Source organism: Okeania sp. KiyG1 (assembly GCF_014132355.1).
Taxonomy (GTDB): Bacteria; Cyanobacteriota; Cyanobacteriia; order Cyanobacteriales; family Microcoleaceae; genus Okeania.
In genome coordinates, this window is record NZ_BLZO01000056.1 from 1 (window position 1) to 49,883 (window position 49,883).

Below are 49,883 nucleotides of genomic sequence, written 5' to 3' on the forward strand. Positions count from 1 at the left end.
GAACCCACCCCTCGCCCCTCCTCCTGGGAGGGGAATAATTGATAGTTTCTGTGCAATCATTGATTTGATTTTTTATTATTGGAGATGTCTAATAGGAATGAACAAACTGCTATTTAGTTGAGGAACGAAACTCAACAGATGCACTTTAATATCGCTGTTCCATAATTGATTTTATTTTAGGTGGAGGTATTTTTAATGTTTTCAATAGGCAGACTTCTAGAATTATTTTTAACTTTTTTGTAAGTAGTGTTAAATCTGAATCTGTCGCAATTTTACTGTTTGTTTTATTTGTTTTACTTGTAGTGGACTGTTTCACCTAAAATAGTGCAGAGCGCTTTTTTCGTCACCCCATCCCCCCACCACCCCATCCCCCCATCACCCCATTTTCTAATGCAACATTTAAGATGAAACAGTCCAGTAGGATGCGTTAAACTCCCTCTTGTATCTCTGACTTGTTTAACAAATTTATCCTTGGCATCTGAATTTTCAAATAATCTGTCAGGTAAACAACTAGAAATTTTTTCATCCTTAAACAAATTTTCCAATCTTTCTTTTAAAGAAAACTCATTCCAGTATTGTATTTTATTTAAAATAGATTCGTGATATTCCTCTTTTACATTATGGTTTTTTAACTCTACTGATAACAGTTGTTCAAGCTCCTTTCTAATACTCTCAAAAACTGAATATTCGCAATATTTTCCATTATGATGAATCCGATGAAATCCCTCAATTGCTTGAGCAAAACTCAAGAATAAGTCTTTAGTATGACGTATTGGCGTGTAATAAACTCTCATATAAAGTTCTAGAATAGAGCCTAATGTTTCGCTAATATATTTCCAAGATTCTAAAATCATTTGAGAATTATCTTGTATATCTGTAAAGCGAAACATAATTTTATTTTCTTCAAAAGAGGGTCTATAGATTTGAGCTAAAATATTTTGATAGAAAATTTTAATCGGATAATGTTTCTCTACTTCCTTTTTACTTACCTGTTGACCTAAAAAAATAGCTTTTCGGAATTTTCTATTTCCATAAATATTTGCCTCGGAAAATCATATTCCATTGATGTTCCTGAAACACATGATTCAATAGTGTCTGGCAAAACAATTTGCCCACAAGAAAACGTTAAAAATTCTTGAAAAGAGTCAATAATTTTTATGAATTCATCAAGACTTTTAGGGGTATTTGCTTTGAACAAAATCTTTTTCCGTTCTTCCAGTTGAAGTTTGGTAGTGTCTAATCCCAAAAACTTAAAAAACTGTAACTTCTCTGGCGTAAGCCATGGTATATCTAAAATGCTAATAGAGAATTCATTCAATTTACCAATTTCAATTGGTTCTTGTATCGTTTGTCTGACATTTATTTCTCTATAGCAATTTTGATTACTGGAACTGGGTATAGGCGTAATTTCAACATTTGGTAAATTAACCCATTTTTCTAATTGCGTATATCGCACAATTAAAGCCTTCAATAATGGATAATTGATAATGGATAATTGATAATTACCTCTCCCTAAAAGGAAGAGGATTGAATAAAAGGAAAAAATTTATTTTTTCCCCTTGAAAGGGGAGGCTTTAAACCTGAACTATTTAATTATTTAATTATTTAATTATTAATTCTTCGGTAAATTGAATATCTTCATAATGCCGAAAAATGGTAGCCCTTAATAATAATATCGGGATATATTTCGCTAGTTTGTATTCCTGTCTTAATTTCTTTCTTCTGTGAAGATTTAAACAAAGTTACTGCTTCTGATTTACCAGGCGCAGAAACAAGCCAACCATTAATAATTGGATATGTTAGGGGATTATCAAATTTTTCTTCGATGTTCTCAAATTGTCTCAATTCTCCTACCAACTTGAGTTGAGGTATTTTTTCTGGTGAAAAACTCAATGTTCCAGTGATTTTTCTGTCTGGGGTTTCTGGTAAAAACCATATTCCATTTGTCTCAAAATTATTCATTTTTACTTTCTTTCAATAAATCAGTCCTACTCCTCTACTCCCCTATTCCCCGACTCCCCCACTCCCTACTCCCCCACTCAAGAAAGAGCTCAACCTAGCTTTTCAGTAAGTTGCTCTAAACTAGAATAATTGTTGCGCCCAGATTTTTTGGCTTGGTACAACGCTCGATCAGCATTCCGAAGTAAAGTACCACTATCTAAACCATCATCAGGATACACTGCTATTCCGATGCTAACTGTGACATGAATACGATGACCTTCCAGAATAAATTCGGGTTGCAGTGCTCTAACTAATCTATCAGCAATCTCTCCTGCATCCTTTCGAGAGCGAATTTGCGGTAAGACGATCGCGAATTCATCTCCTCCCCAGCGCGCAATTAAATCAACTTCCCTCAGACAGCTGACAAGACGCTGAATTACACCCTGTAACAATAGGTCTCCTACTGAGTGACCGAATGTATCATTAACTTCCTTAAACCTGTCTAAATCAAGAAACATCATTGCCATAGTTTCTGAGTGATAAGCTGCATAGGTTAGAGCTTCGGAAAGTTTCTGATCGAATAAAGCTCGATTCGGGAGGTTAGTGAGAGGATCGTGCAATGCTTGGTGTTTGAAGGTTTCTTCTGTTAGCTTTTCCTGAGTTACATCTCGAAAACTCCAGACCTGACCGACAATTTTACCTGCTAACTTTTGAGGCTGTAAATAATACTCAATCACATGACCATTTTTAATCTTAATAAATCCCGTTTTTTGATATTCTCTTGCACAAGTAATGCTTGAAAGGCGCTCGCATCTTCTTCTATCAATGGTTCTAAAATCAAATCAACTAACTTTTGGCTATCATCCGTTGAAGTTGAGGCAGGCAAATTCCAAATTGCAGCAAACTTTTGATTAAAACTGACCACTTTTCCCCCAGAGTCCAAAACAAGAACTCCATCAATTGTTGCTTCTAAACTCGCTAATAGTAATGATAAAGAGCTTTCTAATTTGGCATTAATTTCCTTAAGTAACGCATTTTGATAAGTAAGTTTTTGTTCTTGCTCAAAGCTTCGCAAGGCTTCAGCAACTGTGAGAATTAGATCGGTTTCATCCCAAGGTTTACGGATATAGCGGTATAAGGCGGCAGCATTGACAACATTCCCCACTGAGTCAGCATTAGCTTGCCCAGTCAGCATTATTTTTAACATTTTGGGATAAAGCTTGTGCAGTTGAATTAACAATGTATCCCCTTCCATTCCTTGCATCCGTTGATCGGAAATCACTAGAGGAATTTCTAAACCTTCTGCTGTTAATTCTGCACAGATTGAAAGTGCTTCTGCAGCATTATTGGCTAACTCAATTTCATAGTCTTTGCCAAAATAGCGCTTGAGTTGTTGTCCCAAAGTTGTAAGTATTGTCCACTCATCATCAACACAAATAATTGCTGCTTTCATTTGATAAAGCTTTTGTGGGTCTTAACTTCTATTTTAAGTGCCTGATATAAAATCCGGTTATACAGTAATCGCAAAATTACTTCTTCTTAATACAGATGTTCTATTAGACATCTCCAATAATAAAAAATAAAATCAATTATAGTAGATAAATCATCAATTCTTTCCCTCTACTTCCTACTCCCTACTCCCTCTTTTCCGGAGAGGTCTATTAAATACGAATTTAAAAATTCATGCTATTCAAATCCTTTCTTTTTCCTGACTCCTGACTCCGAGCGCGATACGATAACTAATCATCCGGATTTGATATGACACCTTTTGCTAAAAAGTATGCTATGCTCCTTGAAAAACTAAATGCTGAACAGCTTACTGATTTAAAGCTGTACTAATAATTTGCTGCAATTGTTCTTCTGTCCAGGGTTTGTGGAGGCAAGCATAAAGGTTGGCCTGTTGTCTAGCTCGCTCAATGGCGGCTTCGTCAGCTTGTCCGGTCAACATCACGGTGACGATCTCTGGAAAACGTTTATGGACCTGGGTTAAAAACACATCACCTTTGACATTAGGCATCAGCCAATCAGAAACAATGGCCAGAATTTTAATATCTTCCTCTTCTAACTCATCAATTACAACCCAGGCTTCTTCAGCACTTTGAGCAACCTCATAAATATACTTGTTGCCGAAGCAACGCTGTAGTTGTTCTTTGAGAACCTTGAGAATAGGCATTTCATCATCTACACAGATAATCGCTGTATCACACATATTTAATCCTGCTCCACAGATTAAAAAGTTAAGGAGAACCAATAGGCAACTGTATACAGAATAATGTATTTCCTGGCTTGCTGTCCACTCTGATATTTCCTTGATGTTTGTCTATAATTTTCTGACAAATGTGCAGTCCCAAACCACTTCCCTCACCTGGTGACTTGGTGGTGAAAAAGGCATCAAAGATTTTGGACTCTATTTCTGGTGGAATTCCTACTCCGCTGTCCTGAATACTCACCTGAATACCATTTTCCTGTTTACGAGTGGCAATTGTTAGTGTCCCTCCAGATTCCATGGCTTGAATGGCATTGTGTACTAGGTTTGTCCATACCTGAATCAGCTCGTCGGCATATCCCCAGATATCAGGAATTTCCTGATAATCTCGAATTAAACGGATATTACGTTTGAGTTGATTATGATAGATTTCTAATACTGTTTCTAGGCCATTAACTACTTGTACTAACTGCTTCTTTCCAGAAGGCTGATAACGAGCATAGCTTTTGAGGGCAAAAATGGTCTTGGAGCAGCGTTCCACGGCATGTAGGATAATCTGATTGTTATTACAGGAGGAGGCTAAGTTATAGGCAAATTCGATGGCAAATTCTCCCTGTTCACTCTTGAGTATGGGTAGCCACAGTTCGGGGGTTTCAGGAACTCCCATGTCTGCTAGGAGGTCTGCAATATATCGAGAATTTTTAATGTCATTTTCTCGAAGTTGAGCTGCTATTCTACGCTTGAGGGCGCGAGTTTCTTGAGAGGCAATAGAAGATTTACTTTTGAGTATCTGATGGATGAGCTGAAACAGATTGTTTTCTTCTTGGCAAGTGAGACTTTGATGTAAATGGGGGAGTTGATTAAGTACTTCTTTCAAAGCTTTATCGGTGTTGTTTGCTGAGGCTTGAATTGCGCCGAGGGGGTTATTTATTTCATGGGCAATTCCGGCAATTAGTTGTCCTAAAGCGGCCATTTTTTCTTGTTGAATTAATTGAGCTTGTGCTTGTTGGAGATTGATTAAGGCAATTTCTAATTCCTGATTTTTGTTCAACAATTTTTTACTGAATATATAGTATAAACTACCAATGGCAATGGCTGCCATAATTAAAGTAAAGGCGGTTCCAATATCGGCAAGTTTTCGGGTCTGTTGATATTGCTCTACATAGCCTTCTTCTAAAGTTTTAATTTCATCGTATAGCTCATCATAAATTTCATCAATTTTATGGGCATTAATCTCCATTGCTTCCTGAACTTTTCTTTGAGCAATTAGCTCCAGAGAACTTTCCATTTCGGTTTGATAACTGGTATATAGTTCCCAAAGACTTTTCAGATAGTTCTGTTCTTCAAGTTCTTGAATTCCTTGAATAATAGCATCAGTACTTTCTTTATTTTCAGCAAGTTCTTCAGTTAAATTTTGATCTATTTCACCTTTGGAAATACCTTCCCATTCTAGGGAATTAAGTCGGCTAACTTGCTCTTTTAATTGAGTTAAGAGTAGTCTGGCATTACTACTCTTATCTGTTATATGATTGAGTTGAGAAATTGCACTTGCACTGGCGATCGCTACTACCATTGCAGCCCCAAATACGAATCCTGTTGGTAATGTGGAATTGAGTTTGGGGAAAGAGGATATCTTTGTCACATTGAACATAGTTTAAAGTTTTGTCCAGTAGTTCATATAGTAATATTATTTCAGTTGTAACATTTTTGAGATGGCTAGAAGTGAGGTTTGTGATTTACTGGTGTTATGATTTTAATTTTTTTAGTTAATATTGACTATTCTCAAATTTTTCACAAATCCTTTAAATAATGGCTATAAATTAAGTGAAAATAATGAGATATCGAGTAAGTTAATTAGGATGTCTTTTTTGATCATCTCAATGGTTTTGTTGTTTTAATTTGTCTACAATACGACTCAAAGCTATGGATAAAAGTTAGTATGACAAGTGATTTTAGTTATCAGTTAGCCTCCCGTGGTCGGAACTGCGGACTTCAGTATCTCTTGCTTTCCTAGGTCATGCTGCGCAAACAGCTAGAGGCTTGATATAAGGAATATTCTCTGTAAGTATTTCCTCCGGAATGCTGCGCAAACAGTGGTCAGCTATCAGCTATCAGCGAAAAGAATTATATTAATTCAAAATTAAAAATATTAAATCATATCTTCAATCTACAGTCTTTGACTTTGTTGTAGATTTTTCGTACAAATAGGGTTTGCTGATTAAATCTAATACCAAATTCAAAAAAGGTAGTTACATCTTAATTTGTGATTTATTTCTAAAAGAAAAATCATAAATTCCATAAATTTTAAAGTTTTCACTTTTTTTTCCTCTTTAATATTTATGTTTTTCTTTCCCTGTTGCCTGTTGCCTGTGTTGTCACTGTAACAATATTTTATGAAATTTGTATAAAAGGATTGACATATAAAGGTTTTAACATTTTTAAGTTAAAAAAAGTCCAAGCTTAATGGTCGTAATGGTTCAAAAAATTAGCATTTTAGGCGGCTTTGTTGCGCAGAATAATCAAGGGATTATTCTTCCTCTTACCTCCTAATTAATTCCCCGTTCCTCCTGTCTCCTGTCTTCCCCTCCCTGGAGGGGAGGGGTTAGGGGTGGGTTGGGAGGGGTTAAGGGTGGGTTGGGAAGGGGCTAGGGGTGGGTTGTCTCCTACCTTCCCCTCCCTGGAGGGGAGGGGTTAGGGTGGGTTAAAAGACTTTTTCAGCAAACTCTAAATAGATTGGTCAAAACATTGATAATTTGTTTCTGATTCGGTAATATAGCCATAAGATTTTAGTTGTGAAATATTGGAGACTTTTGTTCTAGGGAGTAAGGAATAGGGAATAGGGAATAGGAGAGAAACGAATAAATAACAATAAGAAAACTGCTATATTCTATCCTTTAAAAGAACACCTCAATTCTCACATCTGATTCCTGATTGCTATATCATCCTATAGAACCCATTTGATATCTATATAATTATGGTAGTAAAGTCTTTTCGCGCATCAATTTTGAAGAAAAATAATCTGAAGGAGTGTTGATTTTTTTGGTATTATTTATCACCACATTTTCCCTCTTTCCTCTTACCAAATAATTAAGGTAAAAATCCTCTCCTTTAAAGGATAAACAATGAATTAATTTTCCTTTTATTCAATCCTCTTCCTTTTAGGGAGAGTTCATTAATTAATAATTGATAATTGATAATTGATAATTATCTCTAGTTAAAACCATTACGGAATTGAATATAAGAAAATATTATTTCTTCTCTTGGTCGATTGGATATGGTTAGGAAACCCATCCATCCCACCCTTCGGGAAGCTACACTTTTTCCGTTTGTCATGCTCCGCAAACATGTTGCGTAGCAAAACGACCGCTTTTTTCCCCTTAAAAGGGTCGGCTTTAAACCAGAATTATTTAATTATTAATTATTAATTATTCGGTAATTATTGGTGTTGCACAGTGACGAATGATTTGACATTTTTGATGAACAGAATTTTGGATTTGAGAATTGCCATAATGATGAATATTAGGTTTTTTAAAGTTAAATTATCAACTAATTTTTGGCAATATCATTCCATAATGTACAACCCCTAATTATCAATTATCCATTATCAATTATCCGTTATCCATTATTGAACTCCTGTCTCCTGACTCAAGGCTAAAAAAACGCGCATATTTATGAAGATACGATCAGGGGTTCTATAGGGTTTCCCAAGCTAATAAGGTACAGTTGTTTTTCTTCTTTATCAATTCCTACAGAACCAGAATTACTACTCCCTACTCCCTTTTTCCCCTCCTGGGAGGGGTTAGGGGTGGGTCCCTACTTCCTAAAACCAAGGAATTTTGTACAGAAACGCTTTTTGGGAATTGCTATATGAATCATTAAGATTAACAAATATAATAGTAGTAGCAAACAAAAATCATTCCTTTATCCGTGTATCTGTATTCTAACTAACTCAAATTATGGAAGATATTAACGATAAAATTCTAAATATAGTGACAGAGTTTTTTGGCTATTTTGATCAAAAAGAAGCATTTACCCTGCTACTAGCAATAGACCGAGAAAAAGTATATAACGATTTCTTAAAAACTGAGGCTGGTTTTAACAGTTATAAACTAGCTTTTCTGGATAAAGGTATTAAAAGTTCTCCCTATCAAAACCAGGTAGAAAATTATCCAGAACATTTAACTATGCTGCCTAATTTAGCAATTCCAGGAGCAAAAGTTTTCCCCAATGTTGGCGAATTTCCTGATATTGATGAACAGGCTCTTAATTTTATTCATCCTGATATTAAAGAAGCTTGTATTTGTCTAGCTGGTACTGCTGGCGGACCTTTTAAATCTCGTTGGTTAGGTAGAAATTCTCTGGATAAATGTCAATATTGGAGTTCTACTAAAATTATCGCAATTTTAAATGTTATTTGTTCGATTAATAGCGATATTAATACTTGTCAAATCCAAGGAGATGGGAAAAATTTAGACTTTAATGAAGTTGTGGAAGATATTTTTACCAATGGAGAAAAAATTGGTAGTTCAAATTCTTTAGCTGCAATGTTTAAATGTTTTCAAAATTATGTAGATTTAGAATCATGGCTCAAGGAAATTACAGGTAATAATCATACAGAATTTCAAGGTTTATATGGTGAAGAACCGTTTATTTTTTCTCCCCAAATAACACAAGACGACCGGGTGTTATTAAGTGCAGTATCAGAAAGTAAAAAGCGAGCAGAACAACCAGGAGAAAATACTGTCGCTACTTATGATTTAACTAGAATTATGTCAATGGTTGGTTGCTATTATCATTTACCAGAGTCCGCAAAACTGCCAGGAATGTCTTGGGAAAATTTGCAACCTTTTATTCGTAATGCTGGTAAAGATACTGCCCGTTATGTTGATGTAGCTCTGGAAAAATTGGGGATTCAAAATAGTATTAAATATCCTGTTATTCTATCTAAATTAGGTTTTGGATATAGTAGCAGTCGCAAACGTACAGAACTTACTTATACTTGTTTTACACAGTTTGAATACCAGGAAAAAATTAGGTCTATAGCAATGACTTTACGAGGAGCAAGAGCTTTAGGAGATTTTGACAAAGAAGCAGTAGAAATAGATGCTCGGATGGCAACAGAAGTTACGGAAATTTTGAGGCGTTTAGTAACTGATGAACTGGGTTGACGAAGTCAGAAGTTAGAAGTCAGAAGTCATAACTCAGAAGTTAACCCACCCCTAACCCCTCCCAGGAGGGGAAGTAGGGGATTTGAATAACTCTCCAAAAATATTTCGCCTGATAAGCAGAAAAAACCTAAATTTCCTGTAAATATTCACCCTTGAATTTACACAAATACCTCCCGATAGACATGATATTTTTAATAAAAAAGCCGAATTTATTTGTAAGGAGTAATGTCATTTTAGTTGGCCTATTCACAGAAATAATGTTAATTATTGGGTACATCTCAATATTTGCAAAAATACTTTTTTTCTATATATTCCCTATTCCCTGTTGCCTGTTGCCTGTTGGCTAAAAGGATAAATTTTTGGCTTTATTCAAAATTGAGATTCACCCTAATTATTCTTATGTTTACCGAATAATTAAGGTTTAAAACTTCTCCTTTAAAGGAGGAACAAGAAAAAATTTTCCTTAAGCGTCAATACTTTTCCTTTTAGGGAGAGGTAATTATCAATTATTGAATTCTCCCCCACTCCCCCACTCCCCCACTCCCCCACTCCCTCACTCCTCTACTCCCCATTAGGTGTCATAGTTGTTAATATATTTTATATAAACTATTTTTCTGAAAAACTAATAATGAATATTAATCGGCGCAATTTTTTAATCTTAACGAGTGCTACTTTGGGGTATATGACTCTAGGTTCTTGCCAAACATCAGAAGATAATTCTTCTTCATCTGTAACTCCTTCTACTTCAGTAAATGATACTAAATTAGTAGAAAATTCTGGGGGTTTTCAACTAACACCTCTACCTTATGGATATGATGCTTTGGAACCTTATATTGATAAAGAAACTATGCAGTTTCACCATGATAAACATTATGCTGGTTATATTAGAAATTTGAATGGGGCGATCGCTAAGTATCCTGAACTTAAGGACAAAAATGCAGAAGATTTATTGCGTAATTTGAATACTTTACCGGAGGATATTCGGACTGCTGTACAAAACAATGGTGGTGGTTATGTAAATCATAAAATGTTTTGGGAAATTATGACTCCTAATGGTGGGGGTGAACCTGATGGAAAAATAGCTGCTGCTATTGATGAAAGTTTTGGTAATTTTGATAGTTTTAAGGATAAGTTTAATGCTGCTGGTGGTGGTCGTTTTGGTAGTGGTTGGGTATGGTTGGTTTTGGGTAAGGACGGAAAGTTAAAGGTTATTAGCACTGCTAATCAAGATAGTCCTTTTTTGACTGGGGATTATCCGATTATGGGTAATGATGTTTGGGAACATGCTTACTATTTGAACTATCAAAATCGTCGCGGTGATTATTTGAAGGCTTGGTGGAATGTTGTTAATTGGCCGGAAATTAATCGCAGGTATGAAGGGGCGATCGCTTCAATTGCTTAGTAATGGTTAATTGCTCAGAGCTGATTGGTTTATCTAGTATTAAAGATTGTATTTTTAGTTGAATAAAAAGTCATGCGTAGGGGCGAACAACCCCCACTAACTTAATAGTATCAAAATTTTTTTGGGGATGCAATGGTAATTTCTGCCGTTTTTTTTTTGAGCTTCACAGAATGAAAATTTTTGTGGTGAGGAATTATAGTTTAGGCTTGAGAAATTTGGTAGTTAATTTATTTGATTTTTGATGGTTGAGAAAATGAGTGAATTTCGTGTAGTGGAAATTTTAGGGAGAGTAGGGAGCAGTATTTCTCGGCAAGGTTGAGGCGATCGCTAGAAAACAAAGATGTGGTTGTTTTTTTTAGAGCTTCACAGAATGATTATTTCTCTGGTTTTAAGTGAGTGTATATCTTCTGCTCTTTCTAGGGGTTTTATTCGCTTTTAGCGATACGGCTGACGACACGCTCCGCGATCGCTACAATCTCTTAATACCCTATACCTTACTTTTGGTGTTGAATAAAAAGTCATGTGCAGGGTCGAACAACCCCCACTAAGTTAATAGTATCAAAATTTTTTTGAGGATGCAATGAGAAATCCTTCCGAGCGCCGATTTTTTCAGGAGCTTCACAGGATGATTATTTTTGTGGTGAGGGGTGATAAATGGGAATCATGGAAATGATATTAATTTGATAATTTGAGAAATTTGGTGGTTATATTTATTTGATTTTTGATGCCTGAGAAGATGAGTTAATTTCGTGGAGTGGAAATTTTGGGAAAAGTAGGGAGCAATCTTTCTCGGCAAGGTTGAGGCGATCGCTAGAAAAACAGATGTAGTTGTTTTTAAGAGCTTCACAAAATGATTATTTCTCTGGTTTTAATATGACCGTGCATATTTTGCTCTTTCTAGGAGTTTGATATCCTGTTAGCGATACGGCTGATGCCACGCTTTGCGATCACCACAATCTCTTAATATCCTCACCTTACTTTCTTTAGTTGAATAAAAAGTCATGCGTAGGGGCGAATTACCCCTACTAAGTTAATAGTATCAAAATTTTTTTGAGGATGCAATGAAAAATCCTTCCGCGCGCCGATTTTTTCCTGAGCTTCACGGGATGACATTTTTAGTGGTGAGGAATTATGGTGGCAATAATGGAAAAGATATTAATTTAACGATGCGAGAAATTTGGCGGTGATCTATAATTTTTAATTTTTGTATTTTTGATAGCTGAGAAAATCAGTGAATTTCGTGGAGTGGAAATTTTGGGTACAATAGGGACGGATATTGCTAGGCAAGGTTGAGATGATCGCTAGAAAAAATAGACAATTTTTCTAGAGAGGTTCACAGAATAAAAATGCTTGTAGTTTTTGAGTAATGGATGGGAATAATAGAGAAGAGATTAATTTCATTATTAGATATTTAGTTGCTTGGGCAATTGGGTAAATCAAACACAGAAATGGTAACTATTACAACTCTAACCTTTGAACTTAGCTCACCTTCTAATGAATCATTCCCCACCAGAAAAAATTATTCGATCTAATAGTAAATATACTCAATTAATTTAAAACATATAGAATCAAGAGAAAATACTAATGCTCAAAGAAGCTTACTAGGAATAGTAATGAGTCATCAAATTATCTGCATAATTAAAGAGCAAGCTAAAGTTGCAGGAGTAATAACTGAATATCTATGCAAATTACTATATTTTTTCCATGAAATAGGTTAATTTTGTGAGATGAAAATTGTTTCCTATGACAAAAGCAATATTCCTCGGCAACCTTAGCAAAACCACTTGTTTAATTGCTTGAAAAATAAAGTTGGTCACAGAATATTTAAATAGAAGATGATTTTTTGAGAGATAAAAGAGAATAGAAACAAAGCAATTTTTCTTACCTTATTTTTAGCTCTACTTACTGAGTTAGATAGATAAGAAAATTATCTAACTGCTGTTTATTCAATACCTTACGGTCATTACAGTGGTTAAAATTATACCAAAATTAAAAAAAATTAATTACATCTTAATTTGTGATTTATTCGTACAATAAAAAAAATATAAATCCCATAAATTCTAAAAATTCAACTTTTTTCCCTCTTTTTTATTATGTTTTTCTTTCCCAGTTAAGTTTTCCCTATGTCGTGACTGTAGCAATATTTTATGAAATTGGTATTAGTTCTGGTGATAATCCTTCCTTCTGCCTTTTTTAATCAGTGGGATGACAAACCAAAAGATAATCAAATTGCCCCACTAAATTAACCAGAGATTTTTCCTATTTACAGGTAGAGGTAGGTTTAATTATACAAAAGAGAAATTACTGGGTAAGTGTTATGTCAGATTATGAATTTCTCAATACTAAAACTCACTCATAGATTACTTCTGACTTCTAACTTCTGACTTGCACGCAGCGCTATATCTCATCCTAATATTTCATCCACTTGAATATTAATATCTGGAAACCTTTGAACAGAAAAAATTTCACCGCGTTCTAACTTTTGTACCTGTTTATAACTACCACCAATAGGTTGTCGATACACCTCCAAATATTCCTTATTAATATCTACCAACCAAACCTCAATTACATTATTTTCAGCATAAAGAGGAACTTTAACTTCACGGTCAAACTTAATTGTACTATCTGCCACTTCAACTATCAAAAATAAATCCTGAGACTGAGGATGTCCTGACTCATAAAAATCTGCTTTTAGCTCCAACAAAGCAATATCTGGTTCTGGTTCAGAATAATCACCTAATTCAATCGGGTTTTGAACACTTACTAAAACTCGATCGCCTAACCTTTGAGAAAATAGTCTAGTTAAACGGTTCACGCAAGCTGCATGGTGACGACCTACTGGGGACATTTTGAGAATTTCTCCTCTTATTAGTTCTACTCGCTCATCTTCTTTCAGGATGCCTACTTCAGGCATTTTGTTATATTCTTTGACGTTGAATTGTCGTTTTAGCAGTGGGACTGACATGGCATACCAGTTTTTGAGAGTAGCATTCCATAGGAAAGCGGAATTGAGTTCTATTGCTGAGAAGCTATACTATTTTTAGTTGAATAAAAAGTCATGCGTATGGGCGAGTAACCCTCAACGGTTTTTATGATATCAAAATTTTTATGAGGATGCAACCAAAAATCCTTTGACGCGGGAATTTTTTTCAGGAGCTTCGCAAGATGAAAATATTGATGATTTTTCACTGGGAAGGAATGGATGGAAAAATTTTGAGAACAACAAGCATATATTTATGGATGCTTCGCACAATGAAAAATATTCTGTCATTGCTCCTGGGGAAAATTCCTGAAAATCCTTTGGCACGACTGATTTTTCAGGAGCTCCGCAAGATGAAAATATTGATGATTTTTCACTGGGAAGGAATGGATGGAAAAATTTTGAGAACAACAAGCATATATTTATGGATGCTTCGCACAATGAAAAATATTCTGTCATTGCTCCTGAGGAAGATTCTTGAAAATCCTTTGACAGGGCTAATTTTTCTGGAGCTTCACAAGATGAAAATGTTGGTGATTTTTCACTGGGGAGAGATGGATGGGAAAATTTTGAGAACAACAAGCATATATTTATGGATGCTTCACACAATGAAAATATTCTGGCATTGCTCATGGGGAAGATTCTGGGAAATCCTTTGACAGAAATAATTTTTCCGGAGCTTCACAAGATGAAAATATTAGTGATTTTTCACTGGGGAGAGATGGATGGGAAAATTTCGAGAACAACAAGCATATATTTATGGATGCTTCGCACAATGAAAATATTCTGGCATTGCTCCTGGGGAAGACTCTTGAAAATCCTTTGACAGAAATAATTTTTCCGGAGCTTCACAAGATGAAAATGTTGGTGATTTTCCACTGGGGAGAGATGGATGGGAAAATTTTGAGAACAACAAGTATATATTTATGGGTGCTTCACAGGATGAAAAGTTCTGGCATTGCTCATGGGGAAGATTCTGGGAAATCCTTTGGCAGAAATAATTTTTCTGGAGCTTCACAAGATGAAAATATTGGTGATTTTCCACTGGGGAGAGATGGATGGGAAAATTTTGAGAACAACAAGCATATATTTATGGATGCTTCACACAATGAAAATATTCTGGCATTGCTCATGGGGAAGATTCCTCAAAATCCTTTGACAGAAATAATTTTCCGATAATTGATAACTGATTTAGATGTGTCATAACACTACAAATTTTGCTGATAACCGATAATTGATAATTGATAACTGATAACTGATAACTGATAACTGATAACTGAAATGACCATCCGCATCCGAGGTGCTAGACAACATAACCTCAAAAATATCGACCTAGAACTCCCACGCGATCGCCTAATTATTTTCACAGGAGTTTCTGGCTCTGGCAAATCCTCCCTTGCCTTCGACACAATATTCGCCGAAGGGCAACGTCGCTACGTCGAATCCCTCAGTGCCTATGCCCGACAATTTCTCGGACAACTCGACAAACCAGACGTAGACTCCATCGAAGGATTAAGCCCTGCCATTTCCATCGACCAAAAATCTACATCTCATAATCCTCGCTCCACCGTCGGCACCGTCACGGAAATTTACGACTATCTCAGATTACTATTTGGCCGAGCAGGAGAACCTCATTGTCCCATCTGCCACCATAATATTGCTCCCCAAACTATAGATGAAATGTGTGACAGAATTATGGCTCTGCCAGACCGGACTAAATTTCATATCTTAGCTCCCGTGGTTCGAGGCAAAAAGGGGACTCATAAGAAACTGTTGTCTAGTTTAGCCGCTCAAGGATTTGTTCGTTTGAGGGTTGATGGAGAGGTTGTAGAAATTGCTGAAAACATCAATTTAGATAAAAATCATACACATACAATAGAAGTTGTTATTGACCGACTAATTAAAAAGCCTTGTATAGAGGAACGTTTAGCAGATTCTCTCAGTACTTGTCTACGTCAATCTACTGGAATTGCTTTAATTAACGTATTAAATGATACATCAGCAGAGGTAGGTGCAGTGCAGAGTTTTAATAAGTATAACCTAACCTCGGCAAAAATAGCAACTTCAGCTAATTCTAAATCTGCTAATAATTCGCAGAATTCCAGTCAGGAACTAGATACAGAAATAGAAAAATCTCATACTCAAATAGTATTTTCGGAAAATTTTGCCTGTCCGGAACATGGAGCAGTGATGGAAGAACTCTCACCTCGCCTATTTTCCTTCAACTCTCCCTACGGTGCTTGTCCGACTTGTCACGGCTTGGGTAGTCTGAAGCAATTTTCCCCGGACTTAATCGTACCCGATCCTAATGCACCCTTATATTCAGCGATCGCTCCTTGGTCGAATAAGGAAAATCCCTATTATTTTTCTCTGCTTTATAGTTTGGCTGAAGCTTATGACTTTGAGATAGAAACTCCCTGGAATAAATTGAGTAAGAAAGAGCAAAAGTTGGTACTTGAAGGTAGCGACGAACCTATTTGGATAGAAAGGAAAAATGGAGAAGGAGATTATCGTTACTATCCTGGAGTTATCCCGATATTGGAAAAGCAATATAAGGAGACTGGTTCGGATTTAGTCAAACAAAAATTAGAACAATATTTAGTTAACCAAACCTGCGAAACTTGCCAAGGGAAAAGATTAAAACCAGAAGCACTTTCGGTAGAGGTCGGGCAATACAGAATTACAGATTTTACAGAAGTTTCGATTCGGGAATGTTTGGAGAAAATCAATAATTTACAACTGAGCGAACGGCAGGCAAAAATTGCCGAATTAGTATTGAGAGAAATTCGAGCAAGATTACAATTTCTGTTGGATGTTGGCTTAGATTATCTAACATTAGACCGAGCAACAATGACACTTTCTGGCGGAGAAGCTCAAAGAATTAGATTAGCAACACAAATTGGTTCTGGTTTAACAGGAGTTCTCTATGTTTTAGACGAACCAAGTATTGGTTTACATCAAAGAGATAATAGTCGTCTTTTGCAAACTTTAATCAAACTTCGAGATTTAGGAAATACTTTAATAGTTGTGGAACATGACGAAGAAACTATTAGAACAGCCGACCATATTATTGATATAGGTCCGGGGGCGGGAGTGCATGGGGGGCGGATAGTTTCTCAGGGAAATTTTCAGACATTATTAGCAACAGCAGAGTCGGTAACTGGTGCTTATTTATCTGGTAAAAAAGTTATTGCTACTCCAGTAGAAAGAAGAGAGGGAAATGGAAAGTCTTTACTGCTGAAAAATTGTCATAGAAATAATCTCAAAAATATAGATGTAGAAATTCCTTTGGGAAAACTGGTTTGTATTACTGGAGTTTCTGGTTCGGGAAAATCTACCTTAATTAACGAATTACTTTATCCAGCTTTGCAAAATCATCTGAGTCGAAAAGTTCCTTTTCCTAAACAGTTAGAAAAAATAAAGGGATTAAAAGCAATAGATAAAGCAATTGTAATTGACCAATCACCTATTGGTAGAACTCCCCGTTCCAATCCGGCAACTTATACAGGAGTATTTGATGTAATTCGGGGAATTTTTGCTGAAACTATTGAAGCTAAGGCAAGAGGTTATAAACCAGGGCGATTTTCTTTTAATGTTAAAGGTGGTAGATGTGAAGCTTGTAGCGGACAGGGTGTAAATGTAATTGAAATGAATTTTCTGCCAGATGTTTATGTACAATGTGATGTTTGTAAGGGTGCAAGATATAACAGAGAAACTTTACAGGTGAGGTATAAGGATAAGTCAATTGCTGATGTTTTGAATATGACTGTGGAGGAAGGTTTGGAAGTATTTAAAAATATTCCGAGGGCGGCAAGTCGATTACAAACTTTGGTAGATGTAGGGTTAGGTTATGTCAGATTAGGTCAGTCTGCACCGACTCTTTCTGGTGGAGAAGCACAAAGAGTAAAATTAGCCTCTGAATTATCTCGACGGGCAACTGGAAAAACTATTTATTTAATAGATGAACCAACAACTGGTTTATCTTTTTATGATGTTCATCAGTTATTGAATATTTTGCAGAGGTTGGTAGATAAAGGAAATTCCATTGTAGTAATTGAGCATAATTTAGATGTGATTCGTTGTGCCGACTGGGTAATAGATTTAGGTCCGGAAGGTGGAGATAAAGGAGGAGAAATAATTGTTTGTGGAACGCCCGAAGATGTGGCAGATAATTCTGAATCTTACACTGGAAAATATTTACGAGAAGTGTTGGAGAAGTATCCGCCCAAAGTGGAGGAAAATTGAGATTTACTGAAGTATGAATTTTTTCAGTCAGTAATTTTCACATTTCTGTCTACAGGTAAGTAGATATTTTCTGAAATTGAGCAACTACCTCTTACCTTCCCTCAACTTTTTACCAGTTTTTATCACAGGTGAAAATTTCACTTCTATATACTAGATAGGTCGCAAATTTGTCAGAAACTTTTCCAAGATATCTGCTGTTTATAGAGGTAAGCAGATATTTTCTGAAGTTGAGCGGAGCGATCGTCTCTTACTTTCCTCTCAACTTTTTACCCGTTTTTATCAGAGATGAAAATTTCACTCTTATATATAGGTAGCCGAAAATTTCTTAGAGACTTTTTCCAAATATTTGCTCTTTCCACAGGGAAATAGATATTTTCTGGAGTTGAGCGATCGCCTCTTACTTCCCATGGACTTTTTACCAGTTTTTATCAGAGATGAAAATTTCACTCTTATATATAGGTAGCCAAAAATTTCTCAGAGACTTTTTCCAAATATTTGCTCTTTCCACAGGGAAGTAGATATTTTCTGAAGTTGAGTAACTGTTTCTTATCTCTTTTCAACTTTCTGCCAGTTTTCGGAATAGATGAAAATTTTATTCTTATATAGGTAGTCAAAAATTTGTCAGATATTTTTCCAGAGTATCTGCTCTTTCCACAGGGAAATAGATATTTTCTGAAGTTGAGTGATCGCCTCTTACCTCCCATGGACTTTTTACCAGTTTTTATCAGAGATGAAAATTTCACTCTTATATATAGATAGCCGAAAATTTATCAGAGACTTTTTCCAGAATATCTGCTCTTTCCACAGAAAAGTAGATATTTTCTGAAGTGGAGTAATTGCCCCTTACCTCCCCTCAACTTTTTACCAGTATTTCTCAGAGATGAAAATTTCACTCTTATATATAGATAGTCGAAAATTTATCAGAGACTTTTTCCAGAATATCTACTCTTTCCACAGAAAAGTAGATATTTTCTGAAGTGGAGTAATTGCCCCTTACCTCCCCTCAACTTTTTACCAGTATTTCTCAGAGATGAAAATTTCACTCTTATATATAGATAGTCGAAAATTTATCAGAGACTTTTTCCAGAATATCTACTCTTTCCACAGAAAAGTAGATATTTTCTGAAGTGGAGTAATTGCCCCTTACCTCCCCTCAACTTTTTACCAGTATTTCTCAGAGATGAAAATTTCACTCTTATATATAGATAGTCGAAAATTTGCCAGATAATTTTCCCAGATATCTGCTCTTTCCACAGGGAAGTAGATATTTTCTGAAGTCAAGCTATAGCCTCTTGCTTCCCCTCAACTTTTTACCAGTTTTTCTCAGAGATAGAAAATTTCACTCTTAATATTATAGATAGTCGAAAATTTCTCAGATAATTTTCCAGAATATCTGCTCTTTCCACAGAGAAGTAGATATTTTCTGAAGTCAAGCTATAGCCTCTTGCTTCCCCTCAACTTTTTACCAGTTTTTCTCAGAGATAGAAAATTTCACTCTTAATATTATAGATAGTCGAAAATTTCTCAGATAATTTTCCAGAATATCTGCTCTTTCCACAGAGAAGTAGATATTTTCTGAAGTCAAGCTATAGCCTCTTGCTTCCCCTCGACTTTTTGCCAGTTTTCGGAACAGATGAAAATTTCACTTCTATATATAGATAGTCAAAAATTTCTCAGAGACTTTTCCAGAATATCTGCTCTTTATAGAGAAAAATAAATATTTTCTGAAGTCAAGCTATAGTCTCTTGCTTCCCATGAACTTTTTAGCAGTTTTTCTCACAGGTGAAAATTTCACTCTTATATATAGATAGTAGAAAATTTGCCAGATAATTTCCCAGATATCTCCTCTGCCTAGAAGTAAGTAGATATTTTCTTAAGTGGGGCAATCGCCTCTTACTACCCATCGACTTTTTACCAGTTTTCGGAACAGATGAAAATTTCACTCTTATATATAAGTAGCCGAAAATTTGCCAGAGACTTTTCCCATATATTTGCTCTTTTTACAAGGAAGTAGATATTTTTTGAAGTTGAGCGATCGCCTGTTACCTCCCTCTCGACTTTTTGCCAGTTTTCGGAACAGGTGAAAATTTCATTCCTATATATAGATACTTAAAAATTTGTCAGATACTTTTCCAGAATATCTGCTTTTTCTACAGGGAAGTAGATATTTTTTGAAATTGTCATCCTGTGAAACTTCAAATATATGCTTGTTTTCCCCTAATCAAATCTTTCCATCCCTCCTGAGTAGAAAACCATAAAGATTTTCATTCTCTTAAGCTCAAAAGAAAAATCACGCGTCAAAGGATTTTCGGTTGCATCTCCACAAAAATTTTGATATTATAAAAACTATAAGGGTCTATTCGCCCCTACGCATGACTTTTTATTCAACTACTTTTTTGGCTAAATATTATAATTACTTCCGCAAATTGCTTTCTAGTTTCTTTCACTTATTCCATCCCTCAAAATATCAAAGCTATTACAAAGCAGACAAATTTTTATAGGTAAGCCAATAGTAATATCTCTTAACTTTCCTCTCTATCTATCCCTACATAAATTTCTCTAATTATCAACTAATTAATTTTCTTGTCAATCTAATTTTTATCTGGCATTAAAAATGCAGTTATCAAAGCAATAGTACCTCCTAATAAACCCCAACCTAGCCAAATATTAAAATTTCTACCTCTACTTTTTGCGACAAAAGCAGCAGCAGTACCAATAACACAATGCAAAATCATTAATATCCAGAATAATTGCCAGTTAATTTCAGTCATTATTTTCTTTCAAGTATTAGTTATTTGAGAGTAAGGACCTAAAAATTTCTCACCATCAAAATGAATTATATGGTCTGGTGCATCAGCAATCCAAACTTCTGTTTCCCAGGCAATATCACCAGCAAACTTGCGAAAAGTATGATGGTCTAGAAAAGCTGTGACAAAAATTATGTCAGCCTGACATTTTTCTGTCAATTTTTTCAGTTCTAATAAACGTACATTAGAAATTACGCCCGAACTATGAACAGCTTCTATCAAATAAAGCCAATTTTTCTGTTCTGAATAAGCCACTATTGGATAATTAATAATTAATAATTAATAATTAATAATGAAAGAGTTTTTTAAATCTCTAATTTTCTATCTAACTCTCTAATTATCTATTATTCATTATCAATTAATGAACATACTTGATTCAATTATCTCGGTTTTCACCAGAGGTAATTAATAATTAGAGATAGTTTTCATTATTCATTATTCATTATTCATTATCCATAGACCTTGTACCATCATTTCTAGCTGAATTTGGATTAGTAGCACTAGGAATAATAATTCCTGCAAGAACAATTAATTTTAAATCTTTCCGGCGAATATCGTCATAAGAACTTTCATATAGAGGATAAAAAAGAAAATTCAGTATTTCAAACATCCCTATTCCAGGAACTATTGATAACTGATAACTGATAACTGATAACTGATAACTGAAATAAGCCATTGCCATTCTTTCCAATCGTCTTTGAGTCATCCCCTCAAGAGGTACACCAAACTTACTAATAATATATAACGCTTCATTGATTAACTTTTGAAATTGTTTAGACTTATCTGACTTAGTAAGATATTGGGGAATTTGAGGCATTTTTATCTCTTAAAAAGGTAAGTAAGCATTTAGCTATTAGCAGTCAGCTCTTCCTAGGTCATGCTACGCAAACAGCTTTTTAATGAATGAAGTAAAAATTCGTTTAACTTATACTACATTTTCCACTCATAAATTGAAGCAAAAGAAAGACTTGTTTTGAGTTTTTCACCCATACAATTTAAGCTAATGAAGCTGATAGCTGATCACGCAGTTCCGACCATAGGAGGCTAGCTGACGGCTGAATGTTTAAAAAGGTAATGATAATTGTACAGGAATAATTTTTTGTGAAATTTCCTCTGGTGAGAATCTTTTCCCAGATTCTAAATAACTCCTAATACTTCCTGCCAAATGAAAAGCAAATAAAGGAGGAACAGCATTTCCAATCTGATTAAAACAACTCGTTTCTTTTCCTACAAATTCAAACCAGTCAGGAAAACTTTGTAATCTTGCTGCCTCCCTTAACAACAAACGTCTTCTTCTCCCATCAGACAATTTTATTCGGTGCATATCTCCAGTAGGAGCAGAAATATTTCGACAAGTTAAAGTTCTAGCAGGTTTATCTAAATATAAGTCACGAGGTTGTTTACAACTAGAAGCTTTTTCATATTTTTCTACATACTTATCCATATTTGGAGTGAGAAATTTTGACTCTGGAGGTCCGTGGAATGCCATTGCTCCTAATGCTTCTCCAACAGTTACTTTTTTGTCTAAAGCTTGAGGAAATTTAAACTCACCTTTATGCCCAATAACTATAACTCTTTGTCGATTTTGAGGCACGCCAAAATCAACAGCATTTAACAATTTAACCTCAATAATATAATCCAAAGATTGAAGTGCTTGAGTAATTTCATCCAAATACCATTTATTCCGATAAAGTAAACCTCTTACATTTTCAAATAACCAAATTTCCGGCTTTAATCTTGCCACTGCATTAATAAAAATAGGAAAACCATCTCGCAAATCTTGCAAACCTTTTTGCTTTCCCCCAACACTAAAAGGTTGACAAGGAGGACCGCCAATTATTACATTTACCGGAGGTAATTCTGTTTCAGAAGAAAGAGTAATTTTAGTGCAATTACCTTTGAGATTTTTATTATAAGTTGCACAACAATCGGCATCCATTTCAAAACCATAAGTTTGAAATCCCTGGGCTTCAAAACCTAGAGATAAACCACCGCATCCAGCAAATAGATCTATAACTAAATTCGTCCGATTAACACATGGCTTAAGTAAATGATTTATTTTATCTATGTAGTTCATATATGTTATTCGAGTTATTAGAATGCTTGTATAGAATACATAGTGCCGCTACGCGGAAGTTAAAAGTCATGCATTTAAAAGCGAATGCTAATTGGCGAGGTTTCCTACGGGACACCTACTGTGCGGAAATAGTTCCGCACACAGCTCCTCCAGAATGTAAGACGCACATCTGACAGTCAATCATTTTTGATTTGTAATTGTTCCCGCGATTTTGTAACTGGTCAGTTATTTCCGCCATCCTGCAATATATTTATTGCTGAGTTTTTTCGTTTTTTTTTAGCAGCTAATATCCCAATATCAAAGTCATTACCGAATTATTAATTATTAATTATTAATAATTAAATAATTCTGGTTGAAAGCCTCCCCTTTAAGGGGAAAAAGCGGTCGTTTGCGGAGCAGTCCGTTAGGATGGGATGGCGAGGTCCCCTCGCCATATCCAATCGACCAAGACAGCGGTCGTAGCGCAGCTTCCCGTAGGGTGGGATGGCGCCATTCGGAGCGGCTCTGATAAGAGCGGGTCTCCTCGCCATATCCAATCGACCAAGAAAAGAAATAATATTTCCTTATATTCAATTCCGTAGCGGTTTTAACCAGAGGTAATTATCAATTATCAATTATCAATTAATGAATTGTTTGGCACTAGCAATTCAAACCCTTAAGCACTTCTTTATACAGCCATCACATGTCCCTGTAATTTATGATATTATGTTTGAATTTTTTCAAAGAACAAAAACTCTACTATTGCCCGATACTATTCTCAATTAATATGTTCTCTCAAAGATTTAATTCTCTATTCAAATTTAAAATCTAAGGTAAGCATTTCCTGGGGAATGCTGCGCAAACAGCGGTTAGCTAGCCTCTGGAGAGAGTAGCTGTAGACTTCAGCTATGATTTATTAACTCATTATCGCAGCGAAGGAAGAATTAGTCTCCAAGGAGAATTAAAACTTATGTTTACTTCCGCATTCCGCACCGAAAGAAAAAAGCGATCGGCTAACCTTAGTAAGTTGTTACGTTCATGCATCTGAATACTTAAAGTGTAAATGCAATATACCAATAAATAACTTTAAACTTGAAATTTTTCTTAAAAATCTAAATCTACCTTCCTCCTAAAATATTACATCTGCTAGATATGAGATTTGCCAAATTGAATCAAAAGCGTTATATACTTATAAGTCAATTTATGATTAAACAATAAATAATTAACAATGTCAGAAAATCAGCAAGAAATTTGCCCAGTCTGTCTAGTTAAAATAGTAGGTGGAGATCGAGTGTTATTTTCTTCTGGACCACCTGGTACTAAAGCAAAGTTATGGGCTCGTGTTTGTCAATATGCTCAAAAACAGGGTTGTATAAATCAAGATTTAGATGAAGTTGGAAAGGTCAAGTCTGAAGATTACTATAACCCTGAGATTTCCTAACACCCTTTCATTTTTTCTTATAACTCCCTTATTCCTTAGTCAATAGGTAAAACAGAGGCCATTCTTATTTGCTCAAAAGGGACTGGTGATTTTCTGCCAATATTTTTTCCTCCTAACCTGTTGCCATGCTACTATTTGCTATTATTTGGTAAAAATATTTTTCAGATTATTTCCTAGAAGAAAACTTGGCAGCTAAACTTGATTCGGCAAGGGGTCTGCCGTTATAATCTGGGATTTAATGGGAGGGGAATTGCCGAGCTGTAAATTAAACAGGTGTTGATTGCTGTTCAAATATAGCACTAAAGAAGTAGTATAAAATTATGATAATTACTCATTGCTACAAAATTAAGCCCACTCCTGAACAGTCAGTCAAAATTGATTATTGGCTAGAACACCTGCGAAGGCATTACAATTATGCATGATAGTTCAAAGACTAGATTGCTTAAATAGAACTAGATGTCAAGTTGACCGTTGTTCATTAATTTCATGTCCTATTGGGGAGACTTCCAGTAGACCAGATTATTATTTTCAGCAATCAGCACTTAAACAGACAAAAAATTTATTTCCTGACTACAAAGAAATCTCCATACGAAGTTCAACAAATTAACTTACAAAGACTAGATAAAGCTTGGAAATGTTTCGGCTAAGAGCCGACATGAAAGGCTAATACCTGATCAAACTGGTAAACGTGGAGGAAGGCCAAGATTTAAAAAATCAGGAAAGTTAAGGTCATTGTGTTTTAGTAGAGTTAATCATCCTAAAGGAATAATAAAATTTGATGGAAAACAAATAATTACTACGAGGTTTGGTGCTATAAGAATCATAGTTCATAGACCAATTCCAGATGGTTTTACAATTAAAACTGCAACTATAACCAAAAAAGCGAGTGTGTAATTCTGGGGTTTCCCCAGAATGTAAGACGCACTCAAGACGCTGATGGTCCTGGATGTAAGTTTTAGTTTGGAAGATAAATCAGTACCTAGTTTAATTTCTACAGAAAATATCAAAACTGCTGTAGGCATTGATGTAGGGTTAAAATAATTTTTGACTACTAATACTGGTGAGACTGTTTCTATTCCTAATTTTTATAGAAAATCTCAATCTAATTTAGCAAGAAAGCAAAAAAAGTATCTAGAAAAGAAGTTGGGTCTAAAAACTGGAGGGCGGCACAAAATAGAATAGCTAGATTGCATCAACATATTGCTAGACAAAGAGAAGATTTTCACTATAAGACTGCTCATAAATTAGTTAAACAATATGACATGATTGCAGTAGAAAACTTAAATATTAGAGGTTTGGCAAAAAATACTAAACTATCAAAATCAATATATGATATAGGTAAATAATGAATAATCAATCATCAATAATCAATGATTCTTTAATTATTAATTATTAATTATTAATTATTTAAGGTGTTCATATAAGGGCGAATGGCCATTCGCCCGTACACCCTCACAATACATCACATGCATTGTAGTAATTGTGGTCATAAAGTGTCTAAAACTTTATCAGTTAGAACTCATTCTTGTCAGAAATGTGGAACAGTTTTAGATAGAGACGAAAATGCAGCAATTAATATTTTAAATAAAGCGCTAAACGAGGTGGGTATCATCTTGTCTGCTTGTGGAGGCTTAGGCGTTAGTCAGCCTATGTTTCGCTTTGCGACATGTAACGCGCAGCGTTGCGCCAGCACTCGCAAGAAACTTCTTTGTTTGAGAAGCTACCGTTATAATCTTTGATTTAACGGGAGAGAACTTCGCAACAAATGTCTTTTGATAAAGGTAGCATCAAAATACTAATCGTCCTAGGATATTGTTTTAAAGTCCATATATTTCTATATTTCTATATTAATTTTTCTAGAAAGTAGTGCAGTATACCCAACTTGATTCGGCAAGGGGTCTCCCGTTATAATCTCCGATTTAACGGGAGAGAACTTCACAAGATCCTACTCTTAACAGAAAGTTAAACGTTTGAAACATTTTGACTTAACGTAAAACAGTAGTGATGTTTTTGATTTTTGTTGCATAAGCTTAGTTATGATATTAATCGGCATTAGGGAATAGATACTCTATATTATTTTGTCAAATAGTCCTGGTTTAACCATAAAGTGAAATTAAATAATGAATCAGACTGCAGCGTTTATAGGAGGATGTATTCTGACGGGGATATTGATTGTCCTCTTGCTCATGGGTTGGATTGTATTTGGCAAGTGGTCTCCTGATTATCAGACGGAAGTGCCAAAAGCATCCCCTTCCCCCTCTATAACATCTTCTCCTTCTCCAAAAGTATATCCTTCTCCTTTAGTAACCGTCTCTCCTCAGCCACTACCATTACCACCCCCACCAATTTCAGTCCCTTCAGTTCCTGACTTTAAGGACTATAAATTGGAACAACAAATTAAAAATCAATCAGAACAACAACGTTCAGCTTATGAGCAACTGAGAAGTCAACTACAGCAGCAATTACTTGATATGCGACAGTTGAAAAGTCAGTTAGAACAACAATGGGCAGAGACACAACAACTGAAACTGCAACAAGACCAACTGAGGCTGGAAAATGACCGACTGTTGATTCAAGTCCAGCAGCAAGAACGTTTGATTTCTGGCTTGAGTCTACAGCAGGGAATGGACAATTATAGTAGAACCTCTTCGGGTAGTTCAGGGAATTATTTAGAAAAAGGTATATTGTGGTTTGTTGGAGGAATTGTCTTAGCTATTTTACTTCTTGGTGGTGGCATTATTTTAATCGGAATGATTATTTTATTAGCTCAACCTCAACGTCGATCTTCTTACAATGGTAAGAGTGCGGCTCACGATATTAATGTTCCTTGGCAATATACTATTTATGATGAGGAGGAAACCAACTTTTTACCTCCTTATATTGATAGGAAAAAGAAGCCAAAAATAATCAAATAAATTTCAATAAATAAGAAAGAATAAAAAGGTAAACAATGACATAAATAGGGAGTAATAGAATTGATTATTCTCCTTTGAAGCATAAATTTCCAATTTCTTTTTATAGTATTATTTTTGGTAATTGCTATAAATAGAGCAAGAAAACTTTAATTTTTTAGGTGAAGGATAAAATGTTTATTTTACCAAATAATTAAGGTTTAAAGCTTCTCGTTTAAATGAGAAACCAGCGGTCGTTTTGCTGGGCGACATGTTTGCGGAGCATGACAAACGGAAAAAGCGTAGCTTCCTGTAGGGTGGGATGGCGAGGTTTCCTCGCCACATCCATGAGACCAAGAGAAGAAAAAATTTTCCTTTTAGTCAATCCTCTTCCTTCTAGGGAGAGGTAATTATTAATTATCAATTATTTAATATCAGATTATTTACTGTGCTAATCTAACGTTTTTTATAAATTTATCTAGCTCCCTGGATGGGTATTGCTAAATTTTGCATCTATTTATAGCAATTTTAGAAGGCAAAAGTAGGAAAAATACTTTCCTGTCTAAGTTCCATTATTAGTCTACGTCCTATTATAGTAGTTGAAGGAAAGGGCACGGATATATCAAAAACTTAAAACTAAGATAAAGCAAGATTTTTCCTTCTTCTTTCTTGCTTCTTCCTTCTGATATACAAGATTCATAAGAAGTTGTATAGAATAAAATTTTAATCAGAGTTGACTGTAGATCGAGACAGACAAGTTAATAAATTTCATAGTTCTATTCAGCATCATATAAAATTGGAATAAGCAACTCTTTATTTCCTATAGCAATCAGGAATCAGATGTGAGAATTGAGGTGTTCCTTTAAAGCATGGAATATAGCAGTTTTCTTATTCTTATGTATTCGTTTCTTCCCTATTCCCTATTCCCTATTCCCTAGAACAAAAGTCTCCAATATCTCACAACTAAAATCATATTGCTATATCTTGAATATAGCAATTCCCAAAAAGCGTGATGTACAAAACTCGTTTGCTTCAGGCAACAGCTCTAGAAAGCAATAGTGAAGTAAAGATAAGAGTGTACCTGACGCTTACTGAGAAAGGCTATATATTATTGTAAGCATTCAGCTATTAGCAGTCAGCATTCAGCGAGTTTGTACTTTTTAATAAATGAAGTCAGCATTCTTTTAACTTATACTATTAGATAATTGAAATGCAAGAACAGCAAACTTTAGTTAGAACCCTATACAATTCTGTGGCAAGAAACATAGATATGTCTCAGAAGCTGATAGCTGATAGCTGACTGCTGAATGCTTACATATTATTTAATAGCTTTTAGTATTAATAATTTTTGTCTAGCTAGGATTAGCGTCAGCTAATTTATCCTTGATATGTGAAAGATAAAACTAGAGAAAAATGGAGTTATTTATAATTTTTACTTCATGTTAGTTGGTAGGTGATTTTATCTATAAGTTTATTGCTTTACTATAAGTAGGTGTTCCTATTATTTTATAGATTTAAGGGTCAGAAAAAATGATTATTTTGCTGATTTAATACCCTTGATTATCGGGACTTTGATATTTTTGACAGTAAAAATGGCTTAAAACTCAATGGTAGCAAGGAAAATACGTTAACAGGCTAAAAATGGCTCTTTGCGTAGCATGACCAAGGAAAACTCTAGTGTCGCTACGCGGAAGTCAAAAGTCAGTAGGGGCGTTAACGTAGTTGTGGGTAGCAAATTTTGGTATTAATCGGAGGAGCGATCGCCACAGTAATAACATTAATCATAATGATTATGTGAAATATTTTACTACATATTCTAGTAGTAAAGTAGTTGAACTTATATCTATATATAATTTATCTAATCATCAGAAAATCATAGAATTAAGTGTAAAGTTAAACTATTTAAAGTTACTGTAATTATTCTGGAGGTATAAATGTCAATCAAAGAAAATTCTTGGTCTAGCAATTTTATCACAGCAAATAGTATCAAGATTCATTATGTGACTCAAGGTTCAGGTCCTTTAATGTTAATGTTACATGGCTTTCCTGAATTTTGGTATTCTTGGAGATATCAAATACCTGAATTTGCTCAAGATTATAAAGTAGTTGCTTTAGATTTAAGAGGCTACAATGAAAGCGATAAACCAGAAGATAAATCTGCTTATGTAATGTCAGAATTTATTAAAGATATAGAAGAAGTAATTAAAGAATTAGGTTATGACAAATGTGTTTTAGTAGGACATGATTGGGGAGGGGGAATAGCTTGGTCTTTTGCTTATGCAAATCCTGAAATGGTAGAAAAATTAATCGTAATGAATATTCCTCATCCAGCAAAATTTAAGGAGGGTTTAGGTACTCCAGAGCAACTTTTGAGAAGTTGGTATATGTTTTTTTTCCAGTTACCTTTTTTGCCAGAATTAATGCTTGAATTTAATGATTATCAAGCTATTGATTCTATTTTTGACAGTATGGTGAATAAATCTGCTATTACTGATGCTGATATAGAAGCTTATAAGGATGCTGTGGCTAAACGAGGCGCTTTAACTTCAATGATTAATTATTATCGTAATATATTTTCTGGATTTTTCAATCAACAAGAATGGGGAATATTGCGAATTCCTACTTTAATGCTTTGGGGTGAAGAGGATATAGCTTTAGGAAAAGAATTAACTTATGGCACAGAAGAATATGTAGAAAATTTTCAGATTCGCTATATTCCTAATTGTGGTCATTCGGTACAACAAGAACAACCTCAATTGGTTAATCAATATATGGGAGAATTTTTGAGTAATGATAATGATTTATAGCAGTTTTCATGTTTCATAGAATAGAGATATTTTGGCTTAAAGGCAGAAGGCAAAAGCTTTGTAGTCTACCTTTGTGAAAACCGCTATAAGTTGAAAGAAGTGCAGGGAAGAGATTGATTTTATACCCAGAAAAATTTAAGAGAAGGTAGACAAAGAATTAGTATTATTACTAATTTATAATTACCCTTAAATTATGTGAATAGAGAATTAAAATTTTTGAGGAAATAGGAAACAGTTTCAGGTAATTAGCTAGTTTTGGGAAGAAGCAAAAATGACGATTTAGTTTTCCAATATACTTGGGAAGTAGTAATTATTGTCAGATTTGTAAAACCCTCAAAAATAGACAGAATAAAGTCTGAAATATTTACCACTATTTCCTCTTTCCCGATTATTAAAATATTTTCTTTATAATACCATGGGTGAAAAAAGAATGTTACATATAGTAAGCAGTATTAAAGTAATTTATAGAAAATATCTATTGGACGAAAAAGATAAATTACTACGTAAAAAATGGTATCAAACCTATTCCCATACGACTCCTGACTTCTGTCTTCCCCTCCCAGGAGGGGTTAGGGGTGGGTTGACTCCTAAGCAGTAACCTAAATATTTGTAGCAAAGATTTATAAAACTGGTATAACTGTAAGCATTTCCTGCGGAATGCTGCGCAAAAAGCTATTAGTTGTCAGCATTTCCTGCGGAATGCTGCGCAAACAGCAACAAGACTTTCTTTAATTTGTTTTCTTGTGTCCTTTGTAACTTTACCAATTCAACAGTTACTCTATCTGCCTTGTCATAACAATAATTTTTAATGCCAGCTAATACCAATTTGAAAAAAGAATGTTATGAATAATTAAGTACAATAAAAAATTTTGCAGGAAATGTCCCTTTGACAAAGCGGTCGAGGGATGGCGAGGGAACCTCGCCATATCCAATCGACCAAGAGAGCGGTGCGACCCCGCGACGACGCCAACTCGCTTGCGGAACGCGCACCAAGAGAAAAAGAGAATTTACGACCTAAAAACTTTTATTGAAGCAATTCCCATAGGACTCCTGACTCCTGAATCCTAAGAAATAGCCTAACTATTTGTAGCAAATATTTATCAAATTGGTATAACTTATATAATTAAATGTAACTCAAATTACTCTCATAATGATTAATCAATTAATTAATACGATTAGGAATAGCCTAATAGTAATAACTATCTTAATTATTATAAATTGGTTATTACTATCTTCTAATACTTTAGCTCAACCGATTGATAATAGTCGGCGCGAACAACAAGTATTCCAATCCATTGAATTAAATACGAATTTAATTTTAGAAAATGCAAATCCTGTAGAAAAACAACAGTTAAAAGACGAAAAATATGCTCAGATGCAAGAGTCAGAATTTAAATTCTACAGAGCAACAAATCATTTATTTTGGCAAGATTTTGCTAATGATAGTAGACTCAGTAAATTCGGTAATTCTAATACAAAAACTTGGATTTTAGGAGATTGTCATGTTGATAATTTTGGTGCTTATAATAACGATAAAGGAGAAATTATCTTCGATCTGAATGATTTTGACGAATCAATTATTGCTGATTATCAATATGATTTGTGGCGTTTAGCAACCAGTATTATTTTAGTGACAAATGATTCTACCCTATCTAAATCCGAACAAGAAGAAGTTGTTGATAGTCTTAGTGAAACTTATCTAGATACCTTAGATTCTTATGTAGGAAATGATGAAGAAACTAAAATATATTTTACAGAAACTAATACTAAAGGAGAGGTGAAAAAAACTATAGAAAAAGCCGCTCAAAAAACACGACAAGGAATGTTAGAAAAATGGACTAAAGTCATAGATAATCAAAGAATGTTTGATTTTTCTAGTGAAAATTTAGGTCTTGCCACTGATGCTAAAAAGGCTATTGAATCAGGAATTATAGATTATGGTAAAACCCTTTCCGGCAAGCTAAATTATGACCCAGAATATTTTAAAGTTAAAGATGTTGCCCAAAGATTAAATGCAGGTTTAGGTTCATTAGGAACACCACGTTATTATGTATTAATAGAGGGTAAAACTGATGCTTTAGATGATGACCATATTCTAGATATTAAACATCAGTTTCAGCCGACACCTACTTATGAATTGTTCAGCTTATATGACCGCATTAATTATCGGAAAATATTTAATAATAGTGCTAAACGCCATGCTCTAGCTTATAAAGCACTGATTAAAGACGCTGATGATTTTTTAGGATGGATAAAACTTGTAGATAATACTCCTGTTGATGGAGATTTTTCTGGTGATTATTCTGTTAGAGAAATATCTCCCTATAAAAAGTCTCTCAAAATTAAAAAATTAACAGATAAAAATAGTTTTATAGAAGTTGCTCAACAATGGGGAAAAATTCTGGCTACCGACCATGCTAGAGCAGATAAAGATTTTGATAAAAAATTAGTTTCTACTTCCTTTGAAAAACAAGTCAAAAAAATTACTGATGGTAAACATCAAGAATTTAGAAAATTAGTGCGTGAAATAGCTTTTAAATATGCAGAACAAGTTGAAGCTGATTCTGATAATTTTGTAACTGAATAAATAGAGAATAAAGGGAATAGGGAGTAGGGGAGTAGGGAAGTAGGGGAGTAGGGAAGTAGGGGAGTAGAGGAGTAGGGGAGTAGGGGAGTAGGAGAGTAGGAGAGTAGAGGAGTAGGGGAGTAGAGGAGTAGGGGAGTAGGGGAGTAGGGAACCCACTCCTAACCCCTCCCAGGAAGGGAAGCTAAAGATATGAATAATTAACATTAACTGAGCTGCTAATTAGCAAAAAAGTTATTCTGCTATTTTTAATTACTTAATAACTGATGAATCTATTACTCCTATCCCCGTTCCAATTAGAGATGCTGTAACCATTGCTGTACTGGCTATTGTTGTAGAAGTATTTTCATTTTCTCTACTAAATGCTGCTTCATTTTTTTGATAACTGTCGTTAGTTTCTTCTTTCATAACTAAAATTGTTACCTCTTAATTCCAAATACAAATAAAGTCATTGTAAGCATTCAGCTATTAGCAGTCAGCTATCAGCAATAAGTAATGAATAATTACTTCTAAATGCCTACTTAAAACCTAGATAAAAAGCACAAAATATATCGTAATAAATAGTCCTGCTTTTTGAATTTTATCAGCATTAATATTAGAGTAAAATAATAGTGCTAAACCCCCAGAAATAGAAGATAACGTAAGGTAAGCATTTCCTGCGGAATGCTGCGCAAACAGCTATTAGCAGTCAGCTATCAGCAAACCCTAATTATTCATTACTTCTAAGATTTAGGAAGGGGACTTTAACAGTAACTTTACTTCTAAGATTTAGGGAGGGAACTTTAACAGTAACTTTTATTCTGTCTCAATTTCTCAATTATTTTTACCTTCCCCAAAATTAATAACTGATAGCTGATAGCTGACGGCTGAATGCTTACAACGTAAGTTCTATTCCCCAAAAGAAATCTTGTCTTTCCCAACCTCTCCCTCTTGCTAATTTCTTGGCAATAGAACCTATAAATATAATTACTAAAGGAATAAATAGAGTTTGCTGAAAAAGTCTTATGGGTGAGGGTAGGAGACAGGAGACAACCCACCCCTCGCCCCTCCCCTCCCAACCCACCCCTCGCCCCTCCCCTCCCAACCCACCCCTAACCCCTCCCAGGAGGGGAGGGGAGACAGGAGACAGGAGAAAAGGGAATGAGCGAGGAGGTAGGAGTAAGAATTGTGAGAGTGATTTTTCTGCCCAACTATGCGCCTAAAATGCTAACTTTTTGAGCGTGAAGAGCTGAAAACCAGGCACTGCAATTCGACCCCAAAAAGGCTAAAACCTTTATCTGTAAATACTTTTAGATTTAATCAGCAAGCCCTAAATAGAGCCTCAAATAAAAGGTCTAAACTAACATTTTTCATATTTGCCACTTGCTTTTTTTCAACCTCCAGATGACTTTTAATTTTAGACTCTTGACTAATAAGATTGAACTATTATGTGGCAATCTGAATATAGAACAAAATATATTACTCAACTTTTCTCTACAGAAGTATAAAAGTACATTATGCAAACCTTGCCAAACCCAACCAAAACTCCAGCAAATCAACCCGCCTTTGACACAACTATCCATCGGCGAAAAACTCGCCCCGTCAAAGTAGGTGATGTAACCATCGGTGGTGGCCATCCAGTCGTAGTCCAGTCAATGATCAATGAAGACACCCTCGACATTGACGGTTCCGTAGCTGCCATTCGTCGTTTACACGAAATTGGGTGCGAAATAGTCCGCGTTACCGTTCCCAGTATGGCCCATGCAAAATCCTTAGCAGAGATTAAACAGAAATTAACACAGACTTACAAACCCGTCCCACTGGTAGCTGATGTCCACCATAACGGCATGAAAATTGCTCTAGAAGTTGCCAAGCACGTTGATAAAGTCAGAATTAATCCTGGTTTATATGTATTCGAGAAACCTCAATCTGGCAGAAACGAATATACCGAAGCAGAATTTGAGGAAATAGGTAAAAAAATCCGCCAAACCCTCGAACCTTTGGTAATTTCTTTGCGAGACCAAAATAAAGCCATGCGAATTGGAGTTAACCATGGTTCCTTAGCAGAAAGAATGTTATTTACTTATGGAGATACCCCAGAAGGCATGGTAGAGTCTGCCCTGGAATTTCTCAAAATTTGTGAATCCTTAGACTACTACAATTTGGTAATTTCTCTAAAGGCATCGCGGGTACCAGTAATGCTTGCTGCTTACCGATTAATGGTAAAACGGATGGACGAATTAGGTATGGCCTATCCTCTTCATTTGGGTGTAACTGAAGCAGGTGATGGAGAATATGGTCGGATTAAGTCTACTGCTGGTATAGCTACACTTTTAGCAGACGGAATAGGGGATACAATTCGCGTTTCTTTAACTGAAGCACCCGAAAAAGAAATTCCAGTTTGTTACGGCATTCTCCAAGCTTTGGGTCTGCGGAAAACAATGGTAGAGTATGTTGCCTGTCCCTCCTGTGGCCGAACTTTATTTAATCTGGAAGATGTTCTGCATCAAGTACGGGAGGCTACAAAACATTTAACAGGATTGGACATTGCTGTTATGGGTTGTATTGTCAATGGCCCTGGAGAAATGGCAGATGCAGATTATGGTTATGTAGGTAAGCAACCAGGGTATATTTCTTTATACCGTGGACGGGAAGAAATTAAAAAAGTCCCTGAGTCTCAAGGTGTTGAAGAATTAATTAATTTAATTAAAGCTGATGGGCGTTGGGTTGAACCTTAGTTTGTAATTGAAATTTAATTGGGAGTGTATTTTTAATTACAGAAAAATTGTGGTTTAAAGCCTCCCCTTTTAAGGCAGGGTCAATTTATTGTCGTCAGAGAAAAAAAGGAGGAGGGGGTGGGGAGTGTGGGAGGTGTGGGAAGTGTGGGAGGTATGGGAAGTCTGGGAAGGACAGGATCTCAAAAAAAATAGGGTTGCAAATATTCTCGCTACGACAAAGAATTAGCCCTCCCCTTTTAAGGGGATAATAAATAAAAATTTTTCGGTTGTGCGTCAAGAAAGTGTGGTTCGTGTGGGGACCCACCCCGAACCCCTCCCTGGAGGGGAATGTGGGGACCCACCCCTAACCCCTCTCAGGAGGCAGGGTCTATTTATTGTCACCAGAGAAAAAAAGAGGAGGGTGTGGGGAGGGTGAGAAGTGTGGGAAGTTTAGGGACTGTGGAAAGCACAGGATATCAAAAAAATATAGGGTTGTAAATATTCTCGCTACGACAAAGAATTAGCCCTGGGGGAGTAGGGGAGTGGGGAGAAGTAAACATAATCTCAAAAAAATATAGGGTTGTAAATATTCTCGCTACGACAAAGAATTAGCCCTGGGGGAGTAGGGGAATTTGGGAGTAGGGAGTAGGCTTAAAAGACATAAGATATCTTTGTTTAATGCCGATAATCGTTACAAAAATTACTGAACCATTATTATTAATTAATAGCTGAAGTTCCATAAATAATGTATAAGTAAATTCTAACTTTATATACTCCCAAAAAATGGTTAATACTAAACTTAGATTAAAGAGAATAAACAAAAAAAATTCTCGATCGCACTTCTACCAATAATAGAAAAATAGACAGTTATAGCAGTGTTCATTAACTTTTCATTAACTATAGAATACAGAGATTTTGGCTCAAAGGCAGCGGTAGCTGTTTGCGCAGCACTATGCAGGAAATGCTTACCATAAATCATAAAAACAAAATAAATTATTTGCTTTACCGAATAATTAATAATTAATAATTAATAATTAAATAATTCGCGCCTTGAAGCCTCCCCTTGATCGGGGAAATAAGCGGTTGAGGGATGGCGAGGTCCCCTCGCCATATCCAATCAACCAAGAGAAGAAATAATATTTCCTTATATTCAATTCCGTAACGGTTAAAACCCGAGGTAATTATCAATTATCCATTATCAATTATCAATTAATGAAATATCTTAAATTTATTAATTTATTCTTAAATTTATTAATTTATTGATGAGGACTTACATTATTGCCTTTTCTTTTATTGATTTTTAAATCTCAAACAACCTAACTCCAAGCATTATATTACTTATGCTAAATTAGGCATAGAAGTAATGTAGTAATTATTAGACTTGTCGCTTTATAACTTAAAAAATCCCCAAAAACCTTGTTCTGTAAGGATTGTAGTCATTGGAGAATAAAAAAGCTGGGAATTATTGCTCTGTCTAGGTTAGAGCGATTTTTTTCCTTTATTTAGCGACAACTCTATTGTTTAAATTAATTCAACAAACAAATGGTTATAGCAAAACGTGGACTAATCCTTGGTGCAACAGCATTGATGTTAACAGGCGTTACTGTCATCAGCGCTGGTATTCATCTTTCCTCTCAAGCATCATTAAATAATAACGACCCTAAAGAATTAATCGACCAAGTTTGGCAAATTATTGATAAAACTTATGTTGATGGTACTTTCAATCAAGTAGACTGGAAAGCTACTCGCACTGAATACCTCGATAAAACTTATACAACTGATGAAGAAGCTTATGATGCAATTAGGGAAATGCTAGAAAAGCTAGGAGACCCTTATACTCGCTTCATGGACCCAGAAGAATTTAAAAATATGCAAATTGACACTTCTGGAGAACTCACAGGTGTAGGTATTCAACTAACCCAAGACCAGGATACAAAAAAATTAGTAGTAATCTCACCAATAGAAGATACCCCGGCTTTTGAAGCAGGTATTCTAGCTAAAGATATTATTAGCAAAATTGACGGCCAAAGCACTGAGGGGATGGATATAAATCAGGCAGTAAGTCTGATCCGTGGTCCCATCGGTTCTCAAGTAACTCTAACCATTAAACGAGAAGGTCGGGAAATAGAGTTTCCTATTACTAGAGCAAAAATTGAAATTCATCCTGTAAAGTATTCTCAGAAAGAAAGTTCTCTGGGTAAAGTTGGTTATATCCGGTTAAATCAGTTTAGTGCTAATGCTGCTGGTGAAATGCGGGAAGCAATAGATGAGTTAGAAGCTGAGAATGTATCGGGTTATATTCTAGATTTACGTTCTAACCCTGGTGGCTTACTTTATGCTAGCGTAGAAATTGCTCGGATGTGGCTCGAACGTGGAGATATTGTTTCTACTGTGAACCGTAGTGGTGTTACCGATCGCCAGAAGGCTATTAATAGGTCTTTGACAGATAAACCATTGGTGATTATGGTGGATGGGGGTTCGGCAAGTGCAAGTGAGATTCTTTCTGGTGCTCTACAAGATAATGAACGGGCGACATTAGTAGGTACTAAGACATTTGGTAAAGGGTTGGTGCAGTCCGTGCGTGGTGTTGGTAAAGGTGCAGGGTTAGCAGTGACGATCGCCAAATATTTTACTCCCAGCGGTCGCGATATTAACCATGAGGGAATTAAGCCAGATATAGAAATTTCTCTAACAGATGAACAAAAAGAGGCTTTGCGGAAAAGTCGCGACAAAATAGGTACTCTTGACGATCCTCAATATGCAAAAGCATTGGAAATTTTGAATCAAGAAATTGCCAAACTCCAAAATAATAAAGCTCAGTCAACAAAAAAGTAGATTGATAAATTAATTTTATTAGTTATTGTGGTTGACATTTTCCGGATCGAATCAATCCTACACGACAGGCGATCGCTTCTTCAACAGTATTAAATGGACCCCATGTTGCTAAAATGTCGGGGTCTTTTTTGTGTTCGACTTGTGTACTAGGCAAAATTTCACAAGTTTCCTCTGGTTTCTTGATAATATAATATTTTTGCGATGAGTCATTCATAGTAATGGGGAATTGGTAAATGTACAAAAATCATAAATTATAGAGTCTGAACATTTATTTCACACGAGAGTAAAACTGCTTGATAATGGAGTAAATCAAGATATTTAAGTTATAGAATAGTTTTTCCACTTTTGAGCATAACTTAATTTGTGGCTTCATTTTGCTATAAACCTACCACCTAAGACCTACCACCTACCACCTATAAAAAGAAATATTGTTATCAAGTATTAAGTTGCTAGGAGTTAGAATTAATGCAGGATTACTTTCAAGTTAGCAATGTACAAAAATCATAAATTATAGAGTCTGAACATTTATTTCACACGAGAGTAAAACTGCTTGATAATGGAGTAAATCAAGATATTTAAGTTATAGAATAGTTTTTCCACTTTTGAGCATAACTTAATTTGTAGCTTCATTTTGCTATAAACCTACCACCTAAGACCTACCACCTACCACCTATAAAAAGAAATATTGTTATCAAGTATTAAGTTGCTAGGAGTTAGAATTAATGCAGGATTACTTTCAAGTTAGCAATGTACAAACATCATAAATTATAGAGTCTGAACATTTATTTCACACGAGAGTAAAACTGCTTGATAATGGAGTAAATCAAGATATTTAAGTTATAGAATAGTTTTTCCACTTTTGAGCATAACTTAATTTGTGGCTTCATTTTGCTATAAACCTACCACCTAAGACCTACCACCTACCACCTACCACCTATAAAAAGAAATATTGTTATCAAGTATTAAGTTGCTAGGAGTTAGAATTAATGCAGGATTACTTTCAAGTTAGCAATGTACAAAAATCATAAATTATAGAGTCTGAACATTTATTTCACACGAGAGTAAAACTGCTTGATAATGGAGTAAATCAAGATATTTAAGTTATAGAATAGTTTTCCACTTTTGAGCATAACTTAATTTGTAGCTTCATTTTGCTATAAACCTACCACCTAAGACCTACCACCTACCACCTATAAAAAGAAATATTGTTATCAAGTATTAAGTTGCTAGGAGTTAGAATTAATGCAGGATTACTTTCAGATTAGCAATGTACAAAAATCATAAATTATAGAGTCTGAACATTTATTTCACATGAGAGTAAAACTGCTTGATAATGGAGTAAATCAAGATATTTAAGTTATAGAATAGTTTTTCCACTTTTGAGCATAACTTAATTTGTAGCTTCATTTTGCTATAAACCTACCACCTACCACCTAAGACCTACCACCTAACACCCACCACCTACCACCTACCACCTACCACATAACACCTACCACATAACACCTAATAAATATATAAAGTTACAAAGCATATTAAGATAATAATGTTTTTGTACTTCCAGTAAAATTATTAAACTAAAAATATGGGACGTAAATTTTATGGTGTAGTATTCCCATTCATTTTAGGAATAGGATTTGTCTTATCTATTACTCCAAGTAGTAAAGCTCAGAAACAACAATCAAGTGAAAGTCTTGACCAAACTGCTCAGATTTTAGAAAAAATAGAGGAATACAACCCACTCAAGCAACCTACACAGACATCTAAACCACTTGAAGAATTAGACCAAAAAAAAACAAATATCGTCACAGACAAAAATGATGATACTTTAGGACAAATAGAACAAAATAATCAACTCGATCGCCCTCCCGAAATACCTCCCCCCCTAGAACGAGTTAACTCTGTCAATCAACTTAGTGATGTTCTACCCACAGATTGGGCCTATAGTGCCTTACAAGGATTAGCAGAACGCTATGGTTGCCTCTTGGCCTCTCCAAATGGTACATTTAGTGGAAATAGAGCCATCAGTCGTTATGAATTTGCTGCTAATCTCAACGAATGTTTAGAAGTTATTCAAAGTCTAATTGAAGAATTCGGTGAAGGTTATATTTCTCAAGAAGACTTAGCAAAAAGCCAACGGTTACAAGCAGATTTTGCCGTCGAAATAGCCGATACTAAATCCCGCCTGAATGCTCTAGAAAAACGGAAAGAAATCCTCGAAGCAAATCTGTTTTCTACCACAACCATACTTAAAGGGCAAGTGAATATGGCCTTTTATGATGCCTTTGGCAATGATGGAGAAGATGGTGCTACCGTGAGTGCTGACGATGTCCAAATGGGGTTTGGTCATTCCTTGACATTGAACTTTGATACCAGTTTTACAGGAAGAGACTTCCTCAGAACAAGGATAGTTGCTGGAGACGTAACTGTAATAGATACAGGTACTAATATGACAATTTTTCTCGCAGGCTCTTCAACTGACGATGTAGCAGAACTAAGAGAAGCATACTATATTTTTCCCCTCAATAACGAAATGAGTCTTTATATCGGAGCTACTGGACTTGACTTTGATTTAATGGCTCCTGCTCTTAATCCTAAATTTATCAGTGGTAGTATAGGAAGCCTGGCTTTGTATACAGCTTACAACCCTACTATATACATCCAACCAGGGGGTGCTGGTTTAGGTTATAGTTATCAAATTAACGACAACTTCAGATTAGATGTAGCATATCTCGGAGGTAATCCTGAGACTCCGAATGAGGGTGGTGGATTTTTCAATGGTACTAATAGTACTTATGCTCAGTTAACAATTTCACCAACTTTAAATTTTGATTTTTCTTTTGCTTATGTAAGATCGTATTATACCGCAGATTCAGTTAATGTAGCAGGTTTTACAGGTAGCGAAAATGCTCAACAGCCTTTTGGTGAAGTGGCAACTTCAGCAGACCATTTTGGATTTCAAACTAGCTATCGCTGGGCACCATTTACTATTTCTGGTTGGGTTGGTTATAGCAATGCTGAAGCAGAAGCAGGCGAGCGCGAAGGGGATGAAGCGGATATTTGGCATTGGGCAGTAACAGTAGCTATAGATGACTTAGTATTTGAAAATGGAATGTTAGGTCTTTCAGTTGGTCAGCAACCAAAATTGACTGATATTGATAATGGTGAAGATGACCCAGATACCTCTATACAATTTCAAATTTTCTACAGTTATCGAATTTCCAATAATATAGATATAACGTCTGGTTTTTTCCTAGAAACACAACCAGAACATAATGATAAAAATGACCCAATTTTGGTATTTGTTACTCGCAGCGTTTGGAGATTTTAACCAATGTCGCAAGAATTCCCCATCTCTCTATAGGGTGGGGATGAATTGCCACCAGTGGATAATCCACAAAAGCGACCACTTTCAGCAAATCTTGTGCCATAATAATTTATTGTCAACCTGAGTTTTTCTGCCCTATTTTGTACAGAGCCATCAAAGTCAGAATCTACCCATCACCTGAACAATCCCAAAAACTAAGTCAAGTCATGGGGTGTGCTGGATGGTGGTGGAATTATGCCTTAAACCTCTGCAATGAAACTTATCAACAAACAGGCAAGGGATTAAGCCAAGTTGCTCTGAATCAAGTTTTGCCCAAGCTCAAAAAATCTGAAGAAACTGCATGGTTGAAAGAGTGTTATTCCCAGGTTTTGCAGTCAACAACCCTCAACTTAACCAAGGCATTTAAGAACTTTTTTGAGAAAAGAGCTAACTATCCTAGATTCAATTCCTATCACAGCAGACAATCAGCACAGTATCCTCAAAACTGTAAAGTAGTTGACAATGGAGTGAAAATCCCCCAAGTAGGAGTAATTAAAGCCTCAATTCATAGATTGTTTGACGGTCAATTAAAAACTTTCAAGAATTTAGAATTAAGAATTTAGAATTACCTCTTCTTATAAATAAGAAGATTGGTTAAAAGGATTTTTTTTTCTTCTCTTGGCCGATTGGATATGGCGCAGGTTTCCTCCCCATCCCTCGACCGCTTTTTTCTCCATGAATGGAGAGGCTTTATACCTGAATTTTTCGGTAACTATAACTAAAACGCCTACCCGAAATTATTATGCCTCATTGTTGTTCGACACTGAACAGCAAACTCCGGAAGTTGTGTTAACTGGTAAGATTATTGGTATCGATCTGGGATTAAAAGATTTCTGTATTACCCATGATGGTAGTAAAACTGCAAAATATACTAATCCGAAATGCCTGAAAAAACATCAGAAAAATTTAGCAAGAAAACAAGCTAATTTAGCTGGTAAGAAAAAAGGAAGTAAGTCAAGACAAAAAGCACGCCAGCTAGTGGCTAGAGTTCACGAACGTATTAGTAATACCCGTCAAGACTTTCTACATAAATTATCCAGAAAAATCGTCAATGATAATCAAGTAGTAGTCGTTGAGAATTTGAACATCAAGGGTATGATTTGTAATCATAAACTAGCTAAAGCAATATCTGATGTCGGATGGGGAATATTTGTCAATTTCCTTGACTATAAACTACAACAAAAAGGAGGTTTGTTAGTAGAAATTGATAGATGGTTTCCTAGTTCTAAAACTTGCTGTAATTGTCTCTACCAAATGTCAGAAATGCCATTAGAAATGAGAGAGTGGACTTCTCCGAATTGTGGCACACACCATGATAGGGATGAAAATGCCAGCAAGAATATTAGAGCAGAAGACATCAGACAACTATCGGTCTTGGAAGGACTGCTGCTGTTCGTGCAGCGTTCCGTAGGGAAGGAGGGGAAGTAAGACCAAAAGCTGGGCTTCATTAATTGATAATGGATAATGAATAATGGATAATTACCTCTAGTTAAAACCGTTCTTGATTGAATATAAGGAAATCGGATTTCTTCTCTTGGTCGATTAGATATGGCGCAGGTTTCCTCCCCATCTCTCGACCGCTTTTTTCTCCTTAAAAGGAGAGCCTTTAAACCGAATTGATTAATTATCAATTATCAATTATCCATTATCCATTGGTAAGTCCGTCTTGAGGCACTCCCCTGTGAGTTCAGAAGCTCCAACTTCAGCCTAGCAGGTTGGGGTAGTTCACTCTTAAAACTAACAATTATGAACAAGAAACTGAAAATTATTATTGCTTCATCCCTAGCATTTCTAGGGACTATTTTTCCGCAAAAAATAAGTCAAGCACAAACAGAAGAAAAAATTATTAGAAAAGAGCAGATAGTAGTAGGAGTTAGGGAAGATTCCTATTGGTTTGGTTCCAGGAATGATAAGGGAGAACGGGAAGGATATTGTATAGATATTGCCTATGCATTACGTGAACGTCTCAGTGCTAATCAACTTGAGCCAATCAGGGTAAGATTTGTGACCTCAACTGTCCAAAGTCGTTGGGATATGGTAAAAAGTGGTATGGTAGATTTGGAGTGTGGCCCTAATACTATTAGTACCGAACGTGAAGAAAAACATGGTATTAATTTTTCTGCACCCTTTTTTATCACAGCAACACAAATTTTAGCTCAAAGAGGCAGGATAGAAGAAGATGTAAATGCAGGTAATGCCATAGTTGGTGTAGTTAGGAATACTAGCAATGAAAGTGATTTAAAGAGTGCTTATCCTGAAGAACAAATTGAGGATAAATTTTTAACTAGAGAACAAGGTATTAAAGCTTTGGCGGATGGTGAAGTTAATGGTTTTGCTAGTGATGGAACTCTTTTGTTAGGTGTGGCGTGGAGCATGGACCTGGATATGGAAAATGATTATACTTTTATTACTATCAATCAGGAAAATGGCCGTCCATTTTGTGCGGGTTATGGGTTCATACTTCCTGGAGGGGAAGAAAATTCTAGTTGGCAAAACTATGTTAATGACTTTCTCGCTAACGATAGAAAAGCTCAAAGAATTCAAAGAAAATGGTTGTTGGATGGTTTAAGTGAAAATAGTCAGATGCTTTATGATGCTTGTGCTCAGGAGTAGGGAATTCTGAATTTAGAATTTAGAATTTAGAATTTAGAATTTAGAATTTAGAAAATTGAGTGGTAGACGGACAGGCCTAAAATGTGGCAATAGTAGGGGCGGGTTCCACGTTAAGTTCATTGCTCAACAAGAGTAGGGAATTTAGAATTCTCAATTCAGAATTTAGAAAATTGAGTGGTAGACGGACAGGCCTAAAATGTGGCAATAGTAGGGGCGGGTTCCACGTTAAGTTCATTGCTCAACAAGAGTAGGGAATTTAGAATTGAGAATTCAGAATTTATAAAATTGAGTGGTAGACGGACAGGCCTAAAATGTGGCAATAGTAGGGGCGGGTTCCACGTTAAGTTCATTGCTCAACAAGAGTAGGGAATTTAGAATTCTCAATTCAGAATTTAGAAAATTGAGTGGTAGACGGACAGGCCTAAAATGTGGCAATAGTAGGGGCGGGTTCCACGTTAAGTTCATTGCTCAACAAGAGTAGGGAATTTAGAATTGAGAATTGAGAATTGAGAATTTAGAAAATTGAGTGGTAGACGGACAGGCCTAAAATGTGGCAATAGTAGGGGCGGGTTCCACGTTAAGTTCATTGCTCAACAAGAGTAGGGAATTTAGAATTCTCAATTCAGAATTTAGAAAATTGAGTGGTAGACGGACAGGCCTAAAATGTGGCAATAGTAGGGGCGGATTCCACGTTAAGTTCATTGCTCAACAAGAGTAGGGAATTCAGAATTCTCAATTCAGAATTTAGAAAATTGAGTGGTAGACGGACAGGCCTAAAATGTGGCAATAGTAGGGGCGGATTCCACGTTAAGTTCATTGCTCAACAAGAGTAGGGAATTTAGAATTCAGAATTTAGAATTCAGAATTTAGAAAATTGAGTGGTAGACGGACAGGCCTAAAATGTGGCAATAGTAGGGGGGGTTCCGCGTTAAGTTCATTGCTCAATAAGAGTAGGGAATTTAGAATTGAGAATTCAGAATTTAGAAAATTGAGTGGTAGACGGACAGGCCTAAAATGTGGCAATAGTAGGGGGGGGTTTAGCGTTAAATTGATGGTATCACGCACGACTAGGTAAACCCGCCCTAGCTCGCTCACCCTAATAACTTAATGGGTAAAATTGTCTAGTAGTAGCGCGTCAAGCTTTAAATATTGTATTAGGATTTTGGACAAAAACAACATAACATAGCTTAGATTCTGCCATTTTCCTATTACCTGCAATAGCTATATAGGTTAATTAATTTTCTCCCTGCTAAATACTATGTAATTGTTAATAAGTCAATTCATGGTTAGAGAGACTGAGAAAAATTAGTTCATTATGGTTGGAGATATATGAGGCGATCGCTGGTTTAAACAACGAAATAATCAATCTTTGCAGCTTTAAATTTGTATTAGGCAATAAATACCTACAGATTATATTTAATTTATCATATCACACAGATCGAGAAAAAAGGCTGAAAGTATTGAAATTATGTTGAGTAGTTGGAAATTTTTTTACTATTTTTTGTCAGAGATTGATGACAAAGTTTAAAATTTTCAAATGAAAAGCTGATATTGATAATTAAAACTTTTCAAGTATTGATTCTGTTATTAGTGCATAAAAGTCAAAACCTTAGACAAACAGAAAATATAGAGGGAAAAAAATAAAGCTCCTCCATAGTTAAGTTAACTTTGTATTTTTGACCGAATAATTATGACCAAAATCAAACAGATATTGATGGGTATTGCAGTAGCGACCTCTGTGTGTGTATTGCCGAATCATTCAGTTAATGCAGCATCTCTGATTAATTTTGAACCTGTGGATGGTAAATTTCCTGATGGTAGTTTAGCCGTAGATAATATGCCAATTACAGATCAGTTTTCATCCTTGGGTGTAACTTTTGGCATCGACCGTAACCTGGATGGCTTACCCGATGCTGGACTTTTCCCCAATTTGGAGGCGGTTGGCTCTTCAGATCCTGTACTAGGTTTTTATTCAACAAAAGGAGGAGGAATTGATATAGCTGCTCCTGGTTTTGAAAGCAGGTTAGGTAGTTTTTTCCTACGGGGAGTTGGCTCACTAACTAATGGTGAATATCTTCTAATTTCTTATGCTTCTCCGACAAATGCTGCATCGGCTGAAATTTGGGATATCGATCCTCATTCAGCAACAACATTTGAACAATGGGAAGTTCAAGCACTGGGTTCTGATTTATCCGTGGTTGATTCTATTGTTAGTCCTGCTGGTACTACTCTTGCCTTAGAAGCTTCTCCTTGGTTTTGGTCTTTTGACCGCCCACAAAAAGATATTCATGCTATTCGTCTAGTCTATACGGGAAATACAAATGGTGTTGGACTTGGATTTGATAATTTTTCTCCACTGGCAGTAGAAGGTTCTGAACCTGAACCTAATGCCTCTGTTCCCGAACCAACTTCTGCAATAGGTTTATTAATATTTGGTGCTGTTGCTTATCGTTTGAGGAAAGGTAATTAACGAAGTCAGAAGTCAGTAGGGGCGAATGGCATTCGCCCGTACAGAAGTTGTTTTTGTAACAGGGATGCGTGACAACCCCCCCAAAAACATTTCACCTTAAAAAGCTAGGTGGCGCGACGGCGTTGCACAGTGACGAATGATTTGAGATTTTTGATGAACAGGATTTTGGATTTGAGAATTGGTAGAATGATTAATGTTAGGTTTTTTTAGTCAAAATCGAACACCTATTTTTTGCAGTATCATTCCATAATGTGCAACCCTCAAATTCTTAGATAAAACGATATTTGTAGAGGGATAAAACTATATTTGTAGAGGGATAAAACTATATTTGTAGAGGGATAAAACTATATTTGTAGAGGGATAAAACTATATTTGTAGAGGGATAAAACTATATTTGTAGAGGGATAAAACTATATTTGTAGAGGGATAAAACTATATTTGTAGAGGGATAAAACTATATTTGTAGAGGGATAAAACTATATTTGTAGAGGGATAAAACTATATTTGTAGAGGGATAAAACTATATTTGTAGAGGGATAAAACTATATTTGTAGAGGGATAAAACTATATTTGTAGAGGGATAAAACTATATCTGTAGAGGGATAAAACTATATTTGTAGAGGGATAAAACTATATCTGTAGAGGGATAAAACTATATCTGTTTAAAAAGAGGGATAAAACGATATCTGTAGAGGGATAAAACGATATCTGTAGAGGGCGAATGCCATTCGCCCCTACTAGATATGGCGCTTGGTGCGTAAGTCCTGGAATAAATATTATTCTGCTTCAAGAGAATTTTAGATAAAATTATCAACCTATAGAATATTCTGTAAACTGACGCATAAAGGGAGAATGAAAACTAATAACAATATCTTGATGCGCGACTCCTGCTTTGACTAATTCCTCAGCAAAATCAATTTCTGTACCATTATATTGTAGCCATATTTTCTCTCCCTTAATGTCAAAATGTAGAACACAGCCATAAACACGGCGATCGCCTTCCCAACCCACATTAACTATTTGATAATGATGATTTTTAGTGTCAAAAATTAATTCTCGATCAACATCTTTTCTTGTGTAGCGATCGCCCGCATATTCTTGAATTACTTTTTGAATTATTTCCCCATATTTATCTACTTTATCCATTGTTCAATTGTCTCCCGCTCTGGATGATAAATAATTAATTTAATATATTGGTTTTTAATGACAAGTTGAATTAACTCTAGTTTAAAAAAATCTTCATAAGTTGTTTGAGGAACAGCTAAATATAATTCACGTTCTGGTTCCTTTTGACTTAATACAGTTTGATAATTAATAAACTGCCCTAATGCTTTGTGAAATTCAGAAATTGGCGAATTACTAATAAAGCTTTTCACTTCAACAGAAATTTTTTCTCCTGCTCTTTCAGCGGTAATAAGTTTCTCTGCACCTAAATCAATATAAATTTATACTCCACCAAAATCTAAATGTAAAGGATCATTTGTAATGATCCATCCTTCTTTTTCTAATCCTAGTTTTACAGCATTATGAAAAATATCTTTAGCGGGCATATTAGTGATTATATTGAATATATTTGGCAAAAACGAAGATAACTGGTTAAAAAACAAGGAAAAAAGAAAGAGTATAAAGTTTCTATTTTAACTTTTGTCTTTTTCTCTCTTCCCTATTTACTTACATCGTAAGAATTGAGATATTAATAGCTAATAGCTGAATGCCTACCTTATCAAATAATACCATTTCTCAAAAACTTTTCTACATTTTGTTGAGCAGAGGAGTAGGATAGTGGCAGAGTGGGGGAGAAGCAAACACAATAATAATTAACATTAACTTAGCTGAAATAAGTAAAAAAGTGATTTTACTTGTGCTGATTAGTTAATAACTGAAGTACTGCCCAAGTATAGCAATACTTTTGGGAATTGGTATAACTAAGGTTTAAAGCATCTCCTTTCAAGGAGAAACAAGAAAAAAATTTCATGATTAGTCAATCTTCTTCTTTTCAAGGAGAGGTAATTGTTAATTATTAATTATTAATTATTAATTTTTGAAATTATACATCTCCAAAAATCCCAATTTCAGAACGGTGGGATAATAGTTTCAGGAGCTTCTGTGGAGATGCCTATTGATGCGCGGTTATGTGGAGAATCTAAATCTATCTCCGGACCAATTGGCACAATTTTAGTAGGATTAACATTTGGATGACTCATGTAATAATGTCGTTTAATATGGTCAAAATTACAAGTTTCTTTTACTCCTGGATGTTGATAAATATCTTTTAGATAATTCCAGAGATTTGGATAATCCCAAATATGACGTAAATTACACTTGAAATGAACATAATAAACCACATCAAAACGAAGCAAAGTAGTAAACATACAAATATCAGCTTCAGTTAGGCGATCGCCACACAAATAACGTTGTTTTGACAATATATTTTCCCAATAATCTAAAGCTGCGAATAAATCTTTCACTCCTTCTTCATAAGCTAATTGAGAACCAGCAAAACCCGCCCGATAAACACCATTATTAATCGGTTGATAAATAGTATCAATAGTTTTTTCAATGGTATCCTTTAAATCTTCCGGAAACAAATTCAGGTCATTTTTAGCAATACCATTAAACTCAGTATCAAACATCCTAATAATTTCACGGGATTCATTATTAACAATAGTATTTTTTTCCTTATCCCAAAGTACAGGTACGGTAACTCTCCCACTATAATTTGAATCAGCCTTCAGATAAAGTTGCCAAAGATAATTAGTATCATTAATACTATCAGGAATACATCCCAGTTCAGAATCAGAAAATTCCCAACTATTTTGGTCAATTACTGCTCCTACAACTGACAACCCAATAACATCTTCTAATCCTTTTAACTTGCGCATAATAGCAGTTCGATGTGCCCAAGGACAAGCCCAAGAAATGTATAGATGATAACGTCCTGTTTCTGCTTTAAAGCCACTAGAATTATCTGCTGTAATTTTATTCCGAAATGTGGTATTAGGGCGAATAAATCTACCTTCAGAATCTTCTTGTTCTCGTTTAGATACCCATTTACCATCAATTAAAATACCTAATCCCATGATTACCCCCTCAATAAAATGCTTGTTGAATACTTATTATACTATTCAGGAGTAGGGAGTGGGGGAGTGGGGGAGTGGGGGAGTCGAGGAGTCGGGGAGTCGGGGAGTCGGGGAAATTAAAGTAATGATAGAATTATAAACATATATTATATAATTTTCCTTCTAAGTGCTTAGGCAAAATTAATTACCATTATTTATTCCCTGTAATTTTTACAACATCAGCTTTTTAACTTGAGAGTATGTGTAATTAATTTTGCATGACTACTTATATCAGGAGTCAGGAGGAGAGAGAATCAC

The 49,883-nt window shown here is 35.3% G+C and carries 38 protein-coding genes and 3 pseudogenes; 22 read left to right on the plus strand and 19 right to left on the minus strand.

Going from position 1 to position 49,883, the window contains the following annotated elements:
- Positions 1–293 precede the first annotated feature (293 nt).
- The 7 genes from SAGCYANO_RS10225 to SAGCYANO_RS10255 form a co-directional block, all read right to left on the minus strand.
- Complete coding sequence (locus tag SAGCYANO_RS10225; protein ID WP_202219981.1) at positions 294–890, minus strand: HEPN domain-containing protein; 597 nt, start codon at positions 888–890, stop codon at positions 294–296.
- Between the two features lie 107 nt (positions 891–997).
- Positions 998–1,471, minus strand: a complete 474-nt coding sequence (locus tag SAGCYANO_RS10230) for a hypothetical protein (RefSeq protein ID WP_202219982.1) — start codon at positions 1,469–1,471, stop codon at positions 998–1,000.
- A gap of 167 nt (positions 1,472–1,638) precedes the next feature.
- A complete protein-coding gene (locus SAGCYANO_RS10235) occupies positions 1,639–1,962 on the minus strand; it encodes a hypothetical protein (protein ID WP_202219983.1) in 324 nt (107 codons plus the stop codon).
- A gap of 89 nt (positions 1,963–2,051) precedes the next feature.
- Positions 2,052–2,678 (minus strand): GGDEF domain-containing protein, encoded by a 627-nt coding sequence (locus SAGCYANO_RS10240; RefSeq protein ID WP_202219984.1) that lies wholly within the window; start codon positions 2,676–2,678, stop codon positions 2,052–2,054.
- On the minus strand, positions 2,675–3,394 hold the full coding sequence (locus SAGCYANO_RS10245) for a response regulator (protein ID WP_202219985.1): 720 nt from the start codon (positions 3,392–3,394) through the stop codon (positions 2,675–2,677). The genes SAGCYANO_RS10240 and SAGCYANO_RS10245 overlap by 4 nt, the downstream gene beginning before the upstream one ends.
- 363 nt (positions 3,395–3,757) lie before the next feature.
- A complete protein-coding gene (locus tag SAGCYANO_RS10250; RefSeq protein ID WP_202219986.1) occupies positions 3,758–4,150 on the minus strand; it encodes a response regulator in 393 nt (130 codons plus the stop codon).
- A gap of 28 nt (positions 4,151–4,178) precedes the next feature.
- Positions 4,179–5,798, minus strand: coding sequence for an ATP-binding protein (locus tag SAGCYANO_RS10255; RefSeq protein WP_202219987.1), 1,620 nt, complete (start codon positions 5,796–5,798; stop codon positions 4,179–4,181).
- Positions 5,799–8,103: 2,305 nt separating this feature from the next.
- Here SAGCYANO_RS10255 and SAGCYANO_RS10260 point away from each other — a divergent pair.
- Positions 8,104–9,315, plus strand: a complete 1,212-nt coding sequence (locus tag SAGCYANO_RS10260) for a hypothetical protein (RefSeq protein ID WP_202220013.1) — start codon at positions 8,104–8,106, stop codon at positions 9,313–9,315.
- A gap of 628 nt (positions 9,316–9,943) precedes the next feature.
- Complete coding sequence (locus SAGCYANO_RS10265; RefSeq protein WP_202219988.1) at positions 9,944–10,717, plus strand: superoxide dismutase; 774 nt, start codon at positions 9,944–9,946, stop codon at positions 10,715–10,717.
- Positions 10,718–11,378: 661 nt separating this feature from the next.
- Here SAGCYANO_RS10265 and SAGCYANO_RS10270 read toward each other — a convergent pair.
- Positions 11,379–11,564: a hypothetical protein gene (locus tag SAGCYANO_RS10270; protein ID WP_202219989.1), complete on the minus strand. Its 186-nt coding sequence runs from the start codon at positions 11,562–11,564 to the stop codon at positions 11,379–11,381.
- A gap of 214 nt (positions 11,565–11,778) precedes the next feature.
- Here SAGCYANO_RS10270 and SAGCYANO_RS47475 point away from each other — a divergent pair, with 214 nt between their 5' ends.
- Entirely contained in the window at positions 11,779–11,904 is a 126-nt protein-coding gene (locus SAGCYANO_RS47475) for a hypothetical protein (RefSeq protein ID WP_255502525.1), read from the plus strand.
- 1,217 nt (positions 11,905–13,121) lie between these two features.
- Here the strand turns inward: SAGCYANO_RS47475 and SAGCYANO_RS10275 are convergent.
- Positions 13,122–13,682 carry a Uma2 family endonuclease gene (locus SAGCYANO_RS10275; RefSeq protein ID WP_202219990.1) on the minus strand — a complete coding sequence of 187 codons (561 nt, stop codon included), beginning with the start codon at positions 13,680–13,682 and terminating at the stop codon, positions 13,122–13,124.
- A gap of 212 nt (positions 13,683–13,894) precedes the next feature.
- Here SAGCYANO_RS10275 and SAGCYANO_RS10280 point away from each other — a divergent pair, with 212 nt between their 5' ends.
- The 3 genes from SAGCYANO_RS10280 (at position 13,895) to uvrA (ending at position 17,942) form a co-directional block, all read left to right on the plus strand.
- Positions 13,895–14,356 (plus strand): hypothetical protein, encoded by a 462-nt coding sequence (locus SAGCYANO_RS10280; RefSeq protein ID WP_202219991.1) that lies wholly within the window; start codon positions 13,895–13,897, stop codon positions 14,354–14,356.
- Positions 14,357–14,456: 100 nt separating this feature from the next.
- The gene (locus SAGCYANO_RS10285; RefSeq protein ID WP_202219992.1) at positions 14,457–14,876 is read left to right on the plus strand and encodes a hypothetical protein; all 420 of its coding nucleotides are present in this window, start codon (positions 14,457–14,459) and stop codon (positions 14,874–14,876) included.
- A gap of 102 nt (positions 14,877–14,978) precedes the next feature.
- Entirely contained in the window at positions 14,979–17,942 is a 2,964-nt protein-coding gene (uvrA, locus tag SAGCYANO_RS10290; RefSeq protein WP_202219993.1) for an excinuclease ABC subunit UvrA, read from the plus strand.
- A gap of 2,591 nt (positions 17,943–20,533) precedes the next feature.
- On the opposite strand, the gene SAGCYANO_RS10295 is transcribed toward uvrA, so the two are convergent.
- From SAGCYANO_RS10295 to SAGCYANO_RS10310, 4 genes are all read right to left on the minus strand, one after another.
- On the minus strand, positions 20,534–20,713 hold the full coding sequence (locus tag SAGCYANO_RS10295) for a hypothetical protein (protein WP_202219994.1): 180 nt from the start codon (positions 20,711–20,713) through the stop codon (positions 20,534–20,536).
- A gap of 9 nt (positions 20,714–20,722) precedes the next feature.
- Entirely contained in the window at positions 20,723–21,004 is a 282-nt protein-coding gene (locus SAGCYANO_RS10300) for a BsuBI/PstI family type II restriction endonuclease (protein WP_237396036.1), read from the minus strand.
- Positions 21,005–21,191: 187 nt separating this feature from the next.
- Positions 21,192–21,566: a hypothetical protein gene (locus SAGCYANO_RS10305; protein ID WP_202219995.1), complete on the minus strand. Its 375-nt coding sequence runs from the start codon at positions 21,564–21,566 to the stop codon at positions 21,192–21,194.
- Positions 21,567–21,812: 246 nt separating this feature from the next.
- The gene (locus SAGCYANO_RS10310; protein WP_202219996.1) at positions 21,813–22,826 is read right to left on the minus strand and encodes a DNA cytosine methyltransferase; all 1,014 of its coding nucleotides are present in this window, start codon (positions 22,824–22,826) and stop codon (positions 21,813–21,815) included.
- A 1,207-nt stretch (positions 22,827–24,033) separates the two neighbouring features.
- On the opposite strand from SAGCYANO_RS10310, the gene SAGCYANO_RS10315 reads away from it, so the two are divergent.
- The 9 genes and pseudogenes from SAGCYANO_RS10315 (at position 24,034) to SAGCYANO_RS10340 (ending at position 32,531) form a co-directional block, all read left to right on the plus strand.
- Positions 24,034–24,246, plus strand: a complete 213-nt coding sequence (locus SAGCYANO_RS10315; RefSeq protein WP_202219997.1) for a hypothetical protein — start codon at positions 24,034–24,036, stop codon at positions 24,244–24,246.
- A 320-nt stretch (positions 24,247–24,566) separates the two neighbouring features.
- Complete coding sequence (locus SAGCYANO_RS44500) at positions 24,567–24,668, plus strand: helix-turn-helix domain-containing protein (protein WP_237396037.1); 102 nt, start codon at positions 24,567–24,569, stop codon at positions 24,666–24,668.
- 622 nt (positions 24,669–25,290) lie between these two features.
- Entirely contained in the window at positions 25,291–25,428 is a 138-nt protein-coding gene (locus SAGCYANO_RS44505) for a hypothetical protein (protein ID WP_237396038.1), read from the plus strand.
- Positions 25,413–25,592 (plus strand): annotated as a pseudogene (locus SAGCYANO_RS44510) (transposase); the annotation flags it as partial. The gene SAGCYANO_RS44505 and the pseudogene SAGCYANO_RS44510, both read left to right, overlap by 16 nt.
- A 120-nt stretch (positions 25,593–25,712) precedes the next feature.
- Positions 25,713–25,985: a transposase gene (locus tag SAGCYANO_RS44515; protein ID WP_237396040.1), complete on the plus strand. Its 273-nt coding sequence runs from the start codon at positions 25,713–25,715 to the stop codon at positions 25,983–25,985.
- A 381-nt stretch (positions 25,986–26,366) separates the two neighbouring features.
- Complete coding sequence (locus tag SAGCYANO_RS10325) at positions 26,367–27,161, plus strand: hypothetical protein (protein WP_202219998.1); 795 nt, start codon at positions 26,367–26,369, stop codon at positions 27,159–27,161.
- A 1,698-nt stretch (positions 27,162–28,859) separates the two neighbouring features.
- On the plus strand, positions 28,860–29,054 hold the full coding sequence (locus SAGCYANO_RS10330) for a hypothetical protein (RefSeq protein ID WP_202219999.1): 195 nt from the start codon (positions 28,860–28,862) through the stop codon (positions 29,052–29,054).
- A gap of 17 nt (positions 29,055–29,071) precedes the next feature.
- On the plus strand, positions 29,072–29,944 hold the full coding sequence (locus tag SAGCYANO_RS10335) for an alpha/beta fold hydrolase (protein ID WP_202220000.1): 873 nt from the start codon (positions 29,072–29,074) through the stop codon (positions 29,942–29,944).
- A gap of 1,150 nt (positions 29,945–31,094) precedes the next feature.
- On the plus strand, positions 31,095–32,531 hold the full coding sequence (locus SAGCYANO_RS10340) for a DUF2252 domain-containing protein (protein ID WP_202220001.1): 1,437 nt from the start codon (positions 31,095–31,097) through the stop codon (positions 32,529–32,531).
- Positions 32,532–32,780: 249 nt separating this feature from the next.
- Here SAGCYANO_RS10340 and SAGCYANO_RS10345 read toward each other — a convergent pair whose 3' ends face one another.
- A complete protein-coding gene (locus tag SAGCYANO_RS10345; protein ID WP_202220002.1) occupies positions 32,781–32,936 on the minus strand; it encodes a hypothetical protein in 156 nt (51 codons plus the stop codon).
- A gap of 1,088 nt (positions 32,937–34,024) precedes the next feature.
- Between SAGCYANO_RS10345 and ispG the strand changes: the two genes are divergently transcribed.
- Complete coding sequence (gene ispG / locus SAGCYANO_RS10350) at positions 34,025–35,245, plus strand: (E)-4-hydroxy-3-methylbut-2-enyl-diphosphate synthase (RefSeq protein WP_202220003.1); 1,221 nt, start codon at positions 34,025–34,027, stop codon at positions 35,243–35,245.
- 1,521 nt (positions 35,246–36,766) lie between these two features.
- Complete coding sequence (gene ctpC / locus SAGCYANO_RS10355; RefSeq protein WP_202220004.1) at positions 36,767–38,059, plus strand: carboxyl-terminal processing protease CtpC; 1,293 nt, start codon at positions 36,767–36,769, stop codon at positions 38,057–38,059.
- A gap of 22 nt (positions 38,060–38,081) precedes the next feature.
- On the opposite strand, the gene SAGCYANO_RS10360 is transcribed toward ctpC, so the two are convergent.
- Positions 38,082–38,273 carry a DDE transposase family protein gene (locus SAGCYANO_RS10360; RefSeq protein WP_202220005.1) on the minus strand — a complete coding sequence of 64 codons (192 nt, stop codon included), beginning with the start codon at positions 38,271–38,273 and terminating at the stop codon, positions 38,082–38,084.
- A 1,368-nt stretch (positions 38,274–39,641) separates the two neighbouring features.
- On the opposite strand from SAGCYANO_RS10360, the gene SAGCYANO_RS10365 reads away from it, so the two are divergent.
- The 4 genes and pseudogenes from SAGCYANO_RS10365 to SAGCYANO_RS10380 all read left to right on the plus strand — a co-directional run bounded on the left by SAGCYANO_RS10365 (position 39,642) and on the right by SAGCYANO_RS10380 (position 44,036).
- Positions 39,642–41,387 carry an iron uptake porin gene (locus SAGCYANO_RS10365; RefSeq protein WP_202220006.1) on the plus strand — a complete coding sequence of 582 codons (1,746 nt, stop codon included), beginning with the start codon at positions 39,642–39,644 and terminating at the stop codon, positions 41,385–41,387.
- 137 nt (positions 41,388–41,524) lie between these two features.
- Positions 41,525–41,986: a helix-turn-helix domain-containing protein gene (locus SAGCYANO_RS10370; protein WP_202220007.1), complete on the plus strand. Its 462-nt coding sequence runs from the start codon at positions 41,525–41,527 to the stop codon at positions 41,984–41,986.
- Positions 41,987–42,131: 145 nt separating this feature from the next.
- Positions 42,132–42,874 (plus strand): annotated as a pseudogene (locus SAGCYANO_RS10375) (RNA-guided endonuclease TnpB family protein); the annotation flags it as partial.
- Between the two features lie 295 nt (positions 42,875–43,169).
- Positions 43,170–44,036, plus strand: a complete 867-nt coding sequence (locus SAGCYANO_RS10380) for an amino acid ABC transporter substrate-binding protein (protein ID WP_202220009.1) — start codon at positions 43,170–43,172, stop codon at positions 44,034–44,036.
- Between the two features lie 1,267 nt (positions 44,037–45,303).
- Here the strand turns inward: SAGCYANO_RS10380 and SAGCYANO_RS47480 are convergent.
- The gene (locus tag SAGCYANO_RS47480; protein ID WP_255502526.1) at positions 45,304–45,432 is read right to left on the minus strand and encodes a hypothetical protein; all 129 of its coding nucleotides are present in this window, start codon (positions 45,430–45,432) and stop codon (positions 45,304–45,306) included.
- Positions 45,433–45,726: 294 nt separating this feature from the next.
- On the opposite strand from SAGCYANO_RS47480, the gene SAGCYANO_RS10385 reads away from it, so the two are divergent.
- Positions 45,727–46,506 (plus strand): hypothetical protein, encoded by a 780-nt coding sequence (locus tag SAGCYANO_RS10385; protein WP_202220010.1) that lies wholly within the window; start codon positions 45,727–45,729, stop codon positions 46,504–46,506.
- An 810-nt stretch (positions 46,507–47,316) separates the two neighbouring features.
- On the opposite strand, the gene SAGCYANO_RS10390 is transcribed toward SAGCYANO_RS10385, so the two are convergent.
- From SAGCYANO_RS10390 to SAGCYANO_RS10400, 3 genes and pseudogenes are all read right to left on the minus strand, one after another.
- Positions 47,317–47,652, minus strand: a complete 336-nt coding sequence (locus SAGCYANO_RS10390; protein ID WP_202220011.1) for a XisI protein — start codon at positions 47,650–47,652, stop codon at positions 47,317–47,319.
- Positions 47,640–48,056, minus strand: a pseudogene (locus SAGCYANO_RS10395) (XisH family protein). The gene SAGCYANO_RS10390 and the pseudogene SAGCYANO_RS10395 overlap by 13 nt, the downstream one beginning before the upstream one ends.
- A 522-nt stretch (positions 48,057–48,578) precedes the next feature.
- Positions 48,579–49,586, minus strand: a complete 1,008-nt coding sequence (locus SAGCYANO_RS10400) for a glutathione S-transferase family protein (protein ID WP_202220012.1) — start codon at positions 49,584–49,586, stop codon at positions 48,579–48,581.
- Positions 49,587–49,883 lie beyond the last annotated feature (297 nt).

Excerpts from the sequence above, each read along its gene's own strand:
- SAGCYANO_RS10225 (WP_202219981.1), bottom strand. The coding sequence starts at position 890 with ATGTTTCGCTTTACAGATATACAAGATAATTCTCAAATGATTTTAGAA.
- SAGCYANO_RS10295 (WP_202219994.1), bottom strand. The coding sequence starts at position 20,713 with ATGACTGAAATTAACTGGCAATTATTCTGGATATTAATGATTTTGCAT.
- uvrA (WP_202219993.1), top strand. The coding sequence starts at position 14,979 with ATGACCATCCGCATCCGAGGTGCTAGACAACATAACCTCAAAAATATC.
- SAGCYANO_RS47475 (WP_255502525.1), top strand. The coding sequence starts at position 11,779 with ATGAAAAATCCTTCCGCGCGCCGATTTTTTCCTGAGCTTCACGGGATG.
- SAGCYANO_RS10255 (WP_202219987.1), bottom strand. The coding sequence starts at position 5,798 with ATGTTCAATGTGACAAAGATATCCTCTTTCCCCAAACTCAATTCCACA.
- SAGCYANO_RS10280 (WP_202219991.1), top strand. The coding sequence starts at position 13,895 with ATGATTTTTCACTGGGAAGGAATGGATGGAAAAATTTTGAGAACAACA.
- SAGCYANO_RS10385 (WP_202220010.1), top strand. The coding sequence starts at position 45,727 with ATGACCAAAATCAAACAGATATTGATGGGTATTGCAGTAGCGACCTCT.
- SAGCYANO_RS10260 (WP_202220013.1), top strand. The coding sequence starts at position 8,104 with ATGGAAGATATTAACGATAAAATTCTAAATATAGTGACAGAGTTTTTT.
- SAGCYANO_RS10340 (WP_202220001.1), top strand. The coding sequence starts at position 31,095 with ATGATTAATCAATTAATTAATACGATTAGGAATAGCCTAATAGTAATA.
- SAGCYANO_RS10235 (WP_202219983.1), bottom strand. The coding sequence starts at position 1,962 with ATGAATAATTTTGAGACAAATGGAATATGGTTTTTACCAGAAACCCCA.
- SAGCYANO_RS10345 (WP_202220002.1), bottom strand. The coding sequence starts at position 32,936 with ATGAAAGAAGAAACTAACGACAGTTATCAAAAAAATGAAGCAGCATTT.
- SAGCYANO_RS10335 (WP_202220000.1), top strand. The coding sequence starts at position 29,072 with ATGTCAATCAAAGAAAATTCTTGGTCTAGCAATTTTATCACAGCAAAT.
- SAGCYANO_RS10285 (WP_202219992.1), top strand. The coding sequence starts at position 14,457 with ATGGATGCTTCGCACAATGAAAATATTCTGGCATTGCTCCTGGGGAAG.
- SAGCYANO_RS10265 (WP_202219988.1), top strand. The coding sequence starts at position 9,944 with ATGAATATTAATCGGCGCAATTTTTTAATCTTAACGAGTGCTACTTTG.
- SAGCYANO_RS44500 (WP_237396037.1), top strand. The coding sequence starts at position 24,567 with ATGATAATTACTCATTGCTACAAAATTAAGCCCACTCCTGAACAGTCA.
- SAGCYANO_RS44515 (WP_237396040.1), top strand. The coding sequence starts at position 25,713 with ATGCATTGTAGTAATTGTGGTCATAAAGTGTCTAAAACTTTATCAGTT.
- ctpC (WP_202220004.1), top strand. The coding sequence starts at position 36,767 with ATGGTTATAGCAAAACGTGGACTAATCCTTGGTGCAACAGCATTGATG.
- SAGCYANO_RS10245 (WP_202219985.1), bottom strand. The coding sequence starts at position 3,394 with ATGAAAGCAGCAATTATTTGTGTTGATGATGAGTGGACAATACTTACA.
- SAGCYANO_RS10315 (WP_202219997.1), top strand. The coding sequence starts at position 24,034 with ATGTCAGAAAATCAGCAAGAAATTTGCCCAGTCTGTCTAGTTAAAATA.
- SAGCYANO_RS10380 (WP_202220009.1), top strand. The coding sequence starts at position 43,170 with ATGAACAAGAAACTGAAAATTATTATTGCTTCATCCCTAGCATTTCTA.
- SAGCYANO_RS10305 (WP_202219995.1), bottom strand. The coding sequence starts at position 21,566 with ATGCCTCAAATTCCCCAATATCTTACTAAGTCAGATAAGTCTAAACAA.
- SAGCYANO_RS10325 (WP_202219998.1), top strand. The coding sequence starts at position 26,367 with ATGAATCAGACTGCAGCGTTTATAGGAGGATGTATTCTGACGGGGATA.
- SAGCYANO_RS10390 (WP_202220011.1), bottom strand. The coding sequence starts at position 47,652 with ATGGATAAAGTAGATAAATATGGGGAAATAATTCAAAAAGTAATTCAA.
- SAGCYANO_RS10250 (WP_202219986.1), bottom strand. The coding sequence starts at position 4,150 with ATGTGTGATACAGCGATTATCTGTGTAGATGATGAAATGCCTATTCTC.
- SAGCYANO_RS10400 (WP_202220012.1), bottom strand. The coding sequence starts at position 49,586 with ATGGGATTAGGTATTTTAATTGATGGTAAATGGGTATCTAAACGAGAA.
- ispG (WP_202220003.1), top strand. The coding sequence starts at position 34,025 with ATGCAAACCTTGCCAAACCCAACCAAAACTCCAGCAAATCAACCCGCC.
- SAGCYANO_RS10360 (WP_202220005.1), bottom strand. The coding sequence starts at position 38,273 with ATGAATGACTCATCGCAAAAATATTATATTATCAAGAAACCAGAGGAA.
- SAGCYANO_RS10275 (WP_202219990.1), bottom strand. The coding sequence starts at position 13,682 with ATGTCAGTCCCACTGCTAAAACGACAATTCAACGTCAAAGAATATAAC.
- SAGCYANO_RS10310 (WP_202219996.1), bottom strand. The coding sequence starts at position 22,826 with ATGAACTACATAGATAAAATAAATCATTTACTTAAGCCATGTGTTAAT.
- SAGCYANO_RS10365 (WP_202220006.1), top strand. The coding sequence starts at position 39,642 with ATGGGACGTAAATTTTATGGTGTAGTATTCCCATTCATTTTAGGAATA.